Here is a 56,645-nt window from a genome sequence, read left to right on the forward strand (position 1 = left end):
CGACCCTCGGCGCGGGCTTGCTCGGCCCTATCGGGTTCGCCCTTCTCACCTTCGTCGAGGGTCACTTCATCACCCCAACCATCATCGGCCGCCGGCTGGAGCTCAACGCGCTGGCCGTGTTCATCGCCCTGGCGTTTTGGACGTGGCTATGGGGCCCGATGGGTGGCTTCCTGGCGTCGCCGCTGCTGATCGTCGCCTTGGTGATGAAGGAGCACCTGCTGCCCGAAGACGCTCCGCATCTTCCCGGCAACGAAGCCTGATCAGCTCGCGACCGCAGTTAGCAAAGGCTGAAACGACAAAATCCGCCACGTCGGTGGCGGATTTTTACATGTTCGAGAATGAGACGGGAGCCAAGCAGCTTAGGTCATGCAGCGACCCGGCTCGAGTTGCTTGGCGACTTCGGTGAGCACGCTAACAACCGGCTCGCAGGCCACCATCCGGCGCGGCGCTGCAGCCGGCTGCTGAGCGCGCGGGCGGGCCGCCTGGCCAACTTGGGTGTCCGGCACCCGTACAAGGACCGACTGGCCCACCAATGTGACACCGTACGTCTGGCCCGGCTCAGCAGACAGCTGGGTGAAGGTCGCCCGGTCGGTCTTGCCGTCCCGGTTGACGTTTTGGGTCGCGGCGACTTGCTGCTGCAGACTAGGCTGACCGAGATCTCCGCCGACCGCCAATTGCGCGACGCCCAAGGTGCCCGTGACCGCGATGGCGCCGAAAATTCCCCGCACGATGTGTGACATGGTATCCAGCCGCTGTTGTGTCGCCGCGGCGGAATTGCCGCATCTTGATTTGAGCGGCTTGTCAATACCCGCCGCACAAATTAATCGCGTGAGCGGGCGTCAGGTTCGATCATGGTTGATCAACTAAGTGTGTGGCGTTTTTCGCCCGTTCCCGGGAACGAAATCAGGCTGGCGGATGTTCTTCACGCGCCGGTTAGTCCCCCTGCCCCAATTAACCGGCGATACAGGGCGCAGCTGTGGTGATGCCAGCTGCGCCCTGTTCTTTTTGGCACTCACATGCGATCGGCGCTCAGTGGGTTGGCGGGTTGGCCGACCTACAAAGTCCCAGATACGACGAAGCCGCCCGTGCTGGCGCACGAGCGGCTTCTCTAGCTTCCTAAGGCTCAGGATACGGCGGCGTTCGGGGCCCGGTTGCGCGAATTGCGCTGGAAGAACAGCGCCTGGCTTGCAACGGCGGAGACCATCGCCGGCTGGAACGGCTTGGAGATGAGGAACGCCGGCTCGGGCCGTTCGCCGGTCAGGAAGCGCTCGGGATACGCGGTGATGAAGACCACCGGCACCTCGAAGGTCTTGAGCAGCTCGTTCACCGCATCGAGACCAGAGCTGCCGTCGGCAAGCTGAATATCAGCCAGGATCAGTCCCGGCTTCTTGGTCCGCGCCAGCGCGATGGCATCCGAGTGGGTACGAGCGACGCCGATCACGTTATGGCCGAGGTTCTTGACGAGACTCTCGAGATCCATCGCGATGAACGTCTCATCCTCGATGATCAGGACGTCCGTCGCGATCTCTTCCGCCATCTCGCGGCCAGCTGTATCGGCGAGTTGCCGGACTTCCGAGACGTCGGTGTGCAGGACGAAGGCGACTTCCTCTTCGGAGAAGCCTTCCAGCGACAACAGCAGAAATGCCTGCCGCGGCAGCGGAGTAATCGCCGACAGCCGCCGCTCGGACGGCATCGGCAGCGAGCGAATCTCCGAATCGTCATTGAGCGCAACGGAATTCCAGATCTGCGCGAAAAGACGGAACAGCGCAGCGCGCGGTCCATGCCGTTCGTCCAGCAAGCTCGGGTCCTGAAGCAACGCCTCCAGCATGGCCGCCACGTAGGCGTCGCCGGAAGCCTGGCTTCCCGTCAACGCGCGCGCGTAGCGGCGCAGCAATGGTAAATGCTCAGCAACCAATTGCGATCTCGACATCCCCACTCCAATCTCGAAAGCTTGTCTCGGCCCTTCATCGAACGGGGCGGCCGGCCTCCCCTGCAGTACCACTTACGCCGGACCAGGGGAAAAGTTCCATCGTACGGGGGAACTTTAGAGCCGCTGTCGAATTAGGCTCCCAGTGACACGGAAATACCTTCAAAAATCAAGCAAAACCCTAGGATTTCAGGGGACTTGACCATGGGGAAAACATTGGATCAGTCATGGCAGAATTCAAGGCTAACACCATGAAGAAGTCGGCGCCTGGCAGTAAAGGCGGCCTGAACCAGGAGATTCAGGCGCGGATCGGCCACCAGTTGCGCGCGATGTACGACGACGTCGTTCGGCAGGGCGTGCCTGATCGGTTCGCTGAGTTGATCAAACGGCTCGACGAGCCTCAACAAGGCGAGACAGCAGCGGTCGACAGCGAGAGGAGGGATTAATGCCTCTCACCGACTCCCTTCGAGACGATATTCTCGCCGCAGTCCCGAGTTTGCGCGCCTTCGCGATCTCGCTCAGCGGCAATGGCGACCGGGCGGACGATCTGGTGCAGGAGACGCTGCTGCGTGCGCTCGCCAATATCGATTCCTTCCAGCCCGGCTCCAACCTTCCCGCCTGGTTGTTCACGATTTTGCGCAATCTGTTTCGCTCCGACTATCGGAAACGTCGCCGCGAAGTGGAAGACGCCGACGGCAGCTATGCGAAGACGCTGAAGTCGCAGCCGGGACAGAACGCGCATCTCGAGTTCGAGGAATTCCGGGCCGCGCTGGACAAGCTTCCGCAGGATCAGCGGGAAGCGTTGATCCTGGTCGGTGCGTCGGGCTTCTCGTACGAAGACGCCGCCGCGATCTGCGGTTGCGCCGTGGGAACGATCAAGAGCCGCGTCAATCGCGCTCGTTCGAAGCTGAGCACTTTGCTCTATGTGGACGGAGCTGAGGACTTCGGACCGGACGACACCGTCCGCGCCGTGATCGGCAGCAACGGCTAGTATCCGGTCAATTTCCCCATGCATCGCGAAGCGGCCTACGGGCCGCTTCGTCGTTTCTGATCGTCAATGTTTTCAGAGGACGGCCGGCTAGGCGATTAAGGGTCTTCAGCCTCGGCGGAGCGGCGCGGAAATCTGACCGGTGCGATCGCGCTCGTTCATGTCGACCACGGTCTCCATCGGCGCAGTCAACTCATATACATAGCTGACATCGGTGAAGTAGCGCTTGGCAGCGCCGCCAAGGGCCTCGGGCGCCACGCGATCCAGCAGGATTACGCCGAAATCACTGTCGGGCCGGCGGGTCGCTTCGCTGGTGTTGAACTCCTCCCAGCGGAAGTTGAACACCGAATCCGCGCCCTCTCCGCTGACTTCCCAGCTCGCGACGATGTGCGGATGCTTGCCGACCAGCGACAATCCCTCGTCGGAATGTGAGGCAAGCTCGAAGAACAAGAGCGACAGACTCTGGGCAGCACGGGCGCTGACCGCGATATCCGGCCCGTTCACCGCGATGCGGTCGGCATGAGGAATGGCGCGGGCTTCAAACAGCCCCTTCAGCATCACGCCCTGCCACTGGCTTTCGCTCAGCAGCGAGACGACGTTGGACATGGCGTGGATGCGGCCGATCAGCAGTTCCCGCGCAACGTCCATGTCCGACCCATGCCGCAGCGTCCGCGTCACGATCGACTGAATCACCGCCAGAATATTCTTCACGCGGTGATTGAGTTCGTCGATCACTGCCGTCAGCCGGCGCTCGAACCCGATCCGGATCTCGATTTCGCGGCGCAAGCGGACGTTGCTGTTGGTCACGTAGCCGAACAAACCGCAAACAATGAAGGTCAGCGCCAGACCGATGGCTGCGACGATCGCGGCGACCTGCTGAGCCCGCACATAGGGGCTCACCTTCGCATAGTAAGCGAGGGACCAGTCGCGATCGCCGAACGTGACAGTCCTGATGATGGTCGGCTGCCGGCCGTCAGGATTGGCCTGTCGCTCGCTGATCTTGCCGCGCTCGTCAGCCACCAGTTCGACATTCTGCTGGCGCGGATCCTTCAGCACCACCGAGAACAGAGACATGTCGTCGTTGGTGAGCATCAGGGCGGAGAGATCGTAGGAGAAGGTGATGAAGCCCACCGCCTCGGTGGCATCCTCACTCATCACCGGCGCCGCGAGAACAATACCGATCGGCCCGCCCGGCACCTGCAGGCGTGCCGGATCCGACGCCTCCGGCTTGCCGTCCGCCAGCGATCGCGCAAACATCCGGCCGAGCACCGGATGATCGTCGAGAGACCTGCCGAGCAGCGTTGTGGTTTCGGCATTACGCGGCTCGATATCCATCACCACGTCGAGCGGCTGATCCTGCGTCGCGGGATCGATCAGGCTGCCGTCCGAATGGCGGATCTTGGTATCGCCGAAGCCGGCGCTGGCGAGTTCGGCTTCCGCGGCGGCGAACTCCTGCCCTTTCAGCCGCACGACCCAGCTCGCCAGCAGAAAATCCGTCTTGAACGCATAGATCGAGGAGCGCAGCGGCTTCAGCATGTCGGCTTTGATCACCGCCGGGGTGCGGAACAGCCCCGAGGCTACGCGCCCGAGCAGTTCGCGCTCGGTCAACCGATCCTGGACCTGGCTGGCGTGGACGTCGATCGCGCGGCCGAGCGCAATGCGCTCGATGGCCACTTCCTGATCGTAAATGCGATAGGCCGCGAGACCCGAAAGGACGATCCCCACGGTCGCTATCAACGCAATGATGAATCCCAGCCGAACCAACGCTTTTACTCGATCAACAGGTGGAGGGCTTCGTTGCCCTTCATCCCGATGTGCCGATGCCTGCAACCATCAGGAGAACTGATACGCCGCAAGGCAACTGGGACCATTGCTGATAACATCCTTGCAGCACGAAACTCGGGTCCGAAGCGGCACAACGTGAGCGCCGCTGGAATGTTCCGGATCCAGCTAATTTTTGCCGAAAAGCCAACGGGTTAATAGGTACGTCATCAGACGCTCGCCGGTGTTGGTGATAGACCGCCTCTGGCCTCGATGAAGCTGATGATGTGATCAAGGCCATCGCGTTGCTTCAGATTGGTCATGATGAATGGCCGTTCCCCCCGCATGCGGCGGGCGTCGGTATCCATTTTCTCCAGCGAGGCGCCGACATGAGGCGCCAGATCGATCTTGTTGATCACCAGCAGGTCCGAGCGGGTGATCCCCGGTCCGCCTTTAGAAGGAATCTTATCGCCTGCCGACACGTCGATGACGTAGATGGTCAGATCGGCCAGCTCAGGCGAAAACGTCGCGGCCAGATTGTCGCCGCCGGATTCGATCAGCACGAGGTCGAGCCCGGGAAACTTGCTGCGCATGTCCGCAACGGCCGCGAGATTCATCGAGGCGTCCTCGCGGATCGCCGTGTGTGGGCAGCCGCCGGTTTCGACGCCGGCGATGCGATCAGGCGTCAGAGATCCGGAGCGGACAAGAAACTCGGCGTCCCACTTGGTGTAGATGTCATTGGTAATGGCCGCGATGTCGTAGCGATCACGCATCGACTTGCAGAGCAGATCCATCAGCGCGGTCTTGCCGGAGCCCACCGGGCCGCCAATTCCGACACGCAAAGGACCGTGATGAGCTGACATGGCTGTTTCCCGGTGACGCAGCTTCTCAGGACGGTGCAGCGTCAAGACAAGCTGACACCGTGTGCGTTGGGAATAAGAACGATGAAGAAGAAGATTGCAAGTCACGTCGTCGTCCGCCACGCGGCAGACTCAATCGATGACGGTCGGGCAGCTACAAGAAGTCGGCTTGAATGCCGGGTCGCGCGGCCGGCGCAGTCGATCGGGAGCAGACGTACTCGGATCGCGGCCGAAACCGTCAGGCAGCGTTCGGCGAAGGCGTCTTCGTATCGGGATCTTTGACGGAGGCGTGCTTGCCCGTGTCCCTCCGAGGCTCGGCCGCCGGTTTCTTCACGGCTTTCCCATAGCGGGACAGTGCTGCGAGCTCCGCTTCGAGCTCGGCCTGCCGCGCCGCAACCTTCTCAGTCAATTTTTGGGCTGCGTCATCGCGCAAGGACGCCAATTCCTCGATGCTGAGTGCGTCGAGATCAATCTTCGTCATCGCGTGTCTCCAGTTAAGCAACTTTGGCTACCGGGTACCGCTTTTAGCCGCAAGAGAACCGCAGATTTATCCACTGACAGACGGAAGACAGGCCGCATTCGGGTTGACGCCCGGCAAATAGCGGACTGAATGACGCCGATCGAGGATCATAATGACTTCATTGAAATCGTCGAATAACGAGCCCGTACTGCGTTCTGAGTCGCTACAAGCCAAAACACCCGCTTCAGGCCTCAACTCCACGATCGACCAGCATCCGGTTGAGCTATCAGACCAACACTCGCATTCTTCCGCACCCGAACAGGCGCTGTCGTCGTCGGGCGCGGTCCGTCCTGCGCCCGATCTGTCCGCTCCTGCACCCGTAGCTCCCGCACCCGTAGATGCCGCAGTATCGGCCGCCTCCGCGCGCGAAGCGGCAGAGCGCGCTGAAATCCTTAAACGCATTGCTGCATTCCGAAATCTGCAGATCAAGCTGCGCCAGGATCGCGAAAAGTACTACGACGAGACCATGGCTCGCGCCCGATCGCTGCTATCGCAGCCGCTGAAGCCGCGCGGCTGAGGCCGCTGGGACACTCCCGTTAGTCTCACTACGTCTTTGGTTGCACGGATATCCCGCGATGCGGACGCGGCGCGCCGCTTCGGATGCTATCAGCGCGGATCGTGACGAATCAGCGCACCCAAGGCGATCAGCAGCCACAGATCGACACAAACCGGAGCCGCCGCTTCCTAATAAGCGGCCGCCAAGCTCCATATTTACTACCTAAGCGGTGCTGATTTTCGCCAAAATCTCAACTAAGCACACTTAAGCGATTGCTAACCGCCGCGATCGTGGTGAGTTAGATTTCGTGAAATTGAGAATTGTCGACACGAAACGAGTGTAGTAGAAGGGCGCTTCACTAAAGGAGCCTACGCGTGGCAAAGAAAGCTAAAGCCAAGACTGCAAAGACTGCAGCCAAGTCGAAGAAGGCGAAGACCGTAGCGAAAACCGCTGCCAAGCCCGCCAAGAAGACGAAGATCACCCGGCGCGAATACACCAAGGAAGACATCAAGGAGTTGCGCGCGCACTCGAAGGCGCGGACCCCGGTCGCCGAGATCGCGAAGCTGACCAAGCGTACCGTCGGCTCGCTGCGTCAGAAGGCGCTCAAGCTCGGTATCGGCCTCGGCCACCAGCGCTGAGATCGCAAAACCGCATCGCGAAGCGCGTTGAGAGCCGCCTGATCGGCGGCTCTATGTGCTGGTATTGATATCAGCCGCGCTTCGCGGGCGCCGGTAAAGCCTTCTTAATCCACACTTTATTGTCGTGAAACGCCGCACCGCCGTGCGGCGCGACGGAATCCGCGCTGGTTAGCACGTTGATTCCGCGACCGCCGTGATGCGCGCTGTTCGGAAACACCGATTCGGCGATCAGCACACCGCGACGTAATCCGCCATCGAGCTTGGCTGTCAGAGTGGTCTCGCCCCGTTTGTTACCGAGGGTGACCATATCTCCGTCCTGAATTTCGATCACAGCCGCGTCAGCCGGATGTATCAGCACCGTCGGCTCGCCTTCGCGTTGGCGCGACGACGGCGTCTCATTGAAGGTCGTGTTGAGAAAACTCCGCGCCGGACTGGTCGCCAGCCGGAACGGATGCTCATCATCGGTCTGTTCGGTGATCGCCCAATGGTCGGGGAGGCTCGGCATCTGCTGCCATGGGCCGAACTTCAACTGTCGCGGCACCTTGACGTTGCTCCAGTCGGCCCGGAAGTGGAACTTGCCGTCGGCATGAGCGAAGCCGTCGAGGAAATGCGCCGTTCGGAAGTCCGGCTGCAGATCGCGCCAGAGATCGGCCTCAAGCTGTTCGATCGTGCCGCGCCCGCTTTTCTGCAACGTGGCGTCGATCACTTCGCGCGGCGTCATCGCGAACGCCGGATGATGGACGCCGAGCCGCGCCGCCAAACCCTGCAGCACCTCGTGGTTCGACCGGCATTCGCCGGGAGGATCGACCAAACGGGCGCCCACCGAGATGTGCTGATGACCGCCGCCGTAATACAGATCGTCGTGCTCCAGAAACATCGTTGCCGGTAGCAGCAGATCAGCCATCTGCGCAGTTTCGGTCATGAACTGCTCATGGACGGCGACAAAGAGGTCTTCGCGCGCGAACCCGGCACGAACCAGTGCCTGCTCGGGCGCGACCGTCATCGGGTTGGTATTCTGGATCAGCATGGCCTTGACGGGCGGACCACCGCCGAGCGCCTCGCGATCGCCCGTCAGGATACGGCCGATCTTGGACTGATCCAGCACACGCGTGGTGGGATCGAGGGCATCCAGCCCCTCGATCAGCGCCTTGTCGAAGCCGAAGATCGCCCCGTTGTTGAAGAAGGCTCCGCCTCCCTCGTACTGCCAGGCGCCCGTGACGGCGGGAATACACAGCGCCGCATGCATTTGCGCAGCGCCATTGCGGCTCCGGGTGAAGCCATAACCGAGCCGGAAGAAGCTGCGCTTGGTCTCGCCGACCGCGCGCGCGAATGCTTCGATCTCGTCCACGGGCACGCCGCAGATGTCGGATGCCCATTCGGGCGTCCGGGTCGCAAGATGGGCCTCCAACTCGGCCGGACAGTCGGTGTAGCGGTCCAGATACGCGCGATCGGCGTAGCCCTCGCGAAACAGCACGTGCATCACGCCGCAAGCGAAGGCGCCGTCGGTGCCGGGACGCAGGATGATCCGGATGTCAGCCTGCTTCATCGTCTCATTGTCGTAGATGTCGATCGCCGCGATCCGGGCGCCCCGCTCCTTCCGAGCACGCGCCGCGTGGGTCATGACGTTGACCTGGGTGGAAACCGGATTGGTGCCCCAGATCACCACGAGGTCGGACTTGGCCATCTCCCTTGGGTCGACGCCCGCCACCTTGCCGGTGCCGGCCGCATAGCCGGACCAGGCGATATTGGAACAGATCGTCGAGTAGAACCGCGAGTACTTCTTGACGTTGGCGAGCCGATTGATGCCGTCCCGCATCACCAGCCCCATCGTTCCGGCGTAGTAATAGGGCCAGACCGCCTCGGCTCCGAACTTGGCTTCCGCCGCATTGAAGCGGGCTGCGATCTCGTCCAGCGCCTCGTCCCAGCCGATACGGACGAAGTCACCGGAGCCCTTGGTGCCCGCGCGGCGCATCGGAAACGTCAGGCGGTCCGGATGATGGATACGCTCGGCATAGCGCGCCACCTTGGCGCAGACGACGCCGGCCGTGTAGGTCTGAAGCTTCGAGCCGCGAACGCGTCCGATGGTTGAACGATCGATCACCTCGACGTCGAGAGCACAGGCCGACGGGCAATCGTGCGGACATGTCGAATGGCGAATGTCGATGCTGGTACCCGGGTTCATATGCGAATCGTTAGCATGACAGAGCGCAACTGAGAACGGCCTACGTGCCACAACCATTGTTCCCTGCTTGGCCGTGAATTCCCGTGCTGCTTCGCAACTTCTTTGCTGCTCCGCAGTTAGCGCGCTGACCAACCTTCGAGCAGCGCGTGCATTCTGGAAAAATCATCCAATTCGAGCGGCTGTTACGGGAATTCCGTGCCTGGCGGGAGATCCCGGACAGCGAGCGGGCGCCGGCAGCCGCGTGGTGGTGGGGAACGGCCGTATCGCTCCGCCAAGAGTCGACCCCGATGCCGCCGGAACATTGCGATGCATTCGGCCTTCCGGATGCGTGCTCCTACGCGGATGCGGCCGAGCGGTTGATCGACCTGATCGCCGCTCAGACCTCGCTCCCCTCCCCCGGTCGTTTTCCGCGCAAGCCCGCCGATCCGAAACTGGAAACGCCGCCAAGCGAACAAGCGTCGAACGAACGCGATCCGGCCTGATTGCGCGCCTGGCGCTGCAGCGCTTAGCGCCTCAAATCAGTCGATCTTTTCCAACGGGTGATCGGCCGTCACGTCGTCCTGCCCCTCGATGTCGGCAATCTCGAGGTTGAGTGTCCGACCGGTACGACCTTCGACGATCTCGTTGATCTTGCGGGCGATCCCCGGCTCGCGGCTGATCAGGGAGCGCAGATCGGCCGCGTCCAGCACCAGCAGCCGCGCCCGCGACACCGCCTTGACGGTCGCGGACCGTTCGACGCGGTTCAGAACCGCGATCTCGCCGAAGAAATGCCCGGCCCCAAGGCGGATACGCCTCGCCCGCTCCTCGGGGCCGAGTTCGATTTCGACGTCACCCTCGGCAATGAAGTACATCGCCGTCGCCGGATCGCCGCGGCGGAAGATCACCTCGCCGCGCTCGATCTGCCGGGCCTGCAGCAACTGCATGATATGCGCGATGTCCCCGGCGGTCAGGTGCGAGAACAGCGGCACCCGCGCCACCATGCTCCAGTTGACGATGAATTCGCGGCGATGGATCACCTCGGAGAAGGCGTTCGCAACGATACCGACCGGCAGCGCGATCATGATCAGGCCGCCGACGATCGTGACCGACGCGATCATCCGGCCCATGCCGGTCGCCGGCACGACGTCGCCGTAGCCGATCGTCGTCAGGGTCACGATCGCCCACCACATCGCGTCCGGAATGGTGCCGAACTTGTCCGGCTGGACGTTGCCTTCTACGATATGCATCGCGGTGGCCGACACCAGCGTCGCGCATCCCAGGATCACCAGGCAGGCGAGCAACGCCCGCCGCTCGGCTTCCAGCACTTCGAGCAGCGACCGCATCCCGGACGAATAGCGGGCGAATTTCAGGACGCGCAGGATCCGCAGGATGATCAGCACCCGCAGATCGTCGAAGCCCAGCATCGCGACCCAGAGCGGCATCACCGCGAGGCAGTCCACGATGCCCTGGGCACTCACCATATAGGCCCAGCCGGCCCGCAGTGAGCTCATCTCGCGATAAGGTACGTGCTCCGGCGCGATCCAGATCCGGATGTAGTATTCGATCGAGAAGAATACGAGGCAGACGAACTCGAGCGCGCGAAACAGCGAGCCGTAGTCGTCACGAAATCGCGGAACCGACTCCAGCACCGTGATGCCGATGCTGAGCATGATGAAGAACACGATGACGCGGTTGACGAAAAGGCCAACCGGCGTGCTCTGCGCGTGGGATTCCAGGATCTCGTAGAAGTATTGCCGTGCCCTGAGGTAGAGCGGGCGGTCGTGGCGCATCGTTGGGCCTCGAATGGGTCCCAGGCAGCCGCGCCCGACAGACGAACCGAATCAGGCCGCGGCGAGCGCGTCGAAACGCTTCGGATCCAGCACGCGCACCCCGTCGGGGACGATCACGATCAGTTTTTCCCGCTCCAGCTTGGTGAAGGTGCGGCTTACGGTTTCAATGGTGAGGCCGAGGAAATCGGCGATGTCTTGCCGGCCCATCGGCAGGCTGACGGTCTTGGTGACGCCTTCGAGCCGGGCCAGCCGATCGCGCCAGCCGACCAGGAAGGCAGCGACCTTTTCTTCAGCAGAGCGGCGGCCGAGCAGCAGCATCTGATCCTGAGCCAGACTGAGCTCGCGCGTCGCGAACTCGTTCATCCGCAGCAGCATATGCGGGCGGTTCTCGATGAACCGCATGAACGGACCACGGAAGAATTTACAGACCGTGACGCCGCCGATCGAATCGGCCGAAAACGAGTAGCGCGCCGAGGGCGCCATGCCGAGGAAATCGCCGGGAAGCGCAAAGCCGATGATCTGGCGACGGCCATCGGGCAGCAGCTTGTAGAGACGCGCGATCCCTTCGACCAGGCTGTACACGGCGTCGGCAACTTCATCCTCGGAGAACAACGCCTCTTTCGGCCCATAGCGGACATGCTGAGCAAGACGCTCGAATTCTTCGTGCTCGAGCTGCTCAAGTTCACCGCAAATCGCGAGTGGACGGACCGAACAATGCGTCGCGCAACGAAAACCGTCGCAAGTCGAGTTCGGAAAAGCGAGGTGCGGCATCCATCACTCCATGCGGTCGCCAGATTTACTTCATGTGCCGCGCACTGCCGTCGAAGATCACGTACGATGCGCCCGAAAAGTTAATATGTCGGCAAATCGTCAAGGCAGCTTGACACAGATCAAGGCCGTACCAAGCCGTGCACTGAATGGTCGACGATGTGATAGCGCCCCTCTTTCGACCGAGCGCCCGATGCGACTCATTGCTGTTTTAATGTCGGCAACGCTTCTGATGATCAGTTCGGCCGAGGCCGCAACTCGCGCCGAACACCGGGGATATATCTTCGCAAAATCCCATTGCGCACGCTGTCACGCGATCGGGCGCACCGGTAACAGTCGGCTGAAGCAGGCTCCGCCATTTCGAACGCTGCACAACCGCTACCCGATCGAGACGCTGGCTGAAGCCTTCGCCGAAGGCATCTACACGGGGCATCCGAAGATGCCCGCCTTCGAGCTCGATCCCGACGAGATCAACGACCTTTTGTCGTACCTGAAGAGCCTGAACTGATCGGCTTGGCCTCGCCAGCACCACCCGACAGGCTGCTCACGGTCCAGGGAATAAGCGCCTTGGCCACCTCATCGAACGACGCCTCGAAGGCTTTGACCGCGGCCACCGGATCCGGCTTCTCCAGCTTGGACGTTTGCTGAAACAGCCGCGCAGCAACTAACTTACCGTTCTTGTCGATGATTTTTGCGCCCAGGCTGACATCGGCCCCCGGGGCGCTGTCGCCGGCGACCTGGAAGCTACGAATGTCGATCAGAAGCTGATAGTCGGGCGTCACTGCATCATTCGGTCGCAAAGGCGGGTGCGCGATGTCGTAGTTCTCGAAGCTCTGGATCAGCTTCTCCTGGACCATCTTGGGAATGCTGTCGCTCCACTGCGCACCCGCGAAAGCCGGAAGGTCGAGGTTCGGTGCGACCAGCATCTTCTGGCTGTCGAACAGGACGACAGTTGTGGGCTCGGGGATGGTGAGTTGTCCCTTGATCGTGGCCGTCGGTGCCGGGAATCCTGTCGCCGGCTGCAGATCGTAAACCACCTTCTTCACCACCGGCTCGTTGGCGCCGGTCATCCGCTCGACGCCGCCGAGGATACCGTCGAGCGCCCCGGTCTTGCTGGACAGCCATTCGGAGAACGTTTTCAGATTGCCGATGGTATCCTTCAGCGGCTGGGCATTCTCGCCGAGCACGGTGTCCACCTTGCGCAACGCTTCGCGCGCCGCCTGGGTCATGCTCAGCCCCGCCCCCGGCTCGGCCACCAGCGTGGTGGCGATGGCGGAGCCGGTGAGATCCTTGCCGCCCTCCAGCGCCACCACCGGCACGCCGGTCAGGCCCTGAAAGTCGAGACCGACCTTGGTGTCCGGCCGCACCGGCGTGTCGGTTGCCACCGCGATCGTCGCGTTGACGCGGCGCGGGTCGTCAGTCGCAAGACTGAGCGCCGTAACCTCACCGACGCGGATGCCGTTGAACAACACGGCGGCGCCGACCAGCAGGCCGGGCACGGGATCGCGAAACTGGATGTGATAGCTGGTCCGCGCCCCGATGCCGCTGGTGTTGTGCAGCCAGAACACGAAGCCGAACACCGCCAGGATGGCCGCGAGCACGAAGGCACCGACGACGACGAAGGGAGCACGGGTTTCCATGGGCGTCCTAGTCCTGTTTAGGCTGCAGCATCGCGGAGCGCTTGCCGTGGAAATAGGCGTGCACCCAGGGATGCTCGGATTGCAGGAGATCGTGCATCGGGCCGATCGCCACGATCTTGCCGTCCGCCAGCGCCGCGACGCGATCGCAGACAACGTTGAGGCTGGCGAGATCGTGCGTCACCATGAACACGGTGAGTCCGAGGGTGGTCTGCAGCGTCTTGATCAACTGATCGAAATCGCCGGCGGCGATCGGATCGAGCCCCGACGTCGGCTCGTCGAGAAACACGATGCCGGGATCGAGCGCCAGCGCGCGGGCCAGCGCCACACGCTTGGTCATGCCGCCGGACAGTTGCGCCGGGTACTTGTCCCAATCGTCCGGGCCGATGCCGACCATCTCCAGCTTGGCCGTTGCGATCTCGTCCTGCAGCTTCTCCGACATGGCGAGCATCTCGCGCAGCGGAAACTGCACGTTCTGCCGCGCCGTCAGCGATGAGAACAATGCGCCCTGCTGAAACAGGATGCCCCACGTCGCCGCAACTGACGCGCCGGCGCGCCCGAGCCTGCGCTCGGTGACGCGGCCCATCACCTCGATGTGTCCGCTCTGTTTCGGAATCAATCCGATGATGGTGCGCATCAACACCGACTTGCCGCCGCCTGAAGCGCCGACCAGGCCCAGGATCTCGCCGCGGCGCACGTCGAGCGACAGATGATCGAGCACGACCTGCCGGCCGAAGCCGACCACGAGGTCGGAGACGCGAATGGCATAAAGCTCGGCGAGCGCATCCATCGTCACATTCCGATCGAGGCGAAGAACACGGCGAACAGTCCGTCGAGCACGATCACCAGGAAGATCGATTTCACCACCGAGGTGGTGGTCTGCAGGCCGAGCGACTCGGCGCTGCCCTGCACCCGCAGCCCTTCGCTGCAGGCAACGATGCCGATCACCAGCGCCATGAACGGCGCCTTCCACATCCCGACCTCGAAGCTGTTGAGCGACACCGCCTCGTGCAGCCGCGCGATGTACACCGCCGGCATCATGCCGCCGTAGAACCACGCCGTCAGCAGGCCGCCATATAGCGCCGCCATCGATCCGATGAAGGTCAGGATCGGCAGCGCGATCACCAGCGCGATGATCCGCGGCAGGATCAGCACCTCGACCGGGTCTAGCCCCATCGTGGAGAGCGCGTCGATCTCCTCGCGCATCTTCATCGAGCCGAGCTCGGCCGTATAGGCGCTGCCGGAGCGGCCGGCCACCATGATGGCGACGATCAGCACGCCGATCTCCCGCAGCACCAGAATGCCGACCATATCGACGACGTAGGATTCGGCCCCGAACTTGCGGAAGTGAAAGATGCCCTGCTGGGCGATGATGGCGCCGATCAGAAAGGTGATCAGGACGACGATCGGGATCGCCTGCCAGCCGACGCGATAGACCTGGTAGGTCAACGAGGTCAGGCGCAGCGATCGAGGCCGCCGCAGCACGCCGAGCAACGCCATCGCGAGCGCGCCCAGCATGTCGAGAAAAACCGAGACATCCTGCGTCGCGCTATAGGCCGAGCGGCCGAGTTGGTCGAGCCGGGCGATGATCGGATTGACCTTCGGCCGCGGCACCGGTCCGCGGCGATTGACCTGACGGACTTCCTCGATCAGTCCGGCATAACGATCGCCGACCCCGACGAACAAAGCGGTGCGCCCGGCCTGCACCGCCTCGCGCGAAACCTTCTCCAGCAACCACGCCCCGATCGTATCGATCTCGGCCACGTCGCTCATATCGATCTTGAGGGACTTCGCGGCGGCGACCTGCGGAGCTACGCCGGCGAACAAGCCTTCGAGCGCAGCCGAATGCGTCGCGGTCCATGCGCCACCCGGATGCAATTCGAGCACGTCCCCATCGGCCACCGCGGTCAATACAGGCGCAGAACTCACGGCAGCTTTGCTCCGACATTCAACGCCGCCATCCGGTGCTCCATTCTCGAATCGCCGGCCGCCATGCGGCCATGGAGCCGACAGCTTCGTCGCGACATACGATTGATGCAAATCAATTATCGCGACGGAGTGCTGCGTAAGCTTTGCGCAATCAAGGACGACAGGATCGATCCGATGACCAAGGGCTCTCCGTCCGCCATTCTCAACACATCGTTGCCCGCTCGCTTTCGTCAAATTCGACTCGAACTTGCGCGCGAGCCCGGCCATCCCGAAGGCGAGTCGCAAATCGCCTATGTGATCGTCGCGCCGCTGGATGAGAACGACCGGATCGATGCGGAGACCTGGCGCAGCCATCGCGAAGCCTGCCGCGTCGCGCGGCAGCGGCCGCAACAGGCCGACAGCTTGGGTCATTTGGTGCATCGCCCCGGCGGCTCGTGGGCGTTTCAGTACGAGACCGAGGCGGCGATTCCGGACGAAGCGGGCTACCACTTCGGCGACGAACGTTTCGTCCAGGGGGAATACGTGTCGATCCGCGAAGAAGGTGACATGCATACCTTCCGCGTGGTGTCGGTCAGTAGGCTGTAGCTACCCACCGGCGTGAGATCGTGAGGTCCGCAGGATCACGCGGCTGAACCACTCAAGCCTGAGCGGCGGCCCTCGCGGATTCCTCGGTTAGCGCCAGCGTGACGTTAAGGATATCCGGCTCCGAAGGATCCGCCTTGGCTTCGAAGCCGAGATGCCGGCACATCCGCAGCATCGCCGAGTTCTCGCGCAAGACCTGGCCGCAGACATATTTCAGCCCCTCGGCCCGCGCGTATTCGATGATCAGCTTCATCAGCGCCCAGCCGAGCCCTTTGCCCTTCAGGTCTGAGCGCAGCAGGATGGCGTATTCGCCGCTCTCGTAGATCGAGTCCGAGTGGATGCGCACCACGCCGATCGTTTCGCCGGTGGCTTCATCAATCGCGATGAAAGCCATCGCGCGAGCATAGTCGATCTGGGTCAGACGCGCGATGAAGGCGTGGCTGAACTCCTTCATCGCTGCGAAGAAACGCAGCCGCAGATCTTCCGGCGTGACGTGCTGGAGGAATGCGTGAATTGCCGGCTCGTCGTCCGGCCGCAGCGGCCGCGCCAGCACGCGCCAACCGTCCTTCACCTCGAAATGCCGCTCCCATTGCGACGGATAGGGCTTCACCGCGAAGGTGGTGTTGCCCAGGCCGGCAAATTTGCGCTGCGCCTTGCGCACCATCACGCGCGCGTCGATCACCACTACGCCGCTCTCGTCGGCGAGCAGCGGATTGATGTCGAGCTCGTGGATCTCGGGGAAATCCGCCGCCATCTGCGACAGCTTCACCAGCGTCAGGGCGACGACGCCGTCCTTCACGGCCGGCACATCGCGATAGGCCTGCAACAGCTTGGACACGCGCGTCCGGGCGATCAGTGAGTTGGCGAGCGGCAGGTCGAGCGGGGGCAATGCCAACGAACGGTCGTCGATGACCTCGACGGCGGTGCCGCCATGACCGAAGGCGATCACCGGCCCGAAGGTGGGGTCGTCGGCGATGCCGACGGTGAGCTCGCGCGCCTTGCGGCGGATGATCATCGGCTGCACTATGACGCCGTCGATCCGCGCCTTGGGACGCAGTTTCGCCGCGCGGTCGACGATCTCGACCACCGCGGAGCGTACTGCCTCTGCGCTGGTGAGATTCAGCACCACACCGCCGACATCGGATTTGTGCGTGATGTCGCGCGACATCACCTTGACCACGACCGTCACGCCCTGCGCCAGAAACGGCTCGGCCCAGGCGACCGCCGCATCGGCATTCGGCGCCGCCAGCGTCGGCACCATCGGGATCTGATAGGCCGCCAGCAACGCGCCGACCTCGATCGGATCGAGCCATGACCGGCCTTCCGCCAGCGCCTTTTCGATCACCAGCCGGGCAGACTCGGTATCGGGATCGAACTCCTTGGGCAGGCTCGGCGGCACTTCGGTGAGAAGCTGCGCCGCCTCCCGGTAGCGTACCAGGTTCATGATACTGCGGACGGCGTCGTCCTCGGTCGGGTAGTTCGGAATGCCGGCCGCGTCGAATGCATGGGTCACGAACTCTTCGGCTCCGACCCAGACCGCGAACACAGGCTTGAAGAAGGTGCGGCGCACCCGCTCCTCGCCGACCAGCCGGATCACCGATTTGGCGATCTCGCTCGGCGACGCCATCGCGGTCTGCACGTTCATCACCAGAACCGCGTCGTTGTCGGCGTCGGCCAGCAGAGTCGAGAGCGCAGTCGCGTAGCGCTCTGCATCGGCATCGCCGGTTATATCGACGGGGTTGGACCCCGACCAACTCGGCGGCATCGTGGCGTTGAGCTTGTCGCAAACTTCCTTCGACAGCGTTGCCGGAATGCCGCCGAGTTCGGCGAGCCGATCCACCGCCAGCACACCGATGCCACCACCATTGGTCAGGATCGCGACGCGTTTGCCGCGCGGAGCACTGACCCGGCCGAGCGTCTCGGCGCAATCGAACAGTTCCCGAAGGTCGAACACCCGCAGCATCCCGGCGCGGCGGAAGGCCGCGTCGTAAACCGCATCGGCGCCGGCGAACGCACCCGTATGGGTCGCGGCCGCCTGAGCCCCGTGCGCAAGCCGGCCGGACTTCACCACCACCACCGGCTTGACCCGCGCCGCGGCGCGGGCCGCCGACATGAACTTGCGGGCGTCGGTGATCGCCTCGATGTAGAGCAGGATGGCGCGGGTCTCGAGATCCGCCGCGTAGTAGTCGAGCATATCGGCGATATCGACATCGAGCTGATCGCCGATCGATACGATGCCCGAAAAGCCGATATCTTTGACGGCAGCCCAATCCACCATGCCGGCCGCGATCGCGCCCGATTGCGAAATCAGCGCAAGATGCCCACGTCGCGGCATGTGCGCGGCGAAGCTGGCGTTGAGATTGGAAGCCGGCACCATCAGTCCGAGACAGTTCGGGCCGAGCAGCCTGATGCCCGATCGGCGGGCCGCGACATTGGCGGCCTCCGCATATGAGCCCTTGCCGCGTCCCATCTCGGCGCTGATGATGATCGCACCGGCGACGCCGCGTTCGCCGGCATCGGCGACGATCTTCGCCACCGACCGCGACGGCGCGGTGATCACCACCAGATCGGGGACAAAGGGCAGGTCCGCCAACGAGCGCACGGTCTTGAAGCCGCCTATTTCGGGATAGCGCGGATTCACCACGCCGATCTCGCCTTTGAATCCGGCGCTGCGTAGATTTTCGAGGACGGCGCGGCCGAGCGAGGCTGGCCGCGGACTGGCTCCGATCACCGCCACCGCAGCGGGCGCCAGGAGATTGTTTAATCGATAAGTCGACATCTCACCTCGGCACCGGGCGCCGGAGGCCTATGTCCGCGGGTGCATCGATTCCCGGCGCCTGCCGACTGTGTAGTACAAATAAGCGCCCGATTCCAATCCGGCCGCCGCGGCCGAGCGCCGCGCGACTATGGCGCCGCCTGGGTGACCCTGGCCAGCGCCTTGATCACGTCCTCGCGGGAGATGATGCCCTCCAGCTTACGGTCGTCTTCCAACACCGGAATGCTGCGGGTCTGGTGCTCGACCATCAATTGCAGCACCCGGGTCAGCTTGGTGTCGGCATGAACATAGATGAAGTCGGGCGTCATGATGTCGCCGACCGTACGATTCATCAGGTCGTCATAGTGCGGCAACATCTGTGTCGGATGGAACGCAAAGCAGCTGAGAAAATCATACTTCGTGACCAAGCCGATAGCGCGGGCGTTTTCGACCACCGGATAGGCATTGTAGTCGTCGCGTTCGAACTGGTCTTCCAGCTCGCGCATGGTCATTTCCCGCGACACGGACTTCACCGAGCGCGTCATGTGGTCAGCAACGGTTGCCTCGAGAAACTTGTACAAGAGCTGATTCCAATCGCCCGCAACATCAGTCCGAGGGCACAGGAGACGTGACACAGCTTACGTGTATCGAGACACCTGCTAATCGCCCTTTCGGGCAAATTGACCGCAGCTTTGCGGAATTGAATTGATTAAGGTCAATCACCCTCCGTTTTCCCGGACCTCTTGTTATCCTTGCAACAAACCCGGCCCAACGACCTGTGCTCGCTGAACCATTTCCGGACAACACGTGGGTTCCCGGAGTTCGTATGACCGATCCGATCCCCGCATCAGAACGCTCGCTACAGGAGCAGGTTTTCCGGTTTGTCGGGCAGGCAACCACGCCGGGCGCGCCGGTCACGCGAATCGACACGCATGGCGCCGCCGTGTTTCTGTCCGATGACCGCGCTCTGAAGATCAAGCGCGCCGTGCGGTTCCCGTTCCTCGACTACTCGACGTTGGCTCGCCGCAAGGCGGCCTGCGAGCAGGAACTCGAAATCAATCGCCGCTTTGCGCCTCAGATCTATCGCCGCGTCGTGCCGATCACGCGGTCCGCTGCGGGCACGTTCGAAATCGGGGGCGATGGCGAACCGATCGAATGGGCCGTCGAGATGCAGCGTTTCGACGAAAGCCGCACCATCGACAACCTTGCCCGAGAGCAGCCACTCGCGCCGGGGCTCGCCGACGCCATCGCGGATGCGATAGAAGCTTCGCATCGGTCCGCGCCCAAGGCCGATACGGCGACCTGGATCGGATCGCTGTTACCGATCCTGGAGGACAACACCGCCTCCTTCAGCGCAGGCGGCTTGCCGCCCGACCGGATCGCGGCGCTCGATCACGCAAGCCGGACCGCTTTCCAGCGCGTTTGCCCCCTGCTCGAGCAGCGCGGCACGCAGGGCTTCGTGAGATGGTGCCACGGTGACCTGCATCTGGCCAACATCGTCCTGATCGACGGCAAACCCGTGCTGTTCGACGCGATCGAATTCAATCCGGTCTTCGCTTCCGTCGACGTGCTCTACGATCTCGCCTTTCCGATCATGGATCTGATCCAGCATGGCCGCCGTGACGCTGCGGCGGGATTGCTGAATCGCTATCTCGCGATCGGTGATGAACGCCACGCCGACGCGCTTGGCGTGTTGCCTCTGCTGATGTCGCTACGCGCCGCGGTCCGCGCCAAGGTGATGCTGTCTCGGCCGGCTTCCAACGCAGGGACAGAGCGTAGCAATCGGCAGTTTGCCCTGTCGTATTTTGCCCTTGCCGAAAGCCTGATCGCGCCGTCTCCCCCGCAATTGATCGCGATCGGCGGCCTCTCGGGCACGGGCAAGTCCGTGCTGGCGCGGGCGCTTTCGGGCCATATCGGACCGCTGCCCGGCGCGATCGTGTTGCGGTCCGACGTCACGCGGAAGCGGCTGTTCGGCGTTGCTGAGACTGAACGCCTGCCCGCCGCGGCGTACTCACCCGAAGCGACTGCAGACGTGTATCGGCGTCTCGGCGAGCGCGCAGTGCGCATCGTCTTCCAGGGCTTTTCAGTGATCGTCGATGCCGTCTTCGCCAACGCCGAAGAGCGCGCAGCCATCGAATCTCTCGCGCGAGATCAAGCCGTCGATATCACCGGTCTCTACCTGGTGGCCGATCTAGCTACCCGGATCGCGCGTGTCGCTCGCCGGATCGACGACGCGTCGGACGCGACACCCGAGATCGTCCGTCAGCAGCAGGCCTATGAACAGGGCGCCATCGCCTGGAAGACGATCAACGCTTCCGGCTCACCGGAACAGACCCTGGCCCACGCTTTGGCAGCCCTGCCCAGCAACGCTCAGGTCTGCAACACGTAGCTCCCTGGCGCATCCGGCAGCGCTGCAATGTTTGCATCGGGCAGCCCCATTCGCGGCGGTTGAACCGGTTCGCCCGATCTCGCCCCCAGCCAGTTCACCCACTCGGTCCACCACGAGCCTTCGGCATGCGGCGCTTCCGCCAGCCAGACGTCCGGCCCGACGTAAGGGCCATCGGCTTCCTTCACCATGACCTGATAGCCGTGGGCTTTCGGGGACGGCGGTGAGACGATGCCGGCGTTATGGCCGCCGCCGGTGAGGCAGAAAGTGATCTGGGCATCCGCCAGCAGATGGATCTTGTAGGTCGAGCGCCATGGCGCAACGTGATCGCGCACAGTGCCGACCACGAAAATCGGGGTGTGAATGTCCGACAGCGCGATCGGCTTGCCGTCGACTAGGTAGTGACCTTCGGCAAGATCGTTATCGAGGAACAGTTTGCGTAAATATTCGGAATGCATCCGATACGGCATCCGCGTCGCGTCGGCATTCCACGCCATCAGGTCGTTCGGCGGAGACCGCTCGCCCATCAGATAGTCGCGCACCATCCGCGACCAGATCAGGTCGTTGGAGCGCAGGATCTGAAACGCTCCGGCCATCTGACTGGTGTCGAGCACGCCACGCTTCCACATCATGTCTTCGAGGAACGCGACCTGGCTCTCGTTGATGAACAGCGTGAGCTCACCCGCCTCGGTGAAGTCCGTCTGCGCGGCGAACAACGTGATCGATTGCAGCCGCTCGTCGCCATCCCGCGCCATCGCCGCCGCGGCGATCGACAGCAGTGTACCGCCGAGGCAATAGCCGGCGGCGTGGATCCGCCGGTCCGGCACGATCGCGCCGACCGCGTCGAGCGCCGCCATCACACCCAGCCTGCGATAATCCTCCAGGGACACGTCGCGCTCATGCTCGGTCGGATTGCGCCACGACACCATGAACACGGTGAAGCCATGCTCGGTCAGATACTTGACCAGCGAATTATGCGGCGACAAGTCGAGAATGTAGTACTTCATGATCCAGGCGGGCACGATCAGCACCGGCTCGGGACGGACGGCCTCGGTCGAAGGCGCGTATTGGATCAGTTCGATCAATTCGTTGCTGTAGACGATTTTGCCCGCCGTCACGGCGACGTCGCGGCCGACCTTGAAGTCAGGGTTGGGCTCCGGGTCGTGCGACACCGCGTGCAGCAGATCCTCCCACCAATTATGCAGGCCGGCCGTCACATTGTCGCCGCCGGACGCCAGCGTCCGCTGGATCACCTCGGGATTGGTGCCGGGGAAATTCGACGGCGCAAACACGTCCAGCATCTGTCGCGTGGCGAACTCGACGATCTTTTCGTTCTGCCGCGACACGCCGCGATTGCCGATCGTCGCGGCGTGCCACCACTCCTCGGCGAGCAGGAAACTCTGCGCCATCAGGTTGAACGGCGGCTGCTGCCACTCCGGCGCGCTGAAGCGCCGGTCCTGCGGCTGTGGCGCAATCAGCGACCATGGGGCAGAGGGAAACAGCGCGGCCTCGGTAACTCGCGAGGCGCGGCGAAGCGCATCGTGCGCTAATTCACGACGGCGCGCCGGCGACCAGAACAAATGCGAAAGCCAGTCCGCATAGGCTAGCGACAGCGCGGTCGGCGAGAGCCCTCCGGTCAAAGGCGCAAGCGTCGCATGCAATGCGCGATCGCTGTCGACGGCCCGCGCATGCGCCGCGGCGTCCGAGGAATCGGCTTCGACAGGGAGCGCTTGAGCCTGCTTCTGCAACATCATCGCCTCATTCTCGATGCGCTTGGGATCATGGCGGAAGGTAGTGCCGACCGCAGCCATGCGGCAGCGCTATCACCTCGATAGATAGGATGAAGGAGCCGTCATCGCCTCGTCACAAGTCTGCAGAGCGCAGCGATTGGCCCGATGGTTAAGCTCGTGTAACACTCGCCCGACGTCTCTGATTGGCAGGGTTGGCCAAGCGGGCGTTGATGGCGATCAATGCGGGATTCTACGTAGCCGCCCCCTGGCCGGCGCAACACGGATCAGCGCGCGAGAAACGCGCAGCGGGCGGATTGCTGTAAGAGATGCTGCGTGACGCCGCCCAGGATCCATTCCCGAAACCGTGAATGGCCGTAGGCGCCCGCAATGATGGCCCCCGCGCCGACATGATCGGCGACCTCGTCGAGTTGCGCTGCGACGTCGCCGGCCCGTGCGGGCACATCGCCCACCGCATGGATGTGATGCCGGGACAGCCAATCGACAACGTCATGGACGCCCGCGAGCGCCTCCGCACGATCACCATCCTCTTCGACGATCTCGACCACCGTGACATGGCTTGCCTGGCGCAGCAGCGGCAGAGCGTCGACGATCGCCCGACGGGCTTCCGGATTATCCTTCCACGCCACCATCAGGCTCGACAGGTCGACCCGGCACACGCCGGCCGGCACCACCAGCAGCGGTCGCCCGATGCGCATCACGAGATCGGCCGGGTCGGCAACGGTGAAAGGATCCGTCAGCGCCCCTCGATCGGCTGCGCCGGCGATGACGACATCTGCGGCGCGAGCTTGCTGGACGATGTACTTGGCCGGCCGGCCGACGGCTGAACGCCACTGCAATTCGCGGGCGTGACCGTGCATTGCGGCGCGGAACTCCTGCTCCAGACCATCAAGGCGCTGGCGGATGGTAGCAATCCCCTGCTCGAGCAGCCGCTCGGCGCCGTCTCCCGAGGTATAATACAATGGAGGACTGAGGTCGGACGCCGCCACCCCGATCAGCCTTGCTTCGAAACGCTCCGCCAGCTCTGCGGCGATCCCGAGCGCATACGCATTCGGCTGGTCGCATTGCAGAGCGACCATTACCGTCGAATACGTCATCGGAGCCTCCCTTTGGAGCTTTGGCGAGCGCCGGAACTAATCGTCGAACCGGACGCCTCTTTGCTGCAGCCCAGGCATGTTTGGGCTGCGGCTCATCCCACACGATGAGCTAGATCAAAGTGCAGGGGCTCCCGGCGGATATATTCCGCGACAAATCGCACCACGTGCGATCCGGAGACCAAATGCCATGCTGAACGATGTCGTCGTGCATATTCCGGCGGACCGGCCGGCCAACGGGATCATCGATTGCGCCGTTTCCATCGCCAAGGCTTTTGACGCACATCTCGACGGTTTCGTCTGCACCTATCAGCCGATCAATCCGGCGGTCGTGGTCGGCGCTTCGACCGCCTACTACGCCGCGGTCAATCAGTACAATACCGATAACGACGAAGCCGCGGCGCGGCTCGACCAGTTCGAGATCGCGGCCCGCGCCGCCGGCATCACCCACGGCGCACGCAGCGTCTGCGACACGCCGGTGCTCGCCAACGAATCGCTCTCGGAGATCTCGCGGCTGTACGATCTCGCCGTCGTGCCACAGCCCGATCGCGCCAAGCCCGGCCACCAGGACCCGCTGCCCGAAAGCATCCTGTTCAATTCCGGCAAGCCGATGCTGATGGTACCCTACATCCACAAGGGGCCTCTCAATCTCGACCGCATTCTGATCTGCTGGGACGGCGGACGGCCGGCAGCGCGCGCCGTCCACGATGCGATGCCATTCCTGCGGCGCGCGAAGACCATCGACATCCTGGCGGTGAACGAGGACGAGGATGATGTCGGTCAAGCCACCGCGGACGCCCTGCTGCCCCATCTGATGCGGCACGATCTCGCCGCGACCGCGCATCACTTCACCGCACCACCGACCAACATTCACAACACCATTCTGTCGATGGCATCGGACAGCGGAGCCGACCTGCTGGTGATGGGTGGCTATGGTCACTCACGGCTGCGCGAATTCATTCTCGGCGGCGTTACCCGCGGCATCTTCAAGTCGCTGACGCTTCCCGCGCTGATTTCGCACTGAGTTGCACCCGCCAGCAACCGCTGGGCCGCGGGCGGGGTCTCGATCACAGGCGGCACGATGTGCCGGAGGGGATACAGATATGCGCGCAGATCAGATCATGACATCTCAGGTGGTGACGATCGGCCCAGAGGCCTCGATCGTCGACGCCGCCAATGCGATGCTGCAGCACCACGTCAGCGGCCTTCCGGTGGTCGATCCGGACGGACGGCTGATCGGCATCATCTCGGAAGGCGACTTCATCCGCCGCGCCGAACTCGGGACGCAGCGGAAACGCAGCCGGTGGCTGCGGCTGCTGCTCGGTCCGAGCAGCTGCGCCGACGACTTTGTCCACGAGCACGGGCGCAAGGTCGGCGAGGTAATGACGCATCATCCGCATACGATCACCGAAGATACCTCGGTGGAGACCATTGTCCGGACGATGGAGAAGCATCACGTCAAACGGCTCCCGGTGATGCAGGGCGACCGTCTGGTCGGCATCGTCACGCGCAAGAACCTGCTCCGCGCGGTCGCGGAACTGTGCCGCCAGACGCCCGATCCATCGGCCGCGGACGACAAGATCCGGGACCGGATCATTGCCGAAATCGAACGCAACGACTGGCGCCCGTTCGGGCTGAGCGTGGTGGTGCGCAACGGCGTGGTGCATCTCAACGGCGTGATCACCGAAGAGAGCTCGCGCCAGGCGGTGATCGTCGTCGCCGAGAACGTCTGTGGCGTCAAGGAGGTGCACGACCACCTCTGCTGGGTCGACACCATGTCGGGCTTTTATCTCAATTCGCCCGAAGACGATCGCTCCGCCAACAAGACGATTTGACCGCTGCGCGCCCCCTGGCGAGCAAGGGCTTGACACCATTGACCGATGCGGCAAACCGACAGTTTGCCGTGTCGGTTTTTTGCTGACTGCCGCGTCCGTTGCGGATCAGAACACCTATATGATAAGACCAATTCTATGAGTTGCGAAGGTAGCGCGTGACCGATCAATCCCAATCATCGGAGGCCCTTGCGCGCGACCGGCGGCTGCAGCAAGGCATCGATCAATATGGCGTGGGGAGCTGGGAGCTCAATCTCGCCACGCGGGAATTGGTCTGGTCGATCACGGCCAGGCGCCTGTTCGGCGTTGCTGCCGACGCGCCGGTCGACTTCGACATGTTCTTGTCGCTGATCGATCCGGAAGATCGCGAGCGCGCCGCGCAGGCGATCCAGCGCGCGATCGATAACGGCGACAACCTCGATATCATGTACCGCGTCGTGGACCGCGGTCAGACCAGCCACTGGCTGCGCCTGCGCGGCGGACTGGTCAAAGAGGACGGCGGGGCCGGCTATCTTTGCGGCATTGTGCTCGATGTCGACCAGCAGAAGGTGCTCGAACAGGAGCTTCGGCTGCAGCAGAGCCAGCTCCGCTCGATCCTCGACACCGTGCCGGACGCGATGATCCTGATCGACGGCCGCGGCATCATGCGGTTCTTCTCGAGCGCCGCCGAGCGGATGTTCGGTCTGACCGAGAAGGAAGCGATCGGCCAGAACATCAGCATCCTGATGCCCCGTCCGGACGCGACCCGCCACGACAACTACATCACCCGATACAACTCCACCGGCGAGCGTCACATCATCGGCATCGGACGCATCGTCACCGGCCAGCGCAAGGACGGCACGACCTTCCCGATCCACCTGTCGATCGGCGAGATGGAGTCCGGCGGCGAGCGCTACTTCACCGGCTTCATCCGCGACCTCACCGAGTATCAGCAGACTCAGGCCCGTCTGCACGAGCTGCAGGCCGAACTGGTCCACGTCTCGCGTCTCACCGCGATGGGAGAAATGGCGTCGGCACTCGCACACGAACTCAACCAGCCGCTGTCGGCCATCAGCAACTACATGAAGGGGTCTCGTCGTCTGCTCGCCGCGAGCCGCGATCCCAACACGGCCAAGATCGAGAACGCGATGGAGCGGGCCGCCGAACAGGCGCTGCGCGCGGGCCAGATCATCCGCCGGCTGCGTGACTTCGTCGCGCGGGGCGAATCCGAAAAGCGAGTCGAAAGCCTCGCCAAGCTGGTCGAGGAAGCCGGTGCGCTGGGCCTCACCGGTGCGCGCGAACAGGGCGTGGTGCTGCGTTTCCAGATGAACCCTGCCAACGATCTGGTGCTGGTCGATCGCGTCCAGATCCAGCAGGTGCTGGTCAATCTGTTTCGCAATGCGCTCGAGGCGATGGCGAACTCGTCGCGCAAGGAATTGTCCGCCTCGAATGCGCGCGTCGCCGACGACATGATCGAAGTAACGGTTTCGGATACGGGAAGCGGCATCCCGGACGATGTTAAAGCAAAGCTGTTTCAGACCTTTTTCACCACCAAGGACACCGGAATGGGCGTGGGACTGTCGATCAGTCGCTCGATCATCGAAGCCCATGGCGGGCGGATGTGGGCGGAGACCAACAGCGCGGGCGGCGCGACTTTTCGTTTCACGCTGCCGATGGCGCCGGGCGAGGACGTGAGCGATGGCGCGTAAAGGCATTGTCTATGTGATCGACGACGATCAGGCGATGCGGGAGTCGATCGATTTCCTGCTCACCTCCGCCGATTACGAAGTCCGTCTGTTCGAATCCGCGGCAGCCTTTCTCGAGGCGATGGGCAACATCGCCTTCGGTTGCGTGCTGTCCGACGTCCGGATGCCGGGCATCGACGGGCTCGATCTGCTGAAGCGGTTGAAGGCAGGCCGCAGCCGGCTGCCGGTGGTGATCATGACCGGACATGGCGACGTGCCGCTGGCGGTGGAAGCCATGAAGCTCGGCGCGATCGACTTCATCGAGAAGCCGTTCGACGACGATCGCCTCATCGGCCTGATCGAAACCGCCTTGAAACAGGCCGGTGACGAAGCCCGAAGCGAAGCCGTCTCGCAGGACATCGTCGCGCGCATTCAGTCGTTGAGCCCGCGCGAACGCCAGGTCATGGACGGACTGATCGCCGGGATGTCCAACAAGGTGATCGCGCGCGAATTCGACATCAGCCCGCGTACCATCGAGGTCTATCGCGCCAACGTGATGACCAAGATGCAAGCCTCGAGCTTGTCGGAACTCGTCAGGATGGCGATGCGCGGCGGCGTGATCAAGGATTGAGGCAGATCAACCCGCCCCCCCGAGCAGCGCTTATCTTCCCGTCATGGAAAAATCGAATGCCGGGCTGGGTGCGTAGGAGCGATCGATGACCTGCGCGCCCGTGAAAACTGTTGTTTACGTTGTCGACGACGATCAGGGCGTTCTCGGATCGCTGCGGTTTCTGCTGGAGACCGACGGATTCGAGGTTCGCACTTTTCGCAGCGGTCCCGCATTGTTGGACTCGCTGGACGACGGACGGGCGGACTGCATCGTCGTGGACTACAAGATGCCCGGCATGAATGGCATCGACCTCGCCCAGAAGTTGCGGGATCGCAAAGTCGCTTGCCCGGTGGTGATGATCACCGGCTATCCCGACGAGAGCATTTCCAGCCGCGCGGCCGCCGTCGGCGTGCGCCACGTTGTTCTCAAGCCGCATCTGGAAGAGAGCCTGGTGTTTCATATCCGCGGCGCTCTGGTGAACGACGGCGCGACAACCTGCACCACGGGCCACTGAATCTTCCCAACCCGTTGAAATCGTTGAGAGCGCCCTTCCCGCAGACGCGGACGACGGCGCCTTTCACCTCCGTAAAACCCCTTAGGGAACCCACCCTAAGATAAGGGGCGAAATATTCGGCTCGGGAATTCTTCACTACAACCACGCCATCCGATCCCGATACCCGCAGGAGATGGCAAAATGCTGAACCAGTCGCTCAGGGCCCCGACCGTCGCCAAGGCTCCGGTGGACCCTTCCCGCTCCCCGGCTGATCAGTTCTTTGCAACCACCGGTCACGCCGGGCTGATCGCCTCCGAATTCACCTACAAGAAAGAAGAGGAAATCTACGGCGAGGACGAGCCGTCCGAGTACGTTTACCAGGTCGTGTCGGGTGCGGTCCGCAGCTACAAGCTTCTTTCCGACGGCCGCCGCCAGATCGGCGCCTTCTATCTTCCCGGTGACGTGTTCGGGCTGGAGTCGGGACCGACCCATCGCCTCACCGCGGAAGCCATCGTCGATACCACCGTCCGTCTGCTGAAGCGCCGCAGCCTCGAGCAGGCCGCAGCCACTGACGTTCACGTCGCACGCAGCCTGTGGTCGATGACGGCCGGCGAGTTGCGCCACGCCGAAGATCACATGCTACTCCTCGGTCGCAAGAACGCGATGGAGCGGGTCGCCAACTTTCTTCTCGAAATGGATCGCCGCCTCGCCGTCGCCGGCATGATGGCGCTGCCGATGTGCCGCCGCGACATCGGCGATTATCTCGGGCTCACCCTCGAAACCGTGTCGCGCGCGCTGTCGCAGTTGCAGAGCCGGGGCATCCTCGGCTTCTCCGGCGCCCGGCAGATCGAACTGCGCAACCGTCAGCAGCTGCGCAACCTCGACGCATAAAACCGCCTTCCTCGATCGGATTGGATCACAAGTGCCGGCCCTCACGGGTCGGCACTTTTCGTTTCAAGGAGTGAGCGGTGCGCAGAGCTCGCGGCGTGGGCTGAGCGAAGCCCACGCGCCGCGTAGACAAGCCCACGTGCACGGCGCTGCGAACCCTTGCGCGCCCTACGACGCTAGAAAATTTTTTCTTGAATTGCCGCTGTTTCGGAGAACGGTCGCGCTACACACACGCATTTTGCCGTCTCGAAGATTTTTATTTCTCAGACTTGATTGACTTGGCTTCCCCTGCCCGACCTGATGGACGCCCCGGCGAACCTCTGCGCGGACCGCAGCAGCGCATCGCCTTCATCGTCGCAGGATGTTGTCATGACCGAGAAACTTCACCCCGAGACCCTCGCGCTGCATGCCGGCTGGCGCGCCGATCCGTCGACCGGCTCGGTCGCGGTGCCGATCTTCCAGACCACCTCGTATCAGTTCAACAACACCGAGCACGCGGCAAACCTGTTCGCGCTGAAGGAACTCGGTAACATCTACACGCGCATCGGCAACCCGACGACCGACGTGCTGGAGAAGCGCGTTGCCGCACTGGAAGGCGGCGTCGCGGCGCTCGCCGTTGCATCGGGACAGGCTGCGTCCGCGCTGTCGCTGCAGAACCTCGCCCGCGCCGGCGACAACGTCGTCAGTTCGACCGATCTCTATGGCGGCACCTGGAATCTGTTCGCCAACACGCTGAAGGACCAAGGCATCGAAGTCCGCTTCGTCGATCCGTCCGACCCGGAAGCGTTCGAGCGCGCGACCGATGATCGCACCCGTGCCTACTATGCCGAGACGCTGCCCAATCCGAAGCTCGCGGTGTTTCCGATCGCCGAAGTCGCGGCGATCGGGCGCAAGCATGGCATCCCGCTGATCGTCGATAACACCGCAGCGCCGCTGCTGGTGAAGCCGCTCGAACACGGCGCCGCCGTCGTCGTGTACTCGGCGACCAAATACCTCGGCGGCCACGGCACCTCGATCGGCGGCCTGATCGTCGACGGCGGCAATTTCGACTGGGAGAAATTCCCGCAGCGGCAGCCGGCACTCAACACGCCGGACGCCAGCTATCACGGCGCGGTCTGGGTCGAAGCGGTGAAGCCGCTCGGGCCGATCGCCTACATCATCAAGGCGCGCACCACGCTGCTGCGCGACCTCGGCGCAGCACTGTCCCCCTTCAATGCGTTCCAGATCCTGCAAGGGCTGGAAACGCTGCCGCTGCGCATCGAACGCCACGTGCAGAACGCCCAGGCCGTCGCCGACTATCTCGAGAAGCGGCCCGAAGTCACCAAGGTGATCCATCCCTCGAAGCAGACCGGCGTCGCCCACGAACGCGCCGACAAATATTTGAAGGGCAAGTTCGGCGGCCTGGTCGGCTTCGAGCTCGCCGGCGGCCGGGAAGCGGGCCGGAAGTTCATCGACGCGCTGCAGCTGTTGTACCACGTCGCCAATATCGGCGACGCCCGCAGCCTGGCGATCCATCCGGCCACGACCACGCACTCGCAGCTGTCAGCCGAAGACCAGCTCGCCACCGGCGTGTCCGATGGCTACGTGCGACTGTCGATCGGCCTCGAGCATATCGACGACATCATCGTCGATCTCGAACGCGGCCTCGCCGCGGGACGACTCGCCCGCGCCGCGTAAGGGAACATCGCTGCCCGCCTCCGGTTGTCGTTCGAACAATCCCAACGGCATTCCGGAGGCGACATGCAGCAGACCATCACGGGCGAATTCACGACGCGGCGCGCGGCCGAACTGGCGGTCGAGCGCCTGGTCCAGGAACACGAGATCGACCGCAAGCAGGTCACCGTCAAGGCCAAAGGTCGCGACAACAGCGCGGGAACGAAGCCGGCCGGCGCCGATACGCAGAGCGGTCACCCCGGCGAGAGCAAGCAGGGCGATCCCGAACTGAACGACGTCATCGAAGTCTCGGTCGCCGCGAGCGGCGATGCAAGCGTCATCAAAGCCGCGATGAAGGACGCCGGGGCGAGTTCGGTGAGCTGAATGCTGCCAATAGAAATTGACGGTGACCTGACGCACTGAAGACGTCGAGGCCAGGCTTGTGCCGGCCCTCTACGCATTTGAGCACTCTATCTCAGCAAGGCCCGGATGCCCGGCACAAGGCCGGACATGACGGCGGTGGGGTCGACTGCTACCGAATGATAGCCGGCAACACTGCCATCAACGTCATCGGCGCAACGCCGAACAGAACGATCAGCGCGCAGCAGCCGATCAGCAAACCGCGGTCGAGTGGCGGCAGCGGTTCCGGTTCCTGATGGCTCTGTCCGATCAACGGCGCGGTGAAGAACTTCGCGTAGTAGAAGAACCCGAGCGACGAGCCGGCGACGACGATCGCCAGCAGCGTCCACAGCCCGCCGTCGACCAGCACGCGCAGCAGATACAGCTTGGCGATGAAGCCGCCCGCGACGGGCAGGCCGGCGAGCGACAGCATCGATAGTGATAGCGCGATCGCTTCGAGCGGCCGCCGCTTCACCAGCCCATGCAAATCCGGCAGAGTCGGGGCGCGCCCGAGCAGGCCGGCAACGCACAGCGCGGCGAGCATCGCCGGCGCATAGGCACCGAGATAGAACAACGCCGCCTCACCGGCCAGCGGCTGTCCTGACGCCAGGATCAGCGCCACATAGCCGGAATGCGCGATCGTCGAATAGCCGAGCATGCGGGGTAATTGCGGCTGGCGCAGCGCAAGCAGATTGCCGACCAGCACCGACGCGGCGCCGAGCGCCGCAAGGCCGCTGCTCCACACCGGCTCCGGCAGATGCGCGGTCAGCACCAGTCGCAGAATCACGATGGTCATCGCAGCCTTCGACACCACGCCCGCCAACGCCGCGGCGCTCGCAGGCGACGCCTCGAAGGCATCGGGTGTCCACATGTGGAATGGCGCCAGCGAAAACTTGAAGCCGAGGCCGGCGAGCAGCAGCGCGGTGCCGAGCGCCGCCAGCGCGCCGTGGCCGGTCCATCCAGCGAAATCCAGCGCACCGGTCTCCGCATAGATCAGCGCGACGCCGAGCAGCAGCGCCGACGAGGCCAGCCCGCTCATCACCAGAAACTTGTAGGCCGCCTCGAGCCCCTGCCGCGACAGCCGGTAGGCGAATAAAGCGATCAGCGACAGGCTGACGATTTCGATGCCGAGAAACAGCGTCGCGGCATGCCCTGCCCCCGCCAGCGTCACCGCGCCGATCGCCACCAGTACCAATAGCGACGGCGCCTCCTTGGCGGGATGGCCAGCGCGCAGGAACACCAACGCGCCGAGCGAGGCGAGACAGATATAGACGATGCCGAACCGCGCGATGCCATCGTCAGTGAACAGCGCACCCGTGGGCGCCGCAGGAGCGCCGATGCGCAGCAGCACCAGCGCCGCGGCCGTAGCGAGTCCCGCGGCTGCGGCCCCCTGCGCGGCTTCGATGCGCGCCAACGGCACCAGCATCATCGCCGCGATGGCGGCGACGGCCAGCACGATGAGCGGCGAAAGCGCGGCGAACTGAGCTGCGGTCATAATGCTTCGATCACGGCGTGTGCGGCAGCGCGGCCTTGATGGCCGGCTCGAGCAGCGCCAGCAGGCTCTGCGGATAGAGACCGATCACCAGCGTGGCGAGGCCCATCACCACCACCGGGACGTACTCCCGCCAGCTCAGATCGGCGAGCGGCCCGCCCGGCTTCGGCAGACCGAACACCAACCCCTTCAAGAGCCGCGTCGCATAGATCACCGAGACGATCAGCGTCGACAGCGCCAGCAGCGCGAACACCCAGTTCACCTGGAAGATGCCGACCACCACCAGCGCCTCGCCGACGAAATTCGCCGTGCCGGGCAGCGCCAGCAGCGCCGAGCAGAACAGCGCAAACGCCGCGGCGAATTTCGGCGCGACCTGCTGCAGGCCGCCGAGTTGGCGAAGATCGCGCGTATGCGTGCGCTCGTAAAGCGCGCCGATCAGCAGGAATAATGCCGAGGCCGAGAACGAATGCGCGATCATCTCGACCGCGGCGCCGGCCAGCGCGTAGTGCACGCCGGCCGAGATGCCCATCAGCACGATCGCCATATGGGCGATAGAGGTGTAGGCAACCAGCCGCTTGGCGTCGTTCTGGCCGCAGGCGACGAGGCCACCATACAGCGCACCGGCAGCACCGAGCGCAATGCCATAGGGCGCCACGGCGGCGAGACCGTCCGGAAACAGCATCGGGGCGAAGCGGAACAGCCCGTAAGCGCCGGTCTTCAGCAGAATGCCGGCGAGCAGGATCGAGCCGGCGGTCGGCGCCAGCGTGTGCGCCTCCGGCAGCCAGGCGTGGAACGGCGGCACCGACAGCTTGACCATGAAGGCGAGCGAGAAGCCGAGCAGCATCCACACCTGCGCGGAGGTCGAGAGCTTCATCTCGGACAGCTCGAAGGCGCTGAACGTCATGTGATCGGCCATCGCCGCCAGCGCGAACGACGCCGCCAGCAGGCCGAAGCCGGCGACCGCGTTGAAGATCAGGAATTTCAGCGCCGCGCCTTCCTTGTCGCCGTGGCCCCACACCGCGATCAGCATGAACGCCGGCACCAGCATCGCTTCCCAGAAGAACGCGAAGATCAAGAGATCGAACGAGATGAAGACGCCGACGGTGGCGGACACTGTCCAGCACAGGCTGGCGTGGAACAGGCCCGACTGCGTGCGGATCTCCGACCACGACGCCATCACCGAGATGATCCCGAGCCCAGCCGCGATCGCGATCAGCGCGGCGGAGAGACCATCCAATGCAAAGTCGAGCGCAATGCCGAACGATGGCACCCACGGATAGCTGACCTTGGCATACCAGCGGCCTTCGGGCGCCCCGGCCACGATGCCGATCAGGAGGACGAGCATCAGCGCGAAGGTCGCGATCGAGACCCAGCGCTCGCGTTCGCCCTTGCCGGCGACGAGGAATGCGACGAGGCCGCCGATGGCCGGCAGCAGGATGAGCGCGATCAGCGCCATGATGTCCCCCAGGCAAAGAGCAATAGCGCGGCGCAGCCGAGCGCTATCCAGAATGAATGATCGCGGACGCGGCCGGTCTGCAGCCGACGCGCCTGCGCCCAGGCAAGGCCGAAGCCGCCGGCAAAGCCCATCCAGCCACGATCGAGGACGTCGGGCCGAAACCGCGCGACGAAGCCGCTGACGAACAGCCGCGCCGCGGCGACGACCAACCGGCCGACCGGATCGCCAGACACCAGCCGCACCACCGGCGTCTGACCTTCGGTCGCGCGGGTGATGAAATCAGCTGGGAGCGCGACCGTCGCGCTTCCGCGGGCCAGCAGATCGTCAGACGGCAGACCAGGCACCTCAACGCCCTCGCGGCGCAGTTCCGCGGCACGCGCGAAGGCTTCGGTGCCTTCGGCATTGCCGAGCACGCTGGCGACGCGGCGAAAGCGGCGGACAAAATAGTAATAGTACAGCACCTCGACCCGGAAAGCGCGGACGTGGCGCAGCCGACGCGCGACCTGCTCGAGTTCGCGCGGATGACGCACGAGCTGCCGCGCGAGTAGCACACCGAGGATCGGAGCCGCTGCACCGAGAAGCGTCGGCAGCAGCGGGATGTGATCCAGCGTCCCCCCCGTGAACCCGATCAGCGTGCCGACCGACAGGCCGCCGACGACGGCGACGACGGTGAGCACGACCAGCGGGATCATCACCGCGGCTCCGCCCCATGGCGGCGCGGCGAGATCGGCGGACTGACTGCCGGCGACGAACACGACGCGGAACGCATAAGCGGCGGTCAGCATCGCAGCGGTCGCAGCAAGCAGCCACAGCGGCACGCCCCACGGCCCACTGCTCCACACCGCCGCGAGCACCGCTTCCTTCGAGTACCAGCCGGCGGTGATCACCGGCAGGCCTGCCAGCGAGGCGGCGCCGATCGCAAAGGTCCAGAACGCCCAGGGCTGACGATAGCGCGCGCCACGCAGCGCCTCGATCGCGGTCGAGCCGCCGGAGGCGTGACTCATCACGCCGGCGCTGAGGAACAGCAGCGATTTGAAGGCTGCATGGATGGCGAAATGCGCCAGCGCCACTGCGGGCGCGCCGAGACCCAGCGCCAGCACCATGAAGCCGATCTGGCTCATGGTCGAGAAGGCGAGCAGCTTCTTCACATCCGTCTGGATCACCGCGACCAGCGCGCCGAGCGCCGCCGTGGCGATGCCCAGCATGGCGACCATCGCGGAAATTTCGGGCGCGGCGGCAAACAGCGGGGCGAGCCGCGCCAGCAGGATTACGCCTGCGGCGACCATGGTGGCCGAATGCAGCAACGCCGACACCGGCGTCGGGCCGGCCATCGCACTCGGCAGCCAGGTGTGAAACGGGATCTGCGCCGACTTGCCGAGCGCGCCGAGCGCGATCAGCCCGGCGATCGGTGCCAGCCGCCACGGATCGATATTCGGCACCGCCGCCAGCATGCCGTCGAGCCGCGTGGTGCCGGCGCTGAGGAACAGCATCATCAGGCCGGCAAGCAGCAGGCTATCGGCGATGCGCGTGGTGATCAACGCCTTGCGCCCGGCCGACACCGCCTTCGGCAATCGGTCGTAGAACGCGATCAGCATGAAGCTGCACAGACCGATGGTTTCCCAGCCGAGGAACAGCAGGATGACATCGGCGGCGAACACCACCGCCAACATCCCGGCGAGAAACAGGTTCATTACCGCAAAGAAGCGGCGCAGATCCGGCAGCGGCTCCGACGCCATATAGGCGGCCGAATAGATCAGCACCAAGGCCGCAACGCCGGCGACCGTCCCGCCGGTGACCATGCTGAGCGGATCGAGCGACATCGCGATCTGCGCGACGAAGATTCCGGTATCGATCGACAGGATCGGCACCACCGCTCCGGCCACGCAGGCGCCATCGAGGCAACTAAGAGCCACCGGCACGAACAGCAGCGCCGGCAGCACCGCGGCGCCGACGCCGAGCGCAATCACCGCGGCGCGCGGCAGCACGATCGGCAGCAGCGACAACACGATAAAGCCCAGCAGCGCCGGGACCGGAACGAAGGGAAGCAGATGCGCCATGCTCACCCCTTCATGCCGCTGATCAGGTCGCTGTCGTCGCTGCCGGCAATACGGCGGATGCGCAGCAGCAGCGCTAACCCGACCGCGACTTCGGCAGCGGCGAGCGTCAGCACCAGGATGAACATCCCCTGTCCTTGCGGGTCGGCGTGATACGCGCCGGCCGCAACGAAGGCGAGCGCCGGCCCGCTGAGCGCGACTTCCAGCGCAACGAGCTGAAACAGGATGCCGCGCCGCGCCAGCACGCCGAACACGCCGATCGCGAACAGGCCGGCGGCGAGGATCATCAGACCGATCAGATCGGAGCCGGTCATGGCCGTTTCCCCGAGGTACGATCGCTGCGGCCGATATGGCGGACGCCGATCAGGCCGGCGAGCAGCAGCAGCGAGGCGAGTTCGATCGCCACCGCCCATGGCCCGAACAACAGCTTGCCGACCTGCTGCGCCGACACCGGCGCCGCGACCGTGTTGGCGCCGAGGCCGAACTGCCCGAATACGAACGGTGCAACCACCAAGACCGACATCAGCAGCGGCAACGGCCAGGCGCCGCGCAGCGCCAGCTTCTCGCGCGCGCTCGCCTCCGGCGAGGTCGGCAGCGTCATCACCAGGAATACGAACAGCACCACGATCGCGCCTGCATAGATCATGATCAGCAGCACCGCGGCGAACGCGGCGCCAAGCGCGAAGAAGCACACGGCGAGCGCCAGCAGCGTCACCACCAGATACAGCAGCGCGTGCACTGCGTTCGGCCGCGTCACCGCCAGCCCGGCGGAGACGAGCGCGAAGGCACCGGCATAGAGCGCAAGCAGCAGGCTCATGGCAGCAGCCCCTTCAGATCGACCGGCGGCGCTTCGTGTTCGGCCTCGCCCTTGTCCTTGCCGGCGATCGCCTTGCCGGCCACCGACCAGTAGCGATAGCCGCGCACCTTGCCCTCGCCGGCAATCAGCAGGTCGTGCTTCTCGTACACCAGCGCATCGCGCCGCCACTCGCCGAGCTCGAAATCCGGCGTCAGCTGGATCGCCGACGTCGGGCACGCCTCCTCGCAGAAGCCGCAGAAGATGCAGCGCGCGAAATTGATGCGGAAATGTTCGGGATACCAACGGCCGTCGTCGGCCACAGCCTTGGCCAGATCGATGCAGCCGACCGGGCACACCGCCGCGCACAGATTGCAAGCAACGCAGCGCTCCTCCCCGTCCGGATCGCGCGTCAGCACGATGCGGCCACGCATCCGCGGATACAGCTTCGGCTTCTCTTCCGGATACAGCTGCGTCTCCGGCTTGACGAACAGCTTGCGTCCGACGCGCAGCAGGGCTTCGAGCCATCCGAATCCGATCATGACGCGCTCCTCGCCACCACGACTATGCCGGTGAGCAGCAAATTGAGCAGCGACAGCGGCAGCGCGATTTTCCAGGCGAAGCCGAGCAACTGATCGTAACGCGGCCGCGGCAGCGTCGCGCGCAGCCAGACAAACACCACCGCGATCACGCCAGTCTTGAGGCCGAACCACACCGGGCCAGGCAGCCACGGCCCGAGCCAGCCGCCGAAGAACAGCGTCACCGCCAGCGCTGACACCAGCAGCACCGCGAGATATTCGCCGAGGAAGAACAGGCCGAACGACATGCCGGTGTATTCGGTGATGAATCCGGCGACGAGGTCGTTCTCGGATTCCGGCAGATCGAACGGCAGCCGATGCGCGGCGGCGACGCCGGCGATGGTGAAAAGCGCCGCGCCAAGCGGCTGGAGCAGCACGAACCAGGCGCTGCGCTGCGCCTCGACGATCTCGGTCATCGACAGCGACCCGGCCAGCATCACCACGCCCATCAGCGACAGGCCGAGAAACACCTCATAAGCCAGCACCTGCGCGGCAGCCCGCATCCCGCCCATCAGCGAGAAGCGATTGTGCGAAGCCCAGGCGCCGAGCAACACGGCGTAGGCAGTGAGCCCCAGCATGCCGAGCAGGAACAGCACCCCGACATCGACCGGCGCCAGCGAGATGCCGTCGCCGATCGCGACGACGCCGAAGCCGATCAGCACCGGCGTCGCGGCGACGGCCGGCGCCAGGATGTAGGTGAGCTTGTCGGCGCCGGGCGGCGGCACGTCTTCCTTGGTGAGAATCTTCACCGTGTCGGCGACCCATTGCAGCGAACCGAACGGCCCGACGCGGTTCGGGCCGTAGCGCTCCTGCACGAAGCCGAGCAGCCGCCGCTCCACCCAGGTGAAGGTGCCGGCGATCACCAGCAGCGCCATGATCAGCGCCACCGAAATCGTCGCGGTAAGCATCATGCCGATCATGACGCCGCCTCCACCTTGACCCGGCGCAGCGGACCGCGGGGCACGATGAGGCCGGCGCTGATCGCCACACAGCCGCGCGGCAGCGAGGCGTCGAGCGCGACCCGCACGGCGCTTAGCTCGTTATCGATCCGTACGTCCGCGCCTTCTTTGAGGCGGCGCATCGCGGCGTCGTCGGGATGCAACACCACGCGCGGCTGTGGCCGGCGTGCGGTGAGCAGCGCGCTGGCGCGGCTGAGGTCGAAGCCCGTGAACGCGTCCTGTAGCGGGATCAGCAGAAGGCCCTCGCCCTCGACCGGCATCAGCGCGCCTGCATCGGGCAGCGAGGCTTCGCCAGCCTTCAGCAGCATCGCGCCGGGATCGCCGCCGCGCAGCGGGCCGCCGATCTCCTCGACGAAGCGGGTGACGTTGTTGGCCGAGTGATGGCCTGAGGTCTTGTAGCTGGTGATCAGCGGCGGCGGCACGGCCGTGCCGCGCGCCCCCTTGATGCCGAAATTCAGCGGCGAATCCGGATCGATCGGCGGCGCCGCATCGGCGAACTGCCCGGCGCGATCATCCGCGGTGCGCCCCGAATACGGCCGCGGCGCGCGCGTCACCTGGCCGTCGGCCATCATGAAGTCGGCATCCGGCGCCGCGTCGGCGACGCCGACCAGATCGGGTCGTTCGACGATCAGATCACCGATCAGCGCATCAAGGCTGGGCCAATCGCCAGCGCCGAACGCATCGAGCCGTCGCCACGACGATGGCGCGGTCTCCGATGACGGCAGCGCGGCGATGAAGCGCTGGGCGCGGCCTTCGTAGTTGACGTAAGTGCCGGTGCATTCGGTGAACGCCGCGACCGGCAGCGCCACCGACGCACGCGCCGTCGTCTCGCTCGCCATCGCATCCAGCGCGACGACGTCCTTGGCCGCCGCGAAGAGCCGCTCGACATCGGCGCGCGGGGCGCGGTCGAACAGATCGGCTTCGAGCACGATTGCGGTCTTGGCGGCGCCTCGCTCCATCACCGCCGCGGCGCTCCCGATGCCGTCGCCACCGAGCAACGCCAGGCCGATGCTGTTGGCTTCCGGCGGCAGCAGCACGATCTGCGCCTTGGCGCCGAGCGCCGTTGCGATCGCCGCAGCCGCTTCGACGATCGCCGCCGACACCAGCGAGCAGCCGGCGATGATCAGCGGCCGCTGCGCGACAGTCAGGATTTCGGCGACGCGTTGCGCCTCGGCATCGGCACCCGGCTTTCCACCGAGCGCATCCGCGATAGCGGCCGCGAAAGCCGTGATCGCCTGCGGATCGCGACGCAGCGACAACGTGGCGATGTCGTCGAGCGGATCGGCGAGCGGCGTGGCCAGCACGATCGGCGAGCGGCGGCCTTCGCCGGCGGTCCGCACCGCCGGATCGAGCCATTGCGGCACGCCCTTTTTCGCGGCGAGGTCGCGCTCGGCACCGCGCGCCGTCTGGCGCAGCGCCAGCGCCAGACGTGGCGACGCGTTGGTCAGATCCTCGCCCAGCACCAGCACGGCATCGGCGCGTTCGACCTCGACGAGCGAGGCCACCTTGGCCGGCCCGGCGCGGACGATCTCGACGATGCGCCGCACCAGCTGCGCCTCGGCATCCGAGACGCCAGCGAAGAACCGCTCCGGCCCGACCAGCCGCTGCAACGCGTAGTTGGCTTCGAGCGAAGCGCGCGGCGAACCGATCCCGATCGCGCCCTCGGCCACAGCGGCATGCGCCGCCGCGCAGGCGTCGTGCAGGCGCGCCGGTTCGCCTTGCAGTAGTGGCTGGCTCAGCCGCTGATCCGAAGCGACATGCAGCGGGCCGTAGCGGCCGCGATCACAGATGAAATAGCCGTTGAGCGCGCCGTGATAGCGATTTTGCACCCGCCGCACCCGGCCGCCGCGCTGATCGACCAGGATGTTGCAGCCGAGCGAACAATGCGGGCAAACGGACGGCGCCGCCCGCATGTCCCACTTCCGCGCATAGTCCTGCGACCAGCCCTTGTCGTTGAACACCCCGGTCGGACAGACTTCGGCGAGATTGCCGGCGAACGGGCTGTCCAGCACGCCATCCTCGGCGCGGCCGAAATACACGTTGTCGTGGGCGCCGAACGCATCGAGATCGCGGCCGCCGGCGTAATCGCGATAGAACCGTGTGCAGCGATAGCAGGCGATGCAGCGGTTCATCTCGTGCGTCAGCAGCGGGCCGAGATCCTGATTGCGATGCGTGCGCTTCGTAAACTTGTAGCGTCGATCGTGATGGCCGGTCGCGATCGTCATATCCTGCAAATGGCACGAGCCGGCCTCTTCGCACACCGGGCAATCGTGCGGATGGTTGACCATGAGCCACTCGATCACCTGCGCCCGAAACGCCACCGCCTCGGGATCACTGACCGAGACGCGTTCGACATCGGCCACCGGCGTCATGCAACTCATGACGATGCGGCCTTCGGTGTCGTCCGGTCCGGCATAGACCTTCACGGCGCACTGCCGGCAGGCGCCGACCGAGCCGAGCGCGCCGTGCCAGCAGAAATACGGCACATCGATGCCATGCGTTAGGCAGGCGGATAGCAGATCGTCGCCGTCGCGGGCTTCGATGATGCGGCCGTCGATGTCGAGCTTCCTGGTCATGCGCGGCCCACCGGACAATGGCCCGCGAGGTGGGCGTTGAAGATGTCGCCGAAGCGCTCGAGGCCGCTGCGCAGCGGCGTCAGCGCGCCGGTGTTGAGATCGCAATAGGAGCGGCCGGACGGACCAGAAAGCGCGACGTGCTGGTGCAGCACGTCGATATCCGTATGCGTTCCCTTGCCGGCTTCGAGCGCATCGAGCAGCTTCGCCACCCACGGCAGGCCGTCGCGGCACGGCGTGCACAGGCCGCAGCTCTCGCGTGCGTAGAACCGCATGTGCCGGCCGATCGCCGCGACCGGACAGGCGTAATCGTCGAGCACAATCACCGCGCCGGTGCCGAGCGAAGAACCGGCCTTCTTGGTGTGAGCGAAGTCGAGCGGGACGTCGAGATCGGCGGTCTCGAGAAACGCCGTCGCGCCACCGCCGGGCTGGAAGGCGAACAGCGAACGTCCATTGCGGATGCCGCCGCACAGCTCAAGCAGCTCGCGTGCGGTCGTGCCCATCGGCGCTTCGATCAATTGCGGGCGCGCGACGCAGCCGGAGACGCCGTAGAGCTTGGTGCCGCCTTCTTCGCTCCGCGCCAGCGACCGATACCAGTCGGCGCCGTTCTCGATAATCGACGGCACCGCCGACAGCGTCTCGACATTGTTGACCGTGGTCGGCCGTCCCCATAGCCCGCTCACCGCAGGATAAGGCGGGCGATGCCGCGGCACTGGGCGTTCGCCTTCCAGCGCCGCGATCAGCGCGGTCTCTTCGCCGACGATGTAGCGGCCGGCCGAAGCGTGGACCCGCATCGTCAGATCGAAACCCGAGCCGAGGATGTCGCGGCCGAGCAGACCCGCACCTTCAGCCTCGGCGATCGCGCGGCTCAGCGCCGCCGCGGCCGCGCGATATTCGTCGCGCACCAGGATGATCACTTCGGTGGCGCCGATCGCATAGGCGGCAATCAGCGCACCCTCGACCAGCTGATGCGGCAGCGCCTCCATCAGCAGCCGGTCCTTGAACGAGCCCGGCTCGGTCTCGTCGCCGTTGACGCACAGATAGCGCGGGCCCGGGCCGGCCTTCTCGGCGCCGCTGCGCATGAAACGCCATTTGTTTGCGGTCGGAAAACCCGCGCCGCCGCGGCCGCGCAGGCCCGCGGCCTCGATCATCGCGATGATCGCCTCAGGGCTGTGGCGCTTCAACGCCTGCGATGCCGCCGCGTAGCCACCGAGGCCACGCCAGGCGGCGAGACTGTGCGGCTGGCGATCGGCGCGCGCGCGGCCGGTGAGCGGCTTTTCGCTCATCGCGCACCTCCGATCAATTCATCAAGATCGTCCGGCGTCAGCGGACCAACGAGCTTGCGCTCCGGTCCGACCAGCGCCACCGGCGCGCGGTCGCAGCCGCCGACGCAGCAGATGTTGATCAGCGTGAATTTTCCGTCCGGCGTGGTCTCGCCGAATCCGATGCCGAGCCGGCTCATCACCGCATCGCGCACCGAGTCGCCGCCGCACAGATAACAGCTCAACCCGTCGCACAGCAGGATCACCGTATCGCCGACCGGGCGGCGAAAAATCTGGCTGTAGAACGTCGCCAGGCTCTCGATCTCGGCGGTGGTGACGCCGAGCGTGCGGGCGGCCTCGGCCAGGCTCTCGTCTGACACCCAGCCTTCGGCTTCCTGCACCAGCTTCAGCGCGTCGAGCATCGCCGCCTTGCCGCCGTGGGCAGCGGCGGCCTGCGCGATCGCGGTTTTGATCGGAGGGCTGAGGCTCATCGGTCGACGTCCGACATCACGTAGTCGATGCTACCCAGATAGGCAACGAGGTCGGCGACCATCATGCCGGGCGCCACCGCGGAGATCATCTGCAGATGAGGAAACGACGGCGTGCGGATACGCGTCCGATAGCTCGACGGCTCGCCATCCGAAATCAGCGCGAACTGAGTGAGCCCACGCACCGTCTCGACCTGCCCGGTGGTTTCGCCGGGCGGCAGCACCGGGCCCCAGCTGGCGCCGACGAAGTGATGGATCATGGTCTCGATGTCGTGCAGCATCCGCTCGCGCGGCGGCGGCGTGGTCAGCGGATGATCGGCCTTGATCGGGCCGGACGGCATGTTGTCGACGCACTGCCGGATGATCTTCAGCGACTGGCGGATTTCTTCGACGCGGACCACTGTGCGGTCATAACAATCGCCATTGACGCCCGTCGGGACTTCGAAATCGAAATGCTCGAAGCCGGCGTAGGGCCGCGCCTTACGTACATCCCAAGCTTGGCCTGTCGCACGTAGTCCCGGCCCGGTCACGCCCCATTCGTGCGCCATAGCGGTGTCGTAGGCCGCGATGCCCTTTGTCCGCGCGCGAAAAATCTCGTTGCGCAGCACCATGCCTTCGTAGTCGTCGAGTCGCGATGGCATCCAGTCGAGGAATTCGCGGACGAGCTTGTCCCAGCCCTCCGGCAGGTCCATCGACAGCCCGCCGATGCGGAAGTAACCGGGGTGCATCCGCGCGCCTGTGATCGACTCGATCACGCGGTAGCCGCGCTCGCGATCGGTGAACATGTAGAACACCGGCGACATCGCCCCGGTGTCCTGCGCCATGGTGCCGTAGAACAGCAGGTGATTCATGATGCGGAACATCTCCGACAGCATGATCCGCACCGTCAGCGCACGGTCCGGCACGGTGATGCCACAGGCCTTCTCTACTGCCTGCAGATACGGCATTTCGCCCATCACGCCGCCCAAGTAATCGACGCGGTCGGTATAGGGTAGGAAGTTGTGCCAGGTCTGGCGCTCGGCCATCTTCTCCGCGCCGCGATGGTGGAAGCCGATGTCCGGCCGCGCCGCGACGATCTCCTCACCATCGAGCGCCAGCACGATGCGGAACACGCCGTGGGTCGCCATCGAATGCGGGCCGTAGTTCAGGATCATCAGCTCGACGCCGTCGCGATGCGTCGGCAGGCCGAATTTCTCCGGATCAGCCGCGAGGGCGTGCTCCTTGGCGTCGAACAGCGCCGCCGTCATGTTGAAGAGCGGCCGCTCGGTGGCGCGACCCGGCTGGGTCTTGCGCATCGGATGGCCTTCCCAGCCGGGCGGCAGCAGGATGCGCAGCGAATGCGGCTGCAGCTCGAACTCGACGCCGAACATGTCGTAGGCTTCGCGCTCGTACCACAGCGCGTTGGGAAACACGGTGCCGATCGACTTGGCACGCGGATACTCCGCGTCGAGCGGGGTCTTGAGCCGGATATCGGCGTTGCGATCGTGCGACAACAGATGGCTGGCGATGGTGATGCCGCTCGGCGGCTGGCCCTCGCGATGCTTTCGCGCGGTCTCGTCGATCGCCCACAGGTCGACCAGCATCTTGAACGGGCGTTCGATCTCGTCCTTCAAGTAACGATGCACGGCGATCGTCGCCTCCGGACGGATCCACACCGTCGGGAAGGCGTCGCGCGTGGTTTGCTCGCCCAGCACCGCGTCTCCGAACCGCGCGCTGAGCTCGCCGACGAGGTCGGGCTTGCTCACAATCGCTCCGGCGGATCGAGGAGGGTTTGGGCCATGCGCTCGTCGCGGCGCTGATCGCGGCGGCGTGGTGCATCGAAACCGAGGCCGGCGGTGTTGCCGACGGTGACGCCGAGCGGGCGGCGTTCGCTGCCGATCTGCTGCTGCAGCATGATCAGCGCATCCAGCATCGCCTCCGGACGCGGCGGACAGCCGGGGATGTAGACATCGACCGGGATGAAACGATCGACGCCCTGCACCACCGAATAGATGTCGTACATGCCGCCCGAGCACGCGCAGGCGCCCATCGCGATCACCCAGCGCGGCGCGCGCATCTGCTCGTACAGCCGCAGCAACGGCGCGGCCATCTTGTGAAACACCGTGCCGGACACGACCAGCAGGTCGGCCTGCCGCGGCGAGGCGCGGATCACTTCGGCGCCGAACCGCGCCTGATCGTAGACCGGGGTCAGCACCGTCACCTGCTCGACGTAGCAGCACGACAGCCCGAAGTTGAACGGCCACAGGCTGTGCTTGCGCGACCACGCGGTGAGATCCTCGAGCGTAGTGAACAGGCTCGACAGCGCCATGTGCTCTGCGACCGAGACCGGCTCGGTCGAATGCGGTGTCAGCGTCATCGCTTGCGCTCCTTGTGCCAGTCGAGCGCGCCGTCGGCCCAGAGATACACCAAGGCCAGCAGCAGCACGCCGATGAACACCGCGGCCTCGATCAGGCCGAGCCAGCCAGTGTCACGCGCCGCCACTGCCCAGGCGAACAGGATCGCGGCTTCCATGTCGAAAATCACGAACAGCGCCGCAATCAGGAAATACGGCGCATTGACCGGCCCCTGCTGCGGCGCGGCCGGCAGCACACCGCCTTCATACGGCACGTCGGGGCGAGCACCGGATCGCTTCTCGCGCAGCCAGGCAGCGACCAGCATGATCGCCGCGACGAGGCCGGCGGACAGCGCCACGTGAATCGCGAGTGCGGCGCCCGGATCGATCGGGAAGATCAGCTCGCTCACCAGCGGGGCTCCCACAAGACGACAAGAAATGGGACGACAAGAAGCACGCGCGCCCCGGAGCCGGTCAGGCTGCCGGAACGTCCAATGCATCGTCACCATGTCACCCGGAGCGTCAATGACTGTTGACGCCGATCAAGGTCGGTCCCGTACGGTGCCGAAATCCCGGTTCGATTTCCAACGCTTGGCGAGCGGTAAGATTTATTGAAAGGCCTGTGGTGCAGCCGCTTCCGAGCCCCGCGGGGCCGGGCTCCAGCGGGCCCCGGTTCGAATCACGCCGCGGACTGCGGCACCATGCCGCCCCGTCCAATCAGGGCGTCGACGCTCGCCGCGTCCCGACGCGCCCTGCACAACTTCGTCCGCCGACGCACATTCCGCCGCGCCGGAAAATCATCTAATCCTACGGTTTCATCGTTCGGGGCGGTCGATGTCGTTGCTACGTCTCTACACCCGCGTGCTCGCGCTGCTCGGCAAGGAGGCGCGGCTCGGCTGGGCGCTTGCCGTGGCCAATCTGCTGCTGGCGGTCGCGCAGTTTGCCGAGCCGGTGCTGTTCGGCCGGATCGTCGACGTGATGAGCGGCAACCTCGCCACCGGCGCGATCGTGCCGGAGACGCGATCACCCTGGCCGCTGCTCGCCGCCTGGGCCTCGTTCGGCCTGTTCACCATCGTCTGCTCCGCCGTGGTGGCGCTGCATGCCGATCGATTGGCGCATCGCCAGCGCCAGGTGATCCTCACCAGCTATTTCGAGCACATCCTGCAGCTGCCGCTGACCTTCCACACCGGCACGCATTCGGGCCGACTGATGAAAGTGATGCTGCAGGGCACCGACGCGCTGTGGCGGGTCTGGCTCGGCTTCTTCCGCGAGCACTTCGCCGCGGTGCTGTCGCTGCTCGTTCTGCTGCCGCTGTCGCTTTACATCAACTGGCGACTGGCACTGCTGCTGTTCGTGCTGTGCGGCGTGTTCACGGTGCTGACTACACTGGTGGTGCGCAAGACCTACGGAATGCAGAACGAGGTCGAGGAGCAATACAGCGCCCTCTCCGCCCGCGCCTCCGACGCACTCGGCAACGTCGCGCTGGTGCAAAGCTTCGTGCGCATCGATGCCGAGGTGCAGGGGCTGCGGTTCGTCGCTGACAAGCTGCTCGCTGCGCAGATGCCGGTGCTGTCGTGGTGGGCGCTGGTCACGGTGATCACCCGCGCCTCGACCACCATCACCGTGTTGGCGATCTTCGCGCTCGGCATCTGGCTCAATCAGCAGGGGCTGACCAGCGTCGGCGAGATCGTGATGTTCGTGTCGTTCGCGACACTGCTGATCCAGCGGCTCGAGCAGGTGGTGAGCTTCATCAACAATCTGATGATGGAAGCGCCAAGGCTGCGGGAGTTCATCGGCGTGTTCGATGCCGTGCCGGCAGTGCGCGATCGTCCGGACGCAATTGATCCCGGCCGCCTCACAGGGCTGGTCGAATTCGACCACGTCTCGTTTTCCTATGACGGCAAGCGGCCGGCGGTCGAAGACCTGACGCTGACCGCGCTGCCGGGCCAGACCATCGCGCTGGTCGGCGCCACCGGCGCCGGCAAGTCCACCGCGATCGCGCTGTTGCATCGCGCGTTCGATCCACAGTCCGGAACGGTGAAGATCGACGGCATGGATGTGCGCGGCCTGACACTGGCCGGGCTCCGCCGCAACATTGGTGTCGTGTTCCAGGAAGCACTTCTGTTCAATCGCTCGATCGCCGACAATCTGCGCGTCGGCAAGCCGGACGCGACCGAGGCCGAGCTGCGGCAGGCTGCGGAGCGAGCGCAGGCGCTGCAATTCATCGAACGCAGCGACCTCGGCTTCGACACCAATGCGGGAGAGCGGGGACGCATGCTGTCCGGCGGCGAACGGCAGCGGCTGTCGATCGCCCGCGCGCTGCTCAAGGATCCGCCGATCCTGATCCTCGACGAGGCGACCTCGGCGCTCGACGCCGTCACCGAGGCCAAGGTCAATCTCGCGCTCGACGAGCTGATGAAGGGGCGTACCACCTTCGTGATCGCGCACCGGCTGTCGACCATCCGGCACGCCACCCGCGTTCTCGTGTTCGAGAACGGAAAGGTGATCGAAAGCGGAACCTTCGATGAACTCGTGGCGCAGCGGGGCCACTTCGCTGAGCTCGCGCGGGCACAGTTCATGGTGCAGGAGGACGCGCGCGCCGCTGTCGCGACCGCCGCCGGCGACAATGCCTCCCAGCTCTGAGCACCGCCGAATTTCGGCCCCTTTCATCCCCGATTAACCGCCCCCTAGCTCTGTTCGACGAGCACAAGCCGGTATAGGGTCGGGTCTGCTGGGCCAACGCCTGAACCCGAACGTCAACCCGTAAAGACTTCGTCTGCCTCGGACGGATCTCAAAGGACCGGAATCGGATAGTGCACTTCTTCTCCGCGCAGCCTCGCAAATCGCCGATCGTCTGGACTTTCCTCGCCGCGCTGCTTGCGTTGACGGCGCTGCCGCGGCTCGCGTCCGCCGAGGCATTGCTTCTGATCGAAGCCGACACCGGCAAGGTGCTGCAGGCGGAGAACGCGACCTATCCGTGGCATCCGGCCTCCGTCACCAAAATCATGACCGCCTACGTCACGCTGAAGGCGGTGAAGGAAGGCAGGCTGACGCTCGACACCCTGCTGACGGTGTCACCAACCGCTGCCGCGCAGTCGCCGTCGAAGATGGGTTTCCGTCCGGGTACGCAGCTCACCGTCGACAATGCGCTGAAGATGATGATGGTGAAGTCGGCCAACGACATGGCCGTCGTGCTGGCCGAAGGCGTCGGCGGATCGATCGACGGCTTCTCCGAGATGATGAACGCCAATGCGCAGCGGCTCGGCATGACGCAGACCCACTACGTCAATCCGAACGGGCTGCCGGCGGATGAGCAGGTCACCTCGGCGCGCGACCTCGCGATCCTGGCACGCGCGGTGATCCGCGACCTGCCGGAGTACGAGTACTTCGTCCACATTCCGGCGATCCGCTTCGGCAAGCGCGTCACCTACAACTTCAACAAGCTGATCGGCCGCTATCCGGGCGCCGACGGCTTCAAGACCGGCTTCATCTGCGCGTCCGGCTACAATCTGGTGGCGAGCGCCACGCGCAATGGCCGGCGGCTAATCGCCGTGGTGCTCGGCGCCAATTCCGGAACGGACCGCGCGGTTAAAGCCGCGCAACTCCTTGAACGTGGCTTCTCCGCGAACACGCTGGCTTGGCTGACGCCGTCGCTCGGCACCGTCGACAATCTCGCTCCGATCGACGCCACCCCGCCGAACCTGCGCGACGAGATGTGCGGCCCCAAGCGCAAGCGCCCGGCCAGCGACGAGGACGAGCAGGTCGCCGGCGTGATCGCCGCGGGTGAAACCGCGCTGTCGATGTTCTCCCCGCCCGCGCTGCGCCCGGTCGACATGATCGCCGCAGCGCCGGCACCGACCGAACCGGTCATCGTCTACACTGGCCCGACGCGAACCGGCGCAGCCCTGATCGCTGCCGCCGCACAGGATGCCGACCAGCAGGCCGCCGAAGGCAAAAAGAAGAAGACGGCGAAGAAGAAGGGCGCGAAGCCCGTGGCAGAAGCCAAGGAAGCCGCGGCGGGTGAGAAGTCGAACGGCCGGACCTCGGTGACGATTGATACCACCAAGCCCAAGGCCGCAAAGCCGACCGCCGCGAAGCCCGCCCCCAAGCACGCCAGCAAGAAGCCCGAAGCAGGGACCGACAAACCCGCCGCCAAGCCCAGGCCGAAGGCGGCCGCGAAGCCCGCGGCGAACGCGACCAGCGAAGCCAAGCCGGGCACCTGAGCTGCGCCGATCCGCCGCTGTTCTGAGGTGTTAACTTCGCTTGACGGCCGGCTGCGTGCGGCGGCCGGTCAGCTTGCGTTCGAGCGCCGCTTCCCCCAATACTCATCAGCAGGATTTGGCTGGCCTCAAACAGCCTTGACTCGCCGCGCCTTTCGGCCAATTCGCCGCGGCAGATCGATGTGCAACAATCAATAACGCGGGGCTTCGCGCTTCCGGCGATGTGAGGAAAAGACCATGGAGCGGATCTGGCTCAAGCACTATCCGCCGGGCGTGCCGGCAGACATCGACGTGTCGCGCTACCCGTCGCTGGTCGAGCTGTTCGAAGAGAGCTTCAAGAGTTTCCGCGACCGCAAGGCCTTCATCTGCATGGACAAGGCCATCACCTATCGCGAACTCGACGAGATGTCGGTCGCGCTCGGCGCCTATCTGCAGGGCAAGGGTTTGCAGAAGGGCGCGCGCGTCGCGCTGATGATGCCCAACGTGCTGCAATATCCTGTGGCGATTGCCGCCGTGCTGCGGGCCGGCTTCGCGGTCGTCAACGTCAACCCGCTGTATACGCCGCGCGAGCTCGAGCACCAGCTCAAGGACAGCGGCGCCGAAGCCATCATCGTCCTGGAAAACTTCGCCCACACGGTCGAGCAGGTGATCGCCAAGACTCCGGTCAAGCACATCGTCGTCGCTACCATGGGCGACTTGCTCGGCTTTAAAGGCGTGATCGTCAATCTCGTCGTCCGCAAGGTCAAGAAGATGGTGCCGGCGTTTTCGCTGCCGGGCGCCGTCAGCTACAACGACGCGGTCGCGGCAGGACGCAGCCAGAAATTCAGCAAGCCCGTGATCGGCCCGCACGACGTCGCTTTCCTGCAATACACCGGCGGCACGACCGGCGTGTCAAAGGGCGCGACGCTGCTGCACAGCAACGTGGTCGCCAACGTGCTGCAGAACGATGCCTGGTTGCAGCCGGCGCTGGACAAGCCGCCGAAGGTCGATCAGTTGTTCATCGTCTGCGCGCTGCCGCTGTACCACATCTTCGCGCTGACCGCCTGCTACCTGCTCGGCATGCGCGCCGGAGGCGTCAATCTGCTGATCCCGAACCCGCGCGACATGCCCGGCTTCATCAAGGAACTGTCGAAGTACCAGGTCAACAGCTTCCCCGCTGTCAACACGCTGTACAACGGGCTGCTGCATTCGCCCGGCTTCGACAAGCTGGACTTCTCCAAGCTGAAGATCTCCAACGGCGGCGGCATGGCTGTGCAGCGGCCGGTTGCGGAATCCTGGCTGAAGATGACCGGCTGCCCGATCGCCGAAGGCTACGGCCTGTCGGAAACCGCGCCGGTGCTGACCTGTAATCCAGCGACCGTCACCGAGTTCAACGGCACGATCGGAATTCCGGTGCCGTCGACCTATCTGTCGATCCGCGATGACGAGGGCAAGGAAGTGCCGTTCGGCACTGCCGGCGAAATCTGCGCCAAGGGCCCGCAAGTGATGGCCGGCTATTGGAATCGGCCGGATGAAACTGCGCTGGTCATGACCGCCGACGGATATTTCCGCACCGGCGACGTCGGCATCATGAGCCCCGACGGCTTCACCAAGATCGTCGACCGCAAGAAGGACATGATCCTGGTCTCCGGCTTCAACGTCTATCCGAACGAAGTCGAGGAAGTGATCGCCAGTCATCCCGGCGTACTGGAATGCGCGGTGATCGGCATTCCCGACCAGCGGACCGGCGAGGCGGTGAAAGCCTTCGTCGTGAAGAAGGACCCGGACGTCACGGCCGAGGACATCATCAAGTTCTGTCACACCGAACTGACGAACTACAAGGTGCCCCGCAAGATCGAATTCCGCACCACGCTGCCCAAGACCAACGTCGGCAAGATCCTGCGCCGCGAACTGCGCGACGAGAAGAAGGATCAGGCAGCAGCGTAGCGCTGCTCTCCTAACAGCATCGTTCCGGGGCGCGAGCGACGGCGCGCGCACCCGGAATGCCATGTTGTGGAGCGCCCAAGTTACCCGAGAGGCGAGATGCCGGGTTTGCTCGCGAAACGCGAGCGCCCCGGCATGACTGACTTCGAGGCTGTGGGCTCTCGCCAAATGACGAACTCGGGCCCGTCGATCGAGCCCGCAGCCGCCCGAATATTGTCAGCGTCATACCCGCAGGCTAGAACCGGTCGCACCTTTAAGGGAGAGACCGCAGATGACCATCAAGGTAGGCGACCGTTTGCCCGAAGCGACGTTCCGCGTCATGACCGACGACGGAGTTCAGACCAAGACCACCGACGACGTTTTCAAGGGCAAGAAGGTCGCGCTGTTCGCCGTGCCCGGCGCTTACACCGGAACCTGTCACAAAATGCACGTGCCGAGCATCTTCCTCAACGCCTACGCGATGAAGGACAAGGGCGTCGACACTATCGCGATCGTCTCGGTCAACGACGCCTTCGTGATGAACGCCTGGAAGCGCGACACCGACCAGCGCAACGAAGCGATCTTCCTGGCGGACGGCAATGCCGACTTCACCAAGGCGATCGGCATGGAGATGGACGGCTCGGGTTTCGGCCTCGGCATCCGCTCGAAGCGCTATTCGATGCTGGTCGAAGACGGCGTGGTCACCAAATTCAACCTCGAGCCGAACCCCGGCAAGGTCGAAGTCTCCGGCGGCGACACGCTGCTCGGGCAGCTGTGAGCTGAACTAACGATCGATGGGCGGGCGCCGAACGAACGCGGCGGCGCTCGCCCCGACTACTTACGTCATCGCCCGGCTTGACCGGGCGACCCAGTATTGTAGAGCGCAGGTTATTACTAACGGCCTCTCTGAGATACAGGATCACCCGCATTCGCGGGTGATGACGGCCAGTGGTTGGTGAAACGCCGCGGCTAACAGCCGCTCAGCACCAAGAGTCTTGCGACTACTTCACCCGGGCCTTCATCCGATTTTCCGCCAGACCGTCGCGTGCCAACTGATCGGCGCGCTCGTTTTCGGCGTGGCCTGCGTGGCCTTTGACCCAGTGCCAGCGCACCTGGTGCTGCTTCAGCGCGGCATCGAGGCGTTGCCACAGATCGACGTTTTTCACCGGCTTCTTGTCCGCCGTCTTCCAGCCGTTGCGCTTCCAGTTATGGATCCAGCTACCGATGCCATTCTTGACGTATTGGCTGTCGGTATAGAGGTCCACCGAGCACGGCCGCTTCAGCGTTTCCAGCGCCGAGATCGCCGCCAGCAGCTCCATGCGATTGTTTGTCGTTTGCGGTTCGCCGCCTTTGAGCTCTTTTTCGACGTCGCCGAATTTCAGGATGGCCCCCCAGCCCCCGGGGCCGGGGTTGCCGGAGCAGGCGCCGTCGGTGTGGATGATGACCGGCTTCGCCTCGTCGCTCATGCCACCGCTCCCGCAGCTTCGACACCGTAATCGCGGATGGTGGCGACACTTTGCTGGAAACGCAGCTTGCGGGCGTACTCCAGCGGATCCTTGGGCTTGACCAGCGCACCTGCCGGCACGTCGAGATAGTCCACCAGCCGGGTCAGCAGGAAGCGCAGCGCGGCGCCGCGCGCCAGCAGCGGCAGCGCGGCCTGCTCGGCCTCGCTGAGCGGCCGCGCACGCTGATACGCGCTCAGCAGCGCCCGCGCCTTGGTGGCGTTGAAGGCGAGGTCCGGCTCGAAGCACCAGGCGTTCAGGCAGATCGCGACATCATAGGCCAGGATGTCGTTGCACGAGAACGGGAAGTCGATCAGCCCGGACAGCTGGTCGCCGATGAAGAACACATTGTCGGGAAACAGGTCCGCATGGATCACGCCGGTCGGCAATTGCTGCGGCCAGGAGCCTTCCAGGTAGTCGAGTTCGGCGGCAATGAAATCGCGCAGCCCGGGCTGGATCTCGTCGGCGCGTGATGCCGCCATGTTGAACAGCGGCCGCCAGCCACCGACCGACAGCGGATTGGCGCGGTAGTGCGGAAAATCCAGACCGGCGAGATGCATCCTCGCCAGCGCCTCGCCGACGCCGGCGCAGTGCACGACGCCGGGGCGGCGCGGCCAGACGCCTTCGAGGAAATTGATGACCACCGCCGGGCGGCCCGACAACGTGCCGCAGATCGTGCCGTCGCGGGTCTTGGCCGGCTGCGGGCAACTGACGCCGCGCGCCGCCAGATGCGCCATCAGCGACAGGAAGTACGGCAGATCGTCCTCGGCGACGCGCTTTTCGTACAGCGTCAGGATGAAGCTGCCGCGCGTGGTGTGCAGCAGGAAATTGGTGTTCTCGACGCCCTCGGCGATGCCCTTGTAGGACAAGAGATCGCCGAGATCGTAGGGCGCGAGAAAAGCGGCGAGGTCGTCGGCGGCGACGTCGGTATAGACCGCCATGGCGTGTCCCGGTGCGCGAGGAATCGTGGCGGTTTCGTAGACCAATGCGGCCGGCTTTGAAAGGCCGGGCCGCCGGGGCCAGGCCCCTTGCCGCGCTACTCGGCGGCGGCGTCCGGGCGCAGCACGCGCGGCAGCGGGAAGAACTCGTTCTCTTCCGCGGCCGACACCGTCTCGACGCTGAGCTCGAACCGCTCGGCGAAGGCGCCCATGATCTCCTCGACGATCACCTCGGGGGCCGAGGCGCCGGCGGTGAGGCCGAGGCTGGTGATACCCTCGAACTGCGCCCAGTCGATGTCGGAGGCGCGCTGCGCCAGCACCGACACCTTGCAGCCCTCGCGCTCGGCGACTTCGCGCAGCCGCTGCGAGTTCGACGAATTCGGCGCGCCGACCACGATCATCGCGTCGACCACCGGCGCCACCTTCTTCACTGCCGCCTGGCGGTTGGTGGTGGCGTAGCAGATGTCTTCCTTGTGCGGCCCCGAGATGTTGGGGAAACGCTCGCGCAGCACCGCGACGATGCCGGCGGTGTCGTCGATCGACAGTGTGGTCTGGGTCACGAAGGCGAGATTGTTCGGGTCCTTCGGGGTGAAGCTAGCGGCGTCGGCCGCAGTCTCGATCAGCGTCACCGCCCCGGCCGGCAGCTGGCCGAGCGTACCGACCACTTCCGGATGATGCGAATGGCCAATCAGGAGGATCTCGCGGCCGCGCTTGAAATGGATCGCCGCCTCGCGGTGCACCTTGGTGACCAGCGGGCAGGTGGCGTCCACCGAGAAGAAATTGCGCTTGATGGCGTCTTCCGGAACCGACTTCGGCACGCCATGGGCCGAGAACACCACCGGTGCCGAGGTGGCCGGAATTTCCTCGAGTTCCTCGACGAAAATCGCGCCCTTGGCGCGCAGGCTGTCGACCACGTATTTATTGTGGACGATCTCGTGCCGGACATAGACCGGGGCACCATAGAGCGCCAGCGCACGCTCGACGGTGTCGATCGCCCGCACCACTCCGGCGCAGAAGCCGCGCGGCGAGCAAAGCACGATCTTCAGAGGCGGTTTGGCCAGCATTTTTACGCGATCCGGGAAGCTTGCCCACATGCCGCCGGCGGCGGCCACCGGCAACACCTCGGAGTGTTGCGAGTGTTTCGTCTTGGTCAAGGAATTGGGACGGCATTGCGGCCCTGTCAAGGCCGTTGGCGGCTGCACTTTAGCAGGACCATTGCGCGTATCGCCTCAGGCAGCATATATAGGCGCCAATTCCCGTCATCACCGATGACCCGCCTTGCCTCAGAAGTCCCAGGGGCAAGGGACAAAGGAGATTTGCCATGAGCAACGCACCGCTGATGCCGAAGGCCACCGCCGTCTGGCTGCTCGACAACACGGCGTTGTCGTTCGACCAGGTCGCCGACTTCACCAAGATGCACCCGCTCGAGATCCAGGCGATCGCCGACGGCGACGCCGCGCAGGGCATCAAGGGCATGGACCCGATTTCGACCGGCCAGCTCACCCGCGACGAGATCGAGAAGGGCGAGAAGGACCCGGAGTATCGCCTCAAGCTCGCGGAGAGCAAGGTGGTGCTGCCGCAGGCCGCCAAGAAGAAGGGCCCGCGCTACACCCCGGTATCGCGCCGCCACGAGCGCCCGAGCGCGATCCTCTGGCTGGTCCGCAATCATCCGGAACTCAAGGACGCGCAGATCATGCGTCTGGTCGGCACCACCAAGACCACGATCGCCTCCGTGCGTGACCGCACCCACTGGAACGCCGCGACCCTGACGCCGATGGATCCGGTGACGCTCGGCCTGTGCTCGCAGCTCGACCTCGACTTCGAGGTGCAGCGCGCCGCCAAGGAGAAGCCCGCCGACCAGCAATATGGCGGCGCCACCCTGCTGCCGGCCTCCGAGACCACCCGCAAGGACGAATACGAGCCGTCGTCGGGCAAGAGCGAAGACGACCTCAACGTCGACGCCGTGTTCGCCAAGCTCAAGACCATCGGCGGCAAGAAGCACGACGACGAAGACGAAGAAGGCTTCTGAGCGAGATCGGCGCCTCGCCCGCAACGAGGCGCCACGCCGCCCCACCACGACCGTCATCGCCCGCGCAGCCGGGCGACCCAGTATCCCAGAGTGCTCGCGGCTGAACGCCGACTCTCTGCGATACGGGATCCTCCGCATGCGCGGAGGATGACGACGGAAAGCGGTGCAAGCGCCCTGCTCATCGAGCCGGCGCATCACGGCGCTCACCAGGCGCTCGCGACCGACACGCCGCGCCCTCCCCACCATCATCGCCCGCTCCCCGCCATCCTCCCCGCCCCATCACCCCTGCGCCGCCACCGCCTGCCAATGCCGTTGCAGCGCTTCGTAGTACGCCTCGATCGCGGCCGCTTCCTCGGCGACCGGCCAGGCGTTGTGGCGCACGCCGACGCATTGCGTGGTCGCAGTGCGGCAGCTCCGCGCGCGGCGGCAGATCTTCAGCCCGCAGCGGCGCCAGCCGCGCAGTGAGTCCGCCATCCGCCGGCGCACCG

54 protein-coding genes (1 of these 54 running past the window's edge) are annotated in these 56,645 nt (G+C 64.8%); 22 read left to right on the top strand and 32 right to left on the bottom strand.

Translation table 11 applies throughout. The features are described 5' to 3' along the window. Positions 1-260: AI-2E family transporter (locus ACOJTD_RS13430; RefSeq protein ID WP_420133402.1), on the top strand; the 260-nt coding region annotated here is incomplete at its 5' end. A gap of 99 nt (positions 261-359) precedes the next feature. Here the strand turns inward: ACOJTD_RS13430 and ACOJTD_RS13435 are convergent. After that, on the bottom strand, positions 360-740 hold the full coding sequence (locus ACOJTD_RS13435; protein ID WP_420133403.1) for a hypothetical protein: 381 nt from the start codon (positions 738-740) through the stop codon (positions 360-362). Between the two features lie 383 nt (positions 741-1,123). Continuing rightward, a complete protein-coding gene (locus ACOJTD_RS13440) occupies positions 1,124-1,930 on the bottom strand; it encodes a response regulator (RefSeq protein ID WP_420133453.1) in 807 nt (268 codons plus the stop codon). 224 nt (positions 1,931-2,154) lie between these two features. On the opposite strand from ACOJTD_RS13440, the gene ACOJTD_RS13445 reads away from it, so the two are divergent. Together ACOJTD_RS13445 and ACOJTD_RS13450 are read left to right on the top strand one after the other, a co-directional pair. Then, a complete protein-coding gene (locus ACOJTD_RS13445) occupies positions 2,155-2,373 on the top strand; it encodes a NepR family anti-sigma factor (protein ID WP_420133404.1) in 219 nt (72 codons plus the stop codon). Then, complete coding sequence (locus tag ACOJTD_RS13450; protein WP_420133405.1) at positions 2,373-2,918, top strand: sigma-70 family RNA polymerase sigma factor; 546 nt, start codon at positions 2,373-2,375, stop codon at positions 2,916-2,918. The genes ACOJTD_RS13445 and ACOJTD_RS13450 overlap by 1 nt, the downstream gene beginning before the upstream one ends. A gap of 105 nt (positions 2,919-3,023) precedes the next feature. Here the strand turns inward: ACOJTD_RS13450 and ACOJTD_RS13455 are convergent, their stop codons facing one another. From ACOJTD_RS13455 to ACOJTD_RS13465, 3 genes are all read right to left on the bottom strand, one after another. After that, positions 3,024-4,679 (bottom strand): HWE histidine kinase domain-containing protein, encoded by a 1,656-nt coding sequence (locus ACOJTD_RS13455; RefSeq protein WP_420133406.1) that lies wholly within the window; start codon positions 4,677-4,679, stop codon positions 3,024-3,026. 227 nt (positions 4,680-4,906) lie between these two features. After that, positions 4,907-5,539 (bottom strand): urease accessory protein UreG, encoded by a 633-nt coding sequence (ureG, locus tag ACOJTD_RS13460; RefSeq protein ID WP_420133454.1) that lies wholly within the window; start codon positions 5,537-5,539, stop codon positions 4,907-4,909. A 235-nt stretch (positions 5,540-5,774) separates the two neighbouring features. Further along, a complete protein-coding gene (locus ACOJTD_RS13465) occupies positions 5,775-6,017 on the bottom strand; it encodes a hypothetical protein (RefSeq protein WP_420133407.1) in 243 nt (80 codons plus the stop codon). Positions 6,018-6,168: 151 nt separating this feature from the next. Between ACOJTD_RS13465 and ACOJTD_RS13470 the strand changes: the two genes are divergently transcribed. Continuing rightward, entirely contained in the window at positions 6,169-6,573 is a 405-nt protein-coding gene (locus tag ACOJTD_RS13470; protein ID WP_420133408.1) for a hypothetical protein, read from the top strand. Between the two features lie 353 nt (positions 6,574-6,926). Beyond that, positions 6,927-7,190, top strand: coding sequence for a hypothetical protein (locus tag ACOJTD_RS13475; RefSeq protein ID WP_054164155.1), 264 nt, complete (start codon positions 6,927-6,929; stop codon positions 7,188-7,190). Positions 7,191-7,260: 70 nt separating this feature from the next. Here ACOJTD_RS13475 and ACOJTD_RS13480 read toward each other — a convergent pair whose 3' ends face one another. Beyond that, positions 7,261-9,372 (bottom strand): molybdopterin-containing oxidoreductase family protein, encoded by a 2,112-nt coding sequence (locus ACOJTD_RS13480; protein WP_420133409.1) that lies wholly within the window; start codon positions 9,370-9,372, stop codon positions 7,261-7,263. Between the two features lie 287 nt (positions 9,373-9,659). Between ACOJTD_RS13480 and ACOJTD_RS13485 the strand changes: the two genes are divergently transcribed. Next, the gene (locus ACOJTD_RS13485; RefSeq protein ID WP_420133410.1) at positions 9,660-9,854 is read left to right on the top strand and encodes a hypothetical protein; all 195 of its coding nucleotides are present in this window, start codon (positions 9,660-9,662) and stop codon (positions 9,852-9,854) included. A 36-nt stretch (positions 9,855-9,890) separates the two neighbouring features. On the opposite strand, the gene ACOJTD_RS13490 is transcribed toward ACOJTD_RS13485, so the two are convergent. Continuing rightward, a complete protein-coding gene (locus tag ACOJTD_RS13490; RefSeq protein ID WP_420133411.1) occupies positions 9,891-11,141 on the bottom strand; it encodes a cyclic nucleotide-gated ion channel in 1,251 nt (416 codons plus the stop codon). 51 nt (positions 11,142-11,192) lie between these two features. Further along, positions 11,193-11,912 carry a transcriptional activatory protein AadR gene (gene aadR / locus ACOJTD_RS13495; protein WP_054164158.1) on the bottom strand — a complete coding sequence of 240 codons (720 nt, stop codon included), beginning with the start codon at positions 11,910-11,912 and terminating at the stop codon, positions 11,193-11,195. A 190-nt stretch (positions 11,913-12,102) separates the two neighbouring features. Between aadR and ACOJTD_RS13500 the strand changes: the two genes are divergently transcribed. Beyond that, complete coding sequence (locus ACOJTD_RS13500; protein WP_420133412.1) at positions 12,103-12,417, top strand: c-type cytochrome; 315 nt, start codon at positions 12,103-12,105, stop codon at positions 12,415-12,417. On the opposite strand, the gene ACOJTD_RS13505 is transcribed toward ACOJTD_RS13500, so the two are convergent. From ACOJTD_RS13505 to ACOJTD_RS13515, 3 genes are read right to left on the bottom strand one after another with little or no spacing between them, the layout of a single operon-like run. Next, on the bottom strand, positions 12,380-13,549 hold the full coding sequence (locus ACOJTD_RS13505; RefSeq protein WP_420133413.1) for an ABC-type transport auxiliary lipoprotein family protein: 1,170 nt from the start codon (positions 13,547-13,549) through the stop codon (positions 12,380-12,382). The genes ACOJTD_RS13500 and ACOJTD_RS13505 overlap by 38 nt on opposite strands. 7 nt (positions 13,550-13,556) lie before the next feature. Beyond that, positions 13,557-14,336 (bottom strand): ABC transporter ATP-binding protein, encoded by a 780-nt coding sequence (locus ACOJTD_RS13510; RefSeq protein ID WP_420133414.1) that lies wholly within the window; start codon positions 14,334-14,336, stop codon positions 13,557-13,559. 2 nt (positions 14,337-14,338) lie between these two features. After that, positions 14,339-15,475, bottom strand: a complete 1,137-nt coding sequence (locus tag ACOJTD_RS13515; RefSeq protein WP_420133415.1) for an MlaE family lipid ABC transporter permease subunit — start codon at positions 15,473-15,475, stop codon at positions 14,339-14,341. A 174-nt stretch (positions 15,476-15,649) separates the two neighbouring features. Between ACOJTD_RS13515 and ACOJTD_RS13520 the strand changes: the two genes are divergently transcribed. Continuing rightward, the gene (locus ACOJTD_RS13520) at positions 15,650-16,060 is read left to right on the top strand and encodes a hypothetical protein (protein WP_420133455.1); all 411 of its coding nucleotides are present in this window, start codon (positions 15,650-15,652) and stop codon (positions 16,058-16,060) included. Between the two features lie 52 nt (positions 16,061-16,112). On the opposite strand, the gene ACOJTD_RS13525 is transcribed toward ACOJTD_RS13520, so the two are convergent. Together ACOJTD_RS13525 and ACOJTD_RS13530 are read right to left on the bottom strand one after the other, a co-directional pair. After that, entirely contained in the window at positions 16,113-18,836 is a 2,724-nt protein-coding gene (locus ACOJTD_RS13525) for a bifunctional acetate--CoA ligase family protein/GNAT family N-acetyltransferase (RefSeq protein ID WP_420133416.1), read from the bottom strand. Positions 18,837-18,961: 125 nt separating this feature from the next. Next, entirely contained in the window at positions 18,962-19,393 is a 432-nt protein-coding gene (locus ACOJTD_RS13530) for an HPP family protein (RefSeq protein ID WP_420133417.1), read from the bottom strand. Positions 19,394-19,638: 245 nt separating this feature from the next. Between ACOJTD_RS13530 and ACOJTD_RS13535 the strand changes: the two genes are divergently transcribed. Then, positions 19,639-21,201 carry an AAA family ATPase gene (locus tag ACOJTD_RS13535; RefSeq protein ID WP_420133418.1) on the top strand — a complete coding sequence of 521 codons (1,563 nt, stop codon included), beginning with the start codon at positions 19,639-19,641 and terminating at the stop codon, positions 21,199-21,201. Here the strand turns inward: ACOJTD_RS13535 and ACOJTD_RS13540 are convergent. Both ACOJTD_RS13540 and ACOJTD_RS13545 read right to left on the bottom strand, forming a co-directional pair. Further along, positions 21,183-22,949: a PHA/PHB synthase family protein gene (locus tag ACOJTD_RS13540; RefSeq protein ID WP_420133456.1), complete on the bottom strand. Its 1,767-nt coding sequence runs from the start codon at positions 22,947-22,949 to the stop codon at positions 21,183-21,185. The genes ACOJTD_RS13535 and ACOJTD_RS13540 overlap by 19 nt on opposite strands. Before the next feature lie 263 nt (positions 22,950-23,212). Next, on the bottom strand, positions 23,213-24,043 hold the full coding sequence (locus ACOJTD_RS13545) for a universal stress protein (protein WP_420133419.1): 831 nt from the start codon (positions 24,041-24,043) through the stop codon (positions 23,213-23,215). 187 nt (positions 24,044-24,230) lie between these two features. On the opposite strand from ACOJTD_RS13545, the gene ACOJTD_RS13550 reads away from it, so the two are divergent. The 8 genes from ACOJTD_RS13550 to ACOJTD_RS13585 all read left to right on the top strand — a co-directional run bounded on the left by ACOJTD_RS13550 (position 24,231) and on the right by ACOJTD_RS13585 (position 31,564). Next, the gene (locus tag ACOJTD_RS13550) at positions 24,231-25,064 is read left to right on the top strand and encodes a universal stress protein (RefSeq protein WP_420133420.1); all 834 of its coding nucleotides are present in this window, start codon (positions 24,231-24,233) and stop codon (positions 25,062-25,064) included. A 79-nt stretch (positions 25,065-25,143) separates the two neighbouring features. Next, a complete protein-coding gene (locus tag ACOJTD_RS13555) occupies positions 25,144-25,875 on the top strand; it encodes a CBS domain-containing protein (protein ID WP_420133421.1) in 732 nt (243 codons plus the stop codon). Between the two features lie 155 nt (positions 25,876-26,030). Further along, positions 26,031-27,560, top strand: coding sequence for a sensor protein FixL (gene fixL / locus ACOJTD_RS13560; RefSeq protein WP_420133422.1), 1,530 nt, complete (start codon positions 26,031-26,033; stop codon positions 27,558-27,560). Further along, entirely contained in the window at positions 27,550-28,167 is a 618-nt protein-coding gene (gene fixJ / locus ACOJTD_RS13565) for a response regulator FixJ (protein WP_420133423.1), read from the top strand. Before fixL ends, fixJ begins: the two co-directional genes overlap by 11 nt. Positions 28,168-28,252: 85 nt before the next feature. Then, on the top strand, positions 28,253-28,660 hold the full coding sequence (locus ACOJTD_RS13570; protein WP_420133424.1) for a response regulator transcription factor: 408 nt from the start codon (positions 28,253-28,255) through the stop codon (positions 28,658-28,660). A 180-nt stretch (positions 28,661-28,840) separates the two neighbouring features. Next, positions 28,841-29,530: a helix-turn-helix domain-containing protein gene (locus tag ACOJTD_RS13575; protein WP_420133425.1), complete on the top strand. Its 690-nt coding sequence runs from the start codon at positions 28,841-28,843 to the stop codon at positions 29,528-29,530. Positions 29,531-29,896: 366 nt separating this feature from the next. Next, a complete protein-coding gene (locus ACOJTD_RS13580; RefSeq protein WP_420133426.1) occupies positions 29,897-31,204 on the top strand; it encodes an O-acetylhomoserine aminocarboxypropyltransferase/cysteine synthase family protein in 1,308 nt (435 codons plus the stop codon). 63 nt (positions 31,205-31,267) lie between these two features. Next, on the top strand, positions 31,268-31,564 hold the full coding sequence (locus ACOJTD_RS13585; protein WP_420133427.1) for a hypothetical protein: 297 nt from the start codon (positions 31,268-31,270) through the stop codon (positions 31,562-31,564). Between the two features lie 148 nt (positions 31,565-31,712). On the opposite strand, the gene ACOJTD_RS13590 is transcribed toward ACOJTD_RS13585, so the two are convergent. The 13 genes from ACOJTD_RS13590 to ACOJTD_RS13650 are packed head-to-tail and all read right to left on the bottom strand — an operon-like array spanning position 31,713 to position 45,976. Continuing rightward, a complete protein-coding gene (locus ACOJTD_RS13590; RefSeq protein ID WP_420133428.1) occupies positions 31,713-33,074 on the bottom strand; it encodes an NADH-quinone oxidoreductase subunit N in 1,362 nt (453 codons plus the stop codon). Positions 33,075-33,084: 10 nt separating this feature from the next. Next, on the bottom strand, positions 33,085-34,527 hold the full coding sequence (locus ACOJTD_RS13595) for a complex I subunit 4 family protein (protein WP_420133429.1): 1,443 nt from the start codon (positions 34,525-34,527) through the stop codon (positions 33,085-33,087). Beyond that, entirely contained in the window at positions 34,518-36,584 is a 2,067-nt protein-coding gene (locus ACOJTD_RS13600; protein WP_420133430.1) for an NADH-quinone oxidoreductase subunit L, read from the bottom strand. Before ACOJTD_RS13600 ends, ACOJTD_RS13595 begins: the two co-directional genes overlap by 10 nt. Before the next feature lie 2 nt (positions 36,585-36,586). Further along, a complete protein-coding gene (gene nuoK, locus ACOJTD_RS13605) occupies positions 36,587-36,895 on the bottom strand; it encodes an NADH-quinone oxidoreductase subunit NuoK (RefSeq protein ID WP_420133431.1) in 309 nt (102 codons plus the stop codon). Next, on the bottom strand, positions 36,892-37,398 hold the full coding sequence (locus ACOJTD_RS13610) for an NADH-quinone oxidoreductase subunit J (protein WP_420133432.1): 507 nt from the start codon (positions 37,396-37,398) through the stop codon (positions 36,892-36,894). Before ACOJTD_RS13610 ends, nuoK begins: the two co-directional genes overlap by 4 nt. Then, entirely contained in the window at positions 37,395-37,916 is a 522-nt protein-coding gene (gene nuoI / locus ACOJTD_RS13615) for an NADH-quinone oxidoreductase subunit NuoI (protein WP_420133433.1), read from the bottom strand. The genes ACOJTD_RS13610 and nuoI overlap by 4 nt, the downstream gene beginning before the upstream one ends. Continuing rightward, entirely contained in the window at positions 37,913-38,872 is a 960-nt protein-coding gene (gene nuoH, locus ACOJTD_RS13620) for an NADH-quinone oxidoreductase subunit NuoH (protein ID WP_420133434.1), read from the bottom strand. The genes nuoI and nuoH overlap by 4 nt, the downstream gene beginning before the upstream one ends. Beyond that, positions 38,869-41,487 carry an NADH-quinone oxidoreductase subunit NuoG gene (nuoG, locus tag ACOJTD_RS13625; protein ID WP_420133435.1) on the bottom strand — a complete coding sequence of 873 codons (2,619 nt, stop codon included), beginning with the start codon at positions 41,485-41,487 and terminating at the stop codon, positions 38,869-38,871. The genes nuoH and nuoG overlap by 4 nt, the downstream gene beginning before the upstream one ends. Then, positions 41,484-42,770: a complex I 51 kDa subunit family protein gene (locus ACOJTD_RS13630; RefSeq protein ID WP_420133436.1), complete on the bottom strand. Its 1,287-nt coding sequence runs from the start codon at positions 42,768-42,770 to the stop codon at positions 41,484-41,486. The genes nuoG and ACOJTD_RS13630 overlap by 4 nt, the downstream gene beginning before the upstream one ends. Next, positions 42,767-43,237, bottom strand: a complete 471-nt coding sequence (gene nuoE / locus ACOJTD_RS13635) for an NADH-quinone oxidoreductase subunit NuoE (protein ID WP_420133437.1) — start codon at positions 43,235-43,237, stop codon at positions 42,767-42,769. Before nuoE ends, ACOJTD_RS13630 begins: the two co-directional genes overlap by 4 nt. Next, positions 43,234-44,979 (bottom strand): NADH-quinone oxidoreductase subunit C/D, encoded by a 1,746-nt coding sequence (gene nuoC, locus ACOJTD_RS13640; protein ID WP_420133438.1) that lies wholly within the window; start codon positions 44,977-44,979, stop codon positions 43,234-43,236. The genes nuoE and nuoC overlap by 4 nt, the downstream gene beginning before the upstream one ends. Then, entirely contained in the window at positions 44,976-45,590 is a 615-nt protein-coding gene (locus tag ACOJTD_RS13645) for a NuoB/complex I 20 kDa subunit family protein (RefSeq protein ID WP_420133439.1), read from the bottom strand. Before ACOJTD_RS13645 ends, nuoC begins: the two co-directional genes overlap by 4 nt. Continuing rightward, positions 45,587-45,976: an NADH-quinone oxidoreductase subunit A gene (locus ACOJTD_RS13650; protein ID WP_420133440.1), complete on the bottom strand. Its 390-nt coding sequence runs from the start codon at positions 45,974-45,976 to the stop codon at positions 45,587-45,589. Before ACOJTD_RS13650 ends, ACOJTD_RS13645 begins: the two co-directional genes overlap by 4 nt. 424 nt (positions 45,977-46,400) lie before the next feature. Here ACOJTD_RS13650 and ACOJTD_RS13655 point away from each other — a divergent pair, with 424 nt between their 5' ends. The 4 genes from ACOJTD_RS13655 (at position 46,401) to ACOJTD_RS13670 (ending at position 52,466) form a co-directional block, all read left to right on the top strand. Next, positions 46,401-48,209: a glucan ABC transporter ATP-binding protein/ permease gene (locus ACOJTD_RS13655; protein WP_420133441.1), complete on the top strand. Its 1,809-nt coding sequence runs from the start codon at positions 46,401-46,403 to the stop codon at positions 48,207-48,209. Positions 48,210-48,379: 170 nt separating this feature from the next. Continuing rightward, complete coding sequence (locus ACOJTD_RS13660; RefSeq protein WP_420133442.1) at positions 48,380-49,789, top strand: D-alanyl-D-alanine carboxypeptidase family protein; 1,410 nt, start codon at positions 48,380-48,382, stop codon at positions 49,787-49,789. Between the two features lie 234 nt (positions 49,790-50,023). Further along, positions 50,024-51,712 carry a long-chain fatty acid--CoA ligase gene (locus ACOJTD_RS13665; RefSeq protein ID WP_420133443.1) on the top strand — a complete coding sequence of 563 codons (1,689 nt, stop codon included), beginning with the start codon at positions 50,024-50,026 and terminating at the stop codon, positions 51,710-51,712. A gap of 268 nt (positions 51,713-51,980) precedes the next feature. Beyond that, positions 51,981-52,466 carry a peroxiredoxin gene (locus ACOJTD_RS13670; RefSeq protein WP_420133444.1) on the top strand — a complete coding sequence of 162 codons (486 nt, stop codon included), beginning with the start codon at positions 51,981-51,983 and terminating at the stop codon, positions 52,464-52,466. 223 nt (positions 52,467-52,689) lie between these two features. Here ACOJTD_RS13670 and rnhA read toward each other — a convergent pair whose 3' ends face one another. The 3 genes from rnhA to ispH form a co-directional block, all read right to left on the bottom strand. After that, on the bottom strand, positions 52,690-53,154 hold the full coding sequence (rnhA, locus tag ACOJTD_RS13675; protein WP_420133445.1) for a ribonuclease HI: 465 nt from the start codon (positions 53,152-53,154) through the stop codon (positions 52,690-52,692). After that, positions 53,151-54,131: a homoserine kinase gene (locus ACOJTD_RS13680; protein ID WP_420133446.1), complete on the bottom strand. Its 981-nt coding sequence runs from the start codon at positions 54,129-54,131 to the stop codon at positions 53,151-53,153. Before ACOJTD_RS13680 ends, rnhA begins: the two co-directional genes overlap by 4 nt. Positions 54,132-54,226: 95 nt before the next feature. Beyond that, on the bottom strand, positions 54,227-55,192 hold the full coding sequence (gene ispH, locus ACOJTD_RS13685; RefSeq protein ID WP_420133447.1) for a 4-hydroxy-3-methylbut-2-enyl diphosphate reductase: 966 nt from the start codon (positions 55,190-55,192) through the stop codon (positions 54,227-54,229). 257 nt (positions 55,193-55,449) lie between these two features. On the opposite strand from ispH, the gene ACOJTD_RS13690 reads away from it, so the two are divergent. Then, positions 55,450-56,157, top strand: coding sequence for a DUF1013 domain-containing protein (locus ACOJTD_RS13690; protein ID WP_054164193.1), 708 nt, complete (start codon positions 55,450-55,452; stop codon positions 56,155-56,157). A gap of 279 nt (positions 56,158-56,436) precedes the next feature. On the opposite strand, the gene ACOJTD_RS13695 is transcribed toward ACOJTD_RS13690, so the two are convergent. Next, positions 56,437-56,645, bottom strand: partial view of a hypothetical protein gene (locus ACOJTD_RS13695; RefSeq protein WP_420133448.1) — the 3' portion only. 148 nt of this gene lie beyond the right edge of the window; 209 of the gene's 357 nt are visible here — the last part of the coding sequence; its start codon lies beyond the right edge, outside the window; its stop codon occupies positions 56,437-56,439.

The sequence above is a fragment of the Rhodopseudomonas sp. genome (assembly GCF_048594845.1).
GTDB lineage: Bacteria > Pseudomonadota > Alphaproteobacteria > Rhizobiales > Xanthobacteraceae > Rhodopseudomonas.

Bases quoted from the DNA above. Each gene is read 5' to 3' on its own strand.
- ACOJTD_RS13435 (WP_420133403.1), bottom strand. From the start codon at position 740: ATGTCACACATCGTGCGGGGAATTTTCGGCGCCATCGCGGTCACGGGC.
- ACOJTD_RS13440 (WP_420133453.1), bottom strand. From the start codon at position 1,930: ATGTCGAGATCGCAATTGGTTGCTGAGCATTTACCATTGCTGCGCCGC.
- ACOJTD_RS13445 (WP_420133404.1), top strand. From the start codon at position 2,155: ATGGCAGAATTCAAGGCTAACACCATGAAGAAGTCGGCGCCTGGCAGT.
- ACOJTD_RS13450 (WP_420133405.1), top strand. From the start codon at position 2,373: ATGCCTCTCACCGACTCCCTTCGAGACGATATTCTCGCCGCAGTCCCG.
- ureG (WP_420133454.1), bottom strand. From the start codon at position 5,539: ATGTCAGCTCATCACGGTCCTTTGCGTGTCGGAATTGGCGGCCCGGTG.
- ACOJTD_RS13465 (WP_420133407.1), bottom strand. From the start codon at position 6,017: ATGACGAAGATTGATCTCGACGCACTCAGCATCGAGGAATTGGCGTCC.
- ACOJTD_RS13470 (WP_420133408.1), top strand. From the start codon at position 6,169: ATGACTTCATTGAAATCGTCGAATAACGAGCCCGTACTGCGTTCTGAG.
- ACOJTD_RS13480 (WP_420133409.1), bottom strand. From the start codon at position 9,372: ATGAACCCGGGTACCAGCATCGACATTCGCCATTCGACATGTCCGCAC.
- ACOJTD_RS13485 (WP_420133410.1), top strand. From the start codon at position 9,660: ATGCCGCCGGAACATTGCGATGCATTCGGCCTTCCGGATGCGTGCTCC.
- ACOJTD_RS13490 (WP_420133411.1), bottom strand. From the start codon at position 11,141: ATGCGCCACGACCGCCCGCTCTACCTCAGGGCACGGCAATACTTCTAC.
- aadR (WP_054164158.1), bottom strand. From the start codon at position 11,912: ATGCCGCACCTCGCTTTTCCGAACTCGACTTGCGACGGTTTTCGTTGC.
- ACOJTD_RS13500 (WP_420133412.1), top strand. From the start codon at position 12,103: ATGCGACTCATTGCTGTTTTAATGTCGGCAACGCTTCTGATGATCAGT.
- ACOJTD_RS13505 (WP_420133413.1), bottom strand. From the start codon at position 13,549: ATGGAAACCCGTGCTCCCTTCGTCGTCGTCGGTGCCTTCGTGCTCGCG.
- ACOJTD_RS13510 (WP_420133414.1), bottom strand. From the start codon at position 14,336: ATGGATGCGCTCGCCGAGCTTTATGCCATTCGCGTCTCCGACCTCGTG.
- ACOJTD_RS13520 (WP_420133455.1), top strand. From the start codon at position 15,650: ATGACCAAGGGCTCTCCGTCCGCCATTCTCAACACATCGTTGCCCGCT.
- ACOJTD_RS13525 (WP_420133416.1), bottom strand. From the start codon at position 18,836: ATGTCGACTTATCGATTAAACAATCTCCTGGCGCCCGCTGCGGTGGCG.
- ACOJTD_RS13535 (WP_420133418.1), top strand. From the start codon at position 19,639: ATGACCGATCCGATCCCCGCATCAGAACGCTCGCTACAGGAGCAGGTT.
- ACOJTD_RS13540 (WP_420133456.1), bottom strand. From the start codon at position 22,949: ATGTTGCAGAAGCAGGCTCAAGCGCTCCCTGTCGAAGCCGATTCCTCG.
- ACOJTD_RS13545 (WP_420133419.1), bottom strand. From the start codon at position 24,043: ATGACGTATTCGACGGTAATGGTCGCTCTGCAATGCGACCAGCCGAAT.
- ACOJTD_RS13550 (WP_420133420.1), top strand. From the start codon at position 24,231: ATGCTGAACGATGTCGTCGTGCATATTCCGGCGGACCGGCCGGCCAAC.
- ACOJTD_RS13555 (WP_420133421.1), top strand. From the start codon at position 25,144: ATGCGCGCAGATCAGATCATGACATCTCAGGTGGTGACGATCGGCCCA.
- fixJ (WP_420133423.1), top strand. From the start codon at position 27,550: ATGGCGCGTAAAGGCATTGTCTATGTGATCGACGACGATCAGGCGATG.
- ACOJTD_RS13570 (WP_420133424.1), top strand. From the start codon at position 28,253: ATGACCTGCGCGCCCGTGAAAACTGTTGTTTACGTTGTCGACGACGAT.
- ACOJTD_RS13575 (WP_420133425.1), top strand. From the start codon at position 28,841: ATGCTGAACCAGTCGCTCAGGGCCCCGACCGTCGCCAAGGCTCCGGTG.
- ACOJTD_RS13580 (WP_420133426.1), top strand. From the start codon at position 29,897: ATGACCGAGAAACTTCACCCCGAGACCCTCGCGCTGCATGCCGGCTGG.
- ACOJTD_RS13585 (WP_420133427.1), top strand. From the start codon at position 31,268: ATGCAGCAGACCATCACGGGCGAATTCACGACGCGGCGCGCGGCCGAA.
- ACOJTD_RS13590 (WP_420133428.1), bottom strand. From the start codon at position 33,074: ATGACCGCAGCTCAGTTCGCCGCGCTTTCGCCGCTCATCGTGCTGGCC.
- ACOJTD_RS13595 (WP_420133429.1), bottom strand. From the start codon at position 34,527: ATGGCGCTGATCGCGCTCATCCTGCTGCCGGCCATCGGCGGCCTCGTC.
- ACOJTD_RS13600 (WP_420133430.1), bottom strand. From the start codon at position 36,584: ATGGCGCATCTGCTTCCCTTCGTTCCGGTCCCGGCGCTGCTGGGCTTT.
- nuoK (WP_420133431.1), bottom strand. From the start codon at position 36,895: ATGACCGGCTCCGATCTGATCGGTCTGATGATCCTCGCCGCCGGCCTG.
- ACOJTD_RS13610 (WP_420133432.1), bottom strand. From the start codon at position 37,398: ATGAGCCTGCTGCTTGCGCTCTATGCCGGTGCCTTCGCGCTCGTCTCC.
- nuoI (WP_420133433.1), bottom strand. From the start codon at position 37,916: ATGATCGGATTCGGATGGCTCGAAGCCCTGCTGCGCGTCGGACGCAAG.
- nuoH (WP_420133434.1), bottom strand. From the start codon at position 38,872: ATGATCGGCATGATGCTTACCGCGACGATTTCGGTGGCGCTGATCATG.
- nuoG (WP_420133435.1), bottom strand. From the start codon at position 41,487: ATGACCAGGAAGCTCGACATCGACGGCCGCATCATCGAAGCCCGCGAC.
- ACOJTD_RS13630 (WP_420133436.1), bottom strand. From the start codon at position 42,770: ATGAGCGAAAAGCCGCTCACCGGCCGCGCGCGCGCCGATCGCCAGCCG.
- nuoE (WP_420133437.1), bottom strand. From the start codon at position 43,237: ATGAGCCTCAGCCCTCCGATCAAAACCGCGATCGCGCAGGCCGCCGCT.
- ACOJTD_RS13645 (WP_420133439.1), bottom strand. From the start codon at position 45,590: ATGACGCTGACACCGCATTCGACCGAGCCGGTCTCGGTCGCAGAGCAC.
- ACOJTD_RS13655 (WP_420133441.1), top strand. From the start codon at position 46,401: ATGTCGTTGCTACGTCTCTACACCCGCGTGCTCGCGCTGCTCGGCAAG.
- ACOJTD_RS13665 (WP_420133443.1), top strand. From the start codon at position 50,024: ATGGAGCGGATCTGGCTCAAGCACTATCCGCCGGGCGTGCCGGCAGAC.
- ACOJTD_RS13670 (WP_420133444.1), top strand. From the start codon at position 51,981: ATGACCATCAAGGTAGGCGACCGTTTGCCCGAAGCGACGTTCCGCGTC.
- rnhA (WP_420133445.1), bottom strand. From the start codon at position 53,154: ATGAGCGACGAGGCGAAGCCGGTCATCATCCACACCGACGGCGCCTGC.
- ACOJTD_RS13680 (WP_420133446.1), bottom strand. From the start codon at position 54,131: ATGGCGGTCTATACCGACGTCGCCGCCGACGACCTCGCCGCTTTTCTC.
- ispH (WP_420133447.1), bottom strand. From the start codon at position 55,192: ATGCTGGCCAAACCGCCTCTGAAGATCGTGCTTTGCTCGCCGCGCGGC.
- ACOJTD_RS13690 (WP_054164193.1), top strand. From the start codon at position 55,450: ATGAGCAACGCACCGCTGATGCCGAAGGCCACCGCCGTCTGGCTGCTC.